Annotated in this window: 42 protein-coding genes (1 of these 42 running past the window's edge); 33 read left to right on the top strand and 9 right to left on the bottom strand. The window is 50.3% G+C overall.

The features are described from left to right. Positions 1–536 precede the first annotated feature (536 nt). Together pdxK and J7E85_RS26810 are read left to right on the top strand one after the other, a co-directional pair. Positions 537–1,349, top strand: coding sequence for a pyridoxine/pyridoxal/pyridoxamine kinase (pdxK, locus tag J7E85_RS26805; RefSeq protein ID WP_215163021.1), 813 nt, complete (start codon positions 537–539; stop codon positions 1,347–1,349). A gap of 262 nt (positions 1,350–1,611) precedes the next feature. Beyond that, a complete protein-coding gene (locus J7E85_RS26810; protein WP_215163022.1) occupies positions 1,612–2,274 on the top strand; it encodes a YqaA family protein in 663 nt (220 codons plus the stop codon). Positions 2,275–2,565: 291 nt separating this feature from the next. Here the strand turns inward: J7E85_RS26810 and J7E85_RS26815 are convergent, their stop codons facing one another. Beyond that, entirely contained in the window at positions 2,566–3,186 is a 621-nt protein-coding gene (locus J7E85_RS26815) for a hypothetical protein (protein ID WP_098749017.1), read from the bottom strand. 308 nt (positions 3,187–3,494) lie between these two features. Between J7E85_RS26815 and J7E85_RS26820 the strand changes: the two genes are divergently transcribed. Together J7E85_RS26820 and J7E85_RS26825 are read left to right on the top strand one after the other, a co-directional pair. Continuing rightward, positions 3,495–4,568: an ATP-binding protein gene (locus J7E85_RS26820; protein ID WP_215163023.1), complete on the top strand. Its 1,074-nt coding sequence runs from the start codon at positions 3,495–3,497 to the stop codon at positions 4,566–4,568. Between the two features lie 61 nt (positions 4,569–4,629). Next, positions 4,630–5,853, top strand: a complete 1,224-nt coding sequence (locus tag J7E85_RS26825) for an MFS transporter (RefSeq protein ID WP_215163024.1) — start codon at positions 4,630–4,632, stop codon at positions 5,851–5,853. A gap of 167 nt (positions 5,854–6,020) precedes the next feature. On the opposite strand, the gene rnjA is transcribed toward J7E85_RS26825, so the two are convergent. Continuing rightward, positions 6,021–7,739 carry a ribonuclease J1 gene (rnjA, locus tag J7E85_RS26830; protein WP_215163025.1) on the bottom strand — a complete coding sequence of 573 codons (1,719 nt, stop codon included), beginning with the start codon at positions 7,737–7,739 and terminating at the stop codon, positions 6,021–6,023. 184 nt (positions 7,740–7,923) lie between these two features. Here rnjA and J7E85_RS26835 point away from each other — a divergent pair, with 184 nt between their 5' ends. Both J7E85_RS26835 and J7E85_RS26840 read left to right on the top strand, forming a co-directional pair. Further along, on the top strand, positions 7,924–8,679 hold the full coding sequence (locus tag J7E85_RS26835; protein ID WP_215163026.1) for a YqcI/YcgG family protein: 756 nt from the start codon (positions 7,924–7,926) through the stop codon (positions 8,677–8,679). A 319-nt stretch (positions 8,680–8,998) separates the two neighbouring features. Then, entirely contained in the window at positions 8,999–10,414 is a 1,416-nt protein-coding gene (locus J7E85_RS26840) for a glycosyl hydrolase family 18 protein (protein WP_215163027.1), read from the top strand. On the opposite strand, the gene J7E85_RS26845 is transcribed toward J7E85_RS26840, so the two are convergent. Further along, entirely contained in the window at positions 10,409–11,287 is an 879-nt protein-coding gene (locus tag J7E85_RS26845) for a helix-turn-helix transcriptional regulator (protein ID WP_215163028.1), read from the bottom strand. The two genes, J7E85_RS26840 and J7E85_RS26845, sit on opposite strands and share 6 nt — an antisense overlap. 171 nt (positions 11,288–11,458) lie before the next feature. On the opposite strand from J7E85_RS26845, the gene yicI reads away from it, so the two are divergent. From yicI to J7E85_RS26885, 8 genes are all read left to right on the top strand, one after another. After that, positions 11,459–13,786, top strand: a complete 2,328-nt coding sequence (gene yicI, locus J7E85_RS26850) for an alpha-xylosidase (protein ID WP_215163029.1) — start codon at positions 11,459–11,461, stop codon at positions 13,784–13,786. A gap of 219 nt (positions 13,787–14,005) precedes the next feature. Further along, complete coding sequence (locus tag J7E85_RS26855; RefSeq protein WP_215163030.1) at positions 14,006–15,814, top strand: sensor histidine kinase; 1,809 nt, start codon at positions 14,006–14,008, stop codon at positions 15,812–15,814. Continuing rightward, positions 15,789–17,345: a response regulator gene (locus J7E85_RS26860; protein ID WP_215163031.1), complete on the top strand. Its 1,557-nt coding sequence runs from the start codon at positions 15,789–15,791 to the stop codon at positions 17,343–17,345. The genes J7E85_RS26855 and J7E85_RS26860 overlap by 26 nt, the downstream gene beginning before the upstream one ends. 554 nt (positions 17,346–17,899) lie before the next feature. Beyond that, positions 17,900–18,862 (top strand): ABC transporter permease, encoded by a 963-nt coding sequence (locus J7E85_RS26865; RefSeq protein WP_215163032.1) that lies wholly within the window; start codon positions 17,900–17,902, stop codon positions 18,860–18,862. Between the two features lie 15 nt (positions 18,863–18,877). Continuing rightward, positions 18,878–19,786 carry a carbohydrate ABC transporter permease gene (locus J7E85_RS26870; RefSeq protein ID WP_215163033.1) on the top strand — a complete coding sequence of 303 codons (909 nt, stop codon included), beginning with the start codon at positions 18,878–18,880 and terminating at the stop codon, positions 19,784–19,786. Positions 19,787–19,859: 73 nt separating this feature from the next. Next, positions 19,860–21,572, top strand: coding sequence for an ABC transporter substrate-binding protein (locus J7E85_RS26875; protein ID WP_215163034.1), 1,713 nt, complete (start codon positions 19,860–19,862; stop codon positions 21,570–21,572). Positions 21,573–21,775: 203 nt separating this feature from the next. Continuing rightward, a complete protein-coding gene (locus J7E85_RS26880) occupies positions 21,776–24,151 on the top strand; it encodes a glycoside hydrolase family 95 protein (protein WP_251036075.1) in 2,376 nt (791 codons plus the stop codon). Between the two features lie 83 nt (positions 24,152–24,234). Continuing rightward, a complete protein-coding gene (locus J7E85_RS26885; protein ID WP_215163035.1) occupies positions 24,235–26,268 on the top strand; it encodes a beta-galactosidase in 2,034 nt (677 codons plus the stop codon). Positions 26,269–26,852: 584 nt separating this feature from the next. Here J7E85_RS26885 and J7E85_RS26890 read toward each other — a convergent pair. The 3 genes from J7E85_RS26890 to J7E85_RS34330 form a co-directional block, all read right to left on the bottom strand. Further along, on the bottom strand, positions 26,853–27,434 hold the full coding sequence (locus tag J7E85_RS26890) for a hypothetical protein (RefSeq protein WP_215163036.1): 582 nt from the start codon (positions 27,432–27,434) through the stop codon (positions 26,853–26,855). Between the two features lie 229 nt (positions 27,435–27,663). Beyond that, positions 27,664–29,319: a response regulator transcription factor gene (locus J7E85_RS26895; protein WP_251036076.1), complete on the bottom strand. Its 1,656-nt coding sequence runs from the start codon at positions 29,317–29,319 to the stop codon at positions 27,664–27,666. Continuing rightward, positions 29,279–30,031 carry a sensor histidine kinase gene (locus J7E85_RS34330; protein WP_353049563.1) on the bottom strand — a complete coding sequence of 251 codons (753 nt, stop codon included), beginning with the start codon at positions 30,029–30,031 and terminating at the stop codon, positions 29,279–29,281. The genes J7E85_RS26895 and J7E85_RS34330 overlap by 41 nt, the downstream gene beginning before the upstream one ends. Positions 30,032–31,245: 1,214 nt before the next feature. Here J7E85_RS34330 and J7E85_RS26905 point away from each other — a divergent pair. The 5 genes from J7E85_RS26905 to J7E85_RS26925 all read left to right on the top strand — a co-directional run bounded on the left by J7E85_RS26905 (position 31,246) and on the right by J7E85_RS26925 (position 38,758). Beyond that, entirely contained in the window at positions 31,246–32,127 is an 882-nt protein-coding gene (locus J7E85_RS26905) for a carbohydrate ABC transporter permease (RefSeq protein ID WP_076325362.1), read from the top strand. Next, on the top strand, positions 32,128–32,967 hold the full coding sequence (locus tag J7E85_RS26910; RefSeq protein ID WP_076325363.1) for a carbohydrate ABC transporter permease: 840 nt from the start codon (positions 32,128–32,130) through the stop codon (positions 32,965–32,967). A gap of 69 nt (positions 32,968–33,036) precedes the next feature. Next, positions 33,037–34,323 (top strand): ABC transporter substrate-binding protein, encoded by a 1,287-nt coding sequence (locus J7E85_RS26915; RefSeq protein ID WP_215163037.1) that lies wholly within the window; start codon positions 33,037–33,039, stop codon positions 34,321–34,323. A gap of 152 nt (positions 34,324–34,475) precedes the next feature. Continuing rightward, positions 34,476–36,518: a beta-galactosidase gene (locus tag J7E85_RS26920; RefSeq protein WP_215163038.1), complete on the top strand. Its 2,043-nt coding sequence runs from the start codon at positions 34,476–34,478 to the stop codon at positions 36,516–36,518. 74 nt (positions 36,519–36,592) lie between these two features. Continuing rightward, positions 36,593–38,758, top strand: a complete 2,166-nt coding sequence (locus J7E85_RS26925; RefSeq protein ID WP_215163062.1) for an alpha-galactosidase — start codon at positions 36,593–36,595, stop codon at positions 38,756–38,758. Between the two features lie 73 nt (positions 38,759–38,831). Here J7E85_RS26925 and ymzB read toward each other — a convergent pair whose 3' ends face one another. Continuing rightward, positions 38,832–39,173 carry a protein YmzB gene (gene ymzB, locus J7E85_RS26930; RefSeq protein ID WP_215163039.1) on the bottom strand — a complete coding sequence of 114 codons (342 nt, stop codon included), beginning with the start codon at positions 39,171–39,173 and terminating at the stop codon, positions 38,832–38,834. A gap of 189 nt (positions 39,174–39,362) precedes the next feature. Here ymzB and J7E85_RS26935 point away from each other — a divergent pair, with 189 nt between their 5' ends. Together J7E85_RS26935 and J7E85_RS26940 are read left to right on the top strand one after the other, a co-directional pair. After that, the gene (locus J7E85_RS26935; protein WP_215163040.1) at positions 39,363–40,268 is read left to right on the top strand and encodes a hypothetical protein; all 906 of its coding nucleotides are present in this window, start codon (positions 39,363–39,365) and stop codon (positions 40,266–40,268) included. Beyond that, positions 40,265–40,825 (top strand): hypothetical protein, encoded by a 561-nt coding sequence (locus J7E85_RS26940; RefSeq protein ID WP_215163041.1) that lies wholly within the window; start codon positions 40,265–40,267, stop codon positions 40,823–40,825. The genes J7E85_RS26935 and J7E85_RS26940 overlap by 4 nt, the downstream gene beginning before the upstream one ends. A gap of 46 nt (positions 40,826–40,871) precedes the next feature. Here the strand turns inward: J7E85_RS26940 and J7E85_RS26945 are convergent, their stop codons facing one another. Next, the gene (locus tag J7E85_RS26945; RefSeq protein ID WP_076325467.1) at positions 40,872–41,051 is read right to left on the bottom strand and encodes a hypothetical protein; all 180 of its coding nucleotides are present in this window, start codon (positions 41,049–41,051) and stop codon (positions 40,872–40,874) included. 122 nt (positions 41,052–41,173) lie between these two features. Here J7E85_RS26945 and J7E85_RS26950 point away from each other — a divergent pair, with 122 nt between their 5' ends. The 7 genes from J7E85_RS26950 (at position 41,174) to J7E85_RS26980 (ending at position 48,754) form a co-directional block, all read left to right on the top strand. Further along, positions 41,174–41,968: a sulfite exporter TauE/SafE family protein gene (locus J7E85_RS26950; RefSeq protein WP_083659800.1), complete on the top strand. Its 795-nt coding sequence runs from the start codon at positions 41,174–41,176 to the stop codon at positions 41,966–41,968. Positions 41,969–42,017: 49 nt separating this feature from the next. Further along, positions 42,018–42,923 carry an aldo/keto reductase gene (locus J7E85_RS26955; protein WP_215163042.1) on the top strand — a complete coding sequence of 302 codons (906 nt, stop codon included), beginning with the start codon at positions 42,018–42,020 and terminating at the stop codon, positions 42,921–42,923. 309 nt (positions 42,924–43,232) lie between these two features. Continuing rightward, complete coding sequence (locus tag J7E85_RS26960; protein ID WP_215163043.1) at positions 43,233–44,102, top strand: ABC transporter ATP-binding protein; 870 nt, start codon at positions 43,233–43,235, stop codon at positions 44,100–44,102. Beyond that, positions 44,095–46,296 carry an ABC transporter permease gene (locus J7E85_RS26965; RefSeq protein ID WP_215163044.1) on the top strand — a complete coding sequence of 734 codons (2,202 nt, stop codon included), beginning with the start codon at positions 44,095–44,097 and terminating at the stop codon, positions 46,294–46,296. Before J7E85_RS26960 ends, J7E85_RS26965 begins: the two co-directional genes overlap by 8 nt. An 89-nt stretch (positions 46,297–46,385) precedes the next feature. Beyond that, on the top strand, positions 46,386–47,075 hold the full coding sequence (locus J7E85_RS26970) for an RNA polymerase sigma factor (protein ID WP_215163045.1): 690 nt from the start codon (positions 46,386–46,388) through the stop codon (positions 47,073–47,075). Then, positions 47,056–47,898, top strand: coding sequence for a hypothetical protein (locus J7E85_RS26975; RefSeq protein WP_215163046.1), 843 nt, complete (start codon positions 47,056–47,058; stop codon positions 47,896–47,898). The genes J7E85_RS26970 and J7E85_RS26975 overlap by 20 nt, the downstream gene beginning before the upstream one ends. Further along, positions 47,891–48,754 carry an ATP-binding cassette domain-containing protein gene (locus tag J7E85_RS26980; RefSeq protein ID WP_076325376.1) on the top strand — a complete coding sequence of 288 codons (864 nt, stop codon included), beginning with the start codon at positions 47,891–47,893 and terminating at the stop codon, positions 48,752–48,754. The genes J7E85_RS26975 and J7E85_RS26980 overlap by 8 nt, the downstream gene beginning before the upstream one ends. Before the next feature lie 79 nt (positions 48,755–48,833). Here the strand turns inward: J7E85_RS26980 and J7E85_RS26985 are convergent, their stop codons facing one another. Then, the gene (locus J7E85_RS26985) at positions 48,834–49,091 is read right to left on the bottom strand and encodes a DUF3949 domain-containing protein (RefSeq protein ID WP_215163047.1); all 258 of its coding nucleotides are present in this window, start codon (positions 49,089–49,091) and stop codon (positions 48,834–48,836) included. Between the two features lie 239 nt (positions 49,092–49,330). Between J7E85_RS26985 and J7E85_RS26990 the strand changes: the two genes are divergently transcribed. The 5 genes from J7E85_RS26990 to J7E85_RS27010 all read left to right on the top strand — a co-directional run. Further along, on the top strand, positions 49,331–50,158 hold the full coding sequence (locus tag J7E85_RS26990) for an SDR family NAD(P)-dependent oxidoreductase (protein WP_215163048.1): 828 nt from the start codon (positions 49,331–49,333) through the stop codon (positions 50,156–50,158). A 149-nt stretch (positions 50,159–50,307) separates the two neighbouring features. Next, entirely contained in the window at positions 50,308–51,600 is a 1,293-nt protein-coding gene (locus J7E85_RS26995) for a homocysteine synthase (protein ID WP_076325379.1), read from the top strand. A gap of 460 nt (positions 51,601–52,060) precedes the next feature. Next, positions 52,061–53,083: a cysteine peptidase family C39 domain-containing protein gene (locus J7E85_RS27000; RefSeq protein WP_353049564.1), complete on the top strand. Its 1,023-nt coding sequence runs from the start codon at positions 52,061–52,063 to the stop codon at positions 53,081–53,083. Positions 53,084–53,117: 34 nt separating this feature from the next. Next, on the top strand, positions 53,118–57,599 hold the full coding sequence (locus J7E85_RS27005) for an amino acid adenylation domain-containing protein (protein WP_251036078.1): 4,482 nt from the start codon (positions 53,118–53,120) through the stop codon (positions 57,597–57,599). A gap of 14 nt (positions 57,600–57,613) precedes the next feature. Next, positions 57,614–57,671, top strand: the beginning of a protein-coding gene (locus J7E85_RS27010) for a serine hydrolase domain-containing protein (RefSeq protein ID WP_215163050.1). The gene runs 1,484 nt beyond the window's last position; only the first 58 of its 1,542 coding nucleotides appear in the window; its start codon is at positions 57,614–57,616; its stop codon lies beyond the right edge, outside the window.

The following is a 57,671-nucleotide window of genomic DNA, read 5'->3' on the forward strand; positions in this document are numbered from 1 at the left end:
GACGAGTCAATATCCACCGGACGGAGACTATTGACCGCCTTTGCATCCGTCTGTAAATCAAAAGTTCAGTTTATATAGTTCAGTTTTTTCACCCCCTCTTGTATAAAGGGGATTGGGAAAACAAGGGAGTTACAAACTGCTATTTGACAGGTCTCGTTCATATCAGCGATCGGAAGAACAATCCGCATGCGGAGTGATGTATAACTCTCAGAATTCGCCATCTGAGAATAGTCGCAAGTGAATTTTTCTTTAAGGGCTTAAAAGAAATGCTCCAACGGAGCAGGCGGAATTGTTCTGTAGAAGTGCAGCGTTCGCCTTTGCCCCCAGATTCCAACGATATAAATCGTGATTCAAAGGAATCTGGGGGCAACAGCGATCGGAAGGACAATCCGCATGCGGAGTGTTGCATCAGCTCAGAATTCGTCTTTGAATAGACTACGATTCGACATCTGCGAATACGCGATCAATGAATAGACGCCAATCCCAGTTTTTCTTATAATAGAGTAATCATTTTACAAGCGAAGGGAACATGGAACATGACGATACGAAAAGCACTAACAGTAGCGGGCTCGGATACGAGTGGCGGCGCTGGCATCCAGGCTGACTTGAAGACGTTTCAGGAATTTGACGTATACGGTATGACCGCACTGACCACGATTGTCTGCATGGAACCAAAGACATGGGACCATCAGGTTTTCCCGGTGGCGCTAGATATTGTAGAAACACAGTTGAAAACCGTGCTCGAGGGCATTGGCATCGACGCGATGAAGACCGGCATGCTCGGATCCGTAGAGATCATCGAGCTCGTGTCCCAGTATATCGACCGCTATAATCTGGAACGGATTGTCATCGATCCGGTGATGGTCTGCAAAGGCACGGATGAAGTGCTGCAGCCGGAAAATACGGAAGCGATGCTGGAGTTCCTTCTCCCGCGCGCCGATCTGGTAACACCAAATCTGTTCGAGGCGTCCCAACTGGCTAAGTCCGGCCCGATTACAACACTGGATCAAATGCAGGAGGCTGCGGCCATTATTCATGAGCGCGGCGCGAAGAATGTGCTGATTAAAGATAGAGGCAAGATCCGCGAAGGCAAAGCGATGGACCTGCTCTATGACGGAGACAGCTTTGAATGGTTCGAGGCTGATACCATTGTAACGAAGTACACCCATGGCGCGGGCTGCACGTCATCCGCTTCCATTACAGCTAATCTTGCCAAAGGCTTAACCGTTCGCGAGTCGGTACAGCAAGCGAAGGCATTCATTACCCAAGCCATCTCGAATGGCTTCCCGCTGAATGAATTTGTAGGTCCGACAAGACACTCCGCGCACCGCAGTTTATCTGCAAATTAAACAAAATACATTTTTTTGCAAGCTTATTCATGGATGAAATTCGGCTTGCAGAGAGTGACCCCAAACCTTTCTTCCAAGAAGAAAGGTTTTTTTGTTGTTAGTTGAACTTGCTGCATATAGTGTATAGGAGCAAAGGCATGCTTCGTTTTACGCGTTTTTTCCGCAGGGATAGGAGCGGCTTAGGTCCTTTCCAGTATAATTATGTGCTATACTTTATAAAGGGTCTGATAGAAACAGGAAGAAAATGTTTAGGGGTTGAGACATGTTTCAGGACATTTTGGATTTTTTGATCAAGTTTGGTCCATGGGGATTGTTTATTCATTCGTTTGCAGATGCTGTAATTTTTCCGGTTCCCGCCTTTTTTCTGCAAGTTTCGCTAAGCATCATGCATCCGCAGAATGCGCTGTGGCTCGCAACATATGGCTTTATCGGGTGCTTGCTGGGGACGCCGCTGGGTTATTTAATCGGAAAGCTGCTTGGGAAGTCGGTACTATATAAGATTTTGAAAAAAGAGTGGATTGACGCTGCTACGAACATGTTCCAGAAAAACGGCGAGGCCGCTATATTGATTGGTTCTTTTACGCCGGTACCCTTTAAGGTGTTCACGATTCTATCGGGGTGTTTGAACTTCCCGTTATGGAGACTTCTTGCCTATGCCGCTATAGGCAGAGCAACCAAGTTTTATGTTATAGGTACCTTGTTTTACCTGTACGGTAACGCGGCAGAAGGTATGGTTAAGGATGTATCGTTATATATTGCGCTTATTGCCATTCCGCTTCTGTTGATCGGTGTGTACTTTAACCGCAAACGTAAGCGTAAGAAAATGGAGCAGGAAAAGCTGGCAGAATCTACTATCGAATCTAGCCCCGCTGTGGTCGAAAAGACGGTGCTGGAGCAGACGTCGGACCAGACTCCATCCGCTTAATGCTAAACATGACGCAGGGGGTTACCCCCGCGAGGAACATACAAAAAAGCAGCCGGGTGAGAGTGAGGCCACTGAAAAAGCCGCTCTTCTAAAAATAATAAAATATCAGAAAAAAACGAGCCTCCAGAATCGCTTCTAAGGCTCGTTTCGTATTTAGGGAGACATTTTTGATCCCCCAAATTTCTTGATTTTTTCAAAAACATTAGTTTTTCAGTGGCCTCGTGAGAGCCCGGCTGCTTTTTTCCAAGGTATCAGAGAAACATATCTATATGATAGCAACATATTTCAGTATTAACCCGTTTTTCCGAATCTGAAGAACTTGCCGCGGCCTTTCGTTGTCACAGGAGTAAACGTCGGTGATGGGGATAGCGGGGATGTCATGTCTTGAGCAAGATACCCGTGGAGAGGTCCACGGTAGACTTCATTCAACTGCGATGAATGGGAGAAATCCTCCGGCGTTACAAGATGACAAGGCTTGTTCACAGGCCGCAGGCCTGCTTGCTCCAGCACCGTAGCAACAAAGTGGGAGCAGAAGAAAGCATCGTCACGATCAATATGAATCCGAAACAATATACCCAGCAGCCCTAGCAGATTATATTTGTAGCGGTCCTGATCACGCATCATCTCTTTGACAAGGTTGTGCATGCGTTGATAGTCTTCATTACTAACGCGGAAGCGATATACCGCGCATTCCGAAGTGTAGAAGAAGGGGTCGCGTAGATTCTCGCGAACTAAACCGCCGTCAAACGGGTTGTTCGCCTTCTTTCGCCCAAAGCTGTACACTTCGCGTAATTCGGAATCAAACGCGATGGATGCATGGTTGAGTGGGGCCTTCGTGAAATATTGGATCATTCTGCTGAACCAGGTGCCCGTGCCTGTAAGCACAATCCAAATATCTTGTTCCGTGTACATACTCGCAAACTCCTTTGTTAACGGTCCTAACGACTAGCAATTGTAAATGACTTGCTTTCTCTCACAATAAACGAAAAAGCCATAGCGTTCAAGTCAAAAAAACCATTTTCTCTCAGTTTCACTAGAATAGCGCTGGAATTGCCACCAAAAATTAGAAACCTCATCACAATATATTCGCCCCATGTCCAAATTATCCTTTGGTTTGCTTTATTTATATTTTTCAATAGGCGAGAGGAAAGGAGAAGCAAACCGATATCTCGAAATATGTAAAACGATTGAACAATGAAAGACAGGAGGATCTCCAAACGATGATGAATAGTGAACGTCTCAGCTATGATTTTATGGTCCAAGCGATTGAAGTAGCGCCGATTGGAACCGTATTCATCGATTCAGAGGGGAACATTATCACAATTAATCCCGCTGCTTGCGTCATGCTGGGGTATGAGGCGGAAGAGTGTCTGCACCATCCCTATTACGATTGGATTTATCCGGAAGATGTGAATAAGGACAAAGATGGGATGGAGAAGCTAATGTCGGGTAAGACCGCTTCTTTGCAAATGGAGAAGAGACTGATACATAAACAAGGCGATATCAGGTGGGTATCTTGTATGCTAAGCACAGCCCGTAGCAGGGAAGGAAGAACACTTGGCTATGTGGCACATTTTACGGATATTACCGATATGAAAAAGGCCGCCCATCAAGAAGAGGAGCGGCTGATCCAGTCCGATAAGCTGTCCATGGCCGGTCAACTTGCGGCAGGGATCGCCCATGAAATCCGTAACCCCATGACTTCCATTAAAGGGTTCGTGCAGCTCATTCGCTCCGGCGCCGGCCGGAAGGATGAATATTTTGATATTATCTCCTCGGAGATCGAAAGGATCGAGATGATCGTAAGTGAGCTTCTGTTTTTGGCGAAGCCGCAAAGCGTGAAATTCGAGCGTGCCGATATCCGGCAGCTCCTGGACCAAGTGATTACTCTATTAAATACGCAGGCCATCATACATAACGTCGAGATTATAAAGGATTTCGGAGAGCGAGAGGCCAATGTCGAGGGTGATGTGAATCATCTGAAGCAGGTGTTCATCAATTTTATTAAAAATGCCGTGGAATCCATGCCGGGGGGCGGGGAGTTGACCATTCGGCTGGAGAGTAGCGATGACCATACTGTGGCCATCCATTTTACGGATCACGGCTGCGGGATTCCCGAAGCAATCCTCTCTCGTCTCGGGGAACCGTTCTTCACCACGAAGGAGAAAGGCAATGGCCTGGGCTTCATGATCAGCAAAAAAATGATCGAGGACCACAAGGGACAGGTTCATGTATCCAGCAAGCTTCATGAGGGAACGACCATAAAGGTAATTCTGCCGCTCAGCATAATCTAGCTTGACCAGACGTATGGTTCGCTCTACATTATAGAAAGATATAGGAGAGGGGGCGGCCAACATGGGCAATATGCAATTGTTAAAAGAGCCGAAGCGGCGCAAGCTGCTGATCAGTGCGGGTGCCAGCTGGATGTTTGATGCGATGGATGTCGGAATGATTTCGTTTGTTGTCGCGGCATTGGCAGCCGAATGGTCGCTGAGCTCGCAGCAGGTAGGGATTCTGACAAGTACCACATCGATCGGAATGGTATTCGGCGCGGCCATGGCTGGATTCTTGGCTGATAAATATGGACGGAAAAATATTCTGCTGTGGACGCTGCTCATATTCTCGATCGCGAGCGGTCTTTCCGCGCTGGCTACCGGCTTTATCATGCTGTGCTTGATGCGCTTTATTGCCGGCTTCGGACTTGGCGGAGAGCTTCCCGTTGCATCCACGCTGGTATCAGAAAGCATGCCGGTTCATGAACGGGGAAGAGCGGTTGTGCTGTTGGAAAGCTTCTGGGCGGCAGGCTGGATACTATCCGCGCTCATCGCTTACTTTGTCATCCCGGATTACGGCTGGCGGGCTGCTTTTGTTATTGGAGCTCTGCCTGCTTTTTATGCGCTCTATCTGCGGCGTGCCATCGAGGATTCGCCAAGATATCTTGAGCAGAAAGCAAAGGCTGCCCCTAAGCTGACCTTCGGGCAGCGAGTGGCTTCGGTCTGGTCGGTTGAACATCGGCGTACGAGCATTATGCTGTGGGTACTGTGGTTTACGGTCGTATTCTCGTATTACGGCATGTTCCTGTGGCTTCCGACCGTCATGGTCGATAAAGGGTTCAGTCTGGTCCGAAGCTTTCAGTATGTGTTGATTATGACGCTTGCCCAGTTGCCGGGTTATTTTACGGCCGCGTACTTTATAGAAAAGTTTGGACGGAAATTCGTTCTGGTTACCTATTTGGTGCTTACGGCCTTTAGCGCAATCTGGTTTGGTTACGCCAACACGGAAGGTTCGCTGCTGGCAGCAGGCATTTCCTTGTCATTCTTTAATCTGGGAGCATGGGGAGGTTTATATGCCTACAGTCCGGAACTCTATCCGACGAAGGTTCGTTCAACGGGGGTTGGGCTAGCAACGTCGTTTGGACGGATCGGCGGCGTTATTGCACCGCTGCTCGTCGGGGTGCTGAAGCAAAATGGCACCCGGATCGAATTCATTTTCGTGATGTTTTTCGTGACCATCCTGATCGGTGCGCTCGGCGTACTCGTACTTGGCAAGGAAACGAAAGGGCTGGAGCTTGCGGACTAAGGCTGAAGACCGCGTTTAGATGATTTTTTTCTTGCGATATCAGGTAGGACATGCTTTGAAGTGTATACTTTCTAATATCTGAAGAAAGGGTGGATCCGAAGGTTCAAATGACCTTGGATCCACCCTTTTATGTTGAGATACGGTTAAGGCTCAGAGTGACCGGAGCCTTATACTTCCATAATGGAAGGCATAATGTACGGGCTGCGGCCCAGTTCCCTTTTAAAATAACGGTTGAGTGTGTTGTTTGTCATCTGTTCCCAGGCAGCCCGGTTGTATTCGCGCTGTTCACCGGCTTTGTTCAGCTGCTTGCGCAGCATCGCTTCAGCTCTGCGTAGAAGAGGCTTGGAGTCCTGCATATATACAAACCCACGGGTAATCAGCTCCGGCCCGGAGAGCAGCTTGCGCGTCTCGCGATTGATGGTGATGGCGACGATGACAACGCCATCGTGAGCGAGCTGTACTCGTTCCTCAAGCAATTCCTTCTCATGGGTACGCAGCTCTCCATTATTGATGTAGACGTCTCCGGAGGGGATGTTCCGGCCTTTACGCGCATAGTTGCGGAATAGGGACAGCGTATTCCCAATGTTCATCAAATAAACATTGCTGTCGGCAACCCCAACCTGCACGGCGAGGTGACGATGATTGAGCATCATCCGGTATTCCCCGTGGATCGGCACAAAATACTTGGGACGCAAGCTGCTGATCATAAGCTTCAAATCCTCGCGGCAGCCGTGACCCGAAGTGTGGATATCGAGAATGGAGCCGTATTTAACTTCTGCTCCTGCCCGCATCAAGAGATCGATGCTGCGATTGACGTTCTGGGTATTCCCAGGAATCGGCGAAGACGAGAAGATAACAGTATCCTCCGGATGAATCTGGATCGAACGATGGGCACCTGAAGCGATTCGTGTCAGTGCCGCATTAGGCTCGCCCTGACTGCCTGTACAAATAATCAGCACCTGGTCATCGCGATAACGATTAACGGCTTTCACATCAATCATCATGCCGTCCGGCACGCGAATATAACCAAGCTCCTGACCAATCACAAACACCTTCTCCATGCTGCGGCCGACGATGGCGATTTTGCGGCCTGTTCGGATGGCAGCTTCAACAACCTGCTGCAGACGATGAACGTTCGATGCAAAGGTGGCAAACAGGATCCGTCCGGGACATTCCCGGAACAGACGCAGAATGGAATCGCCGACGGTGCGTTCAGAAGGAGTAAACCCGTCCCGCTCGCTATTGGTGCTGTCAGCCATCAGGGCCAGGACGCCACGTGCGCCGATATGCAGAATTTTGTGCAGATTGGCAGGCTTGTCCTCCGGCGTAAAGTCAAATTTAAAATCTCCGGTATGTACGATCGGCCCGTACGGGGTTTCCACAACGATCCCGAAGGCATCCGGAATGCTGTGGGTGGTTCTAAAGAAATGAACGGAAAGATGACGGAATGAAATCGTTTCGTCTTCATGGAATACGCGCAGATCACTCTGATCCAGCAGCCGATGCTCCTCCAGCTTCGCACGAACCAGGCCGATGGTCAGCGCCCCGCCATAGATCGGCATCTGGATTTGACGAAGCACATAGGGAATAGCCCCAATATGATCTTCATGTCCATGGGTCAGGAACATACCCTTTACTTTATGTTTGTTATCCAGTAAATAACGAATGTCCGGAATAATATAATCGACGCCACTCATTTCGGCATCCGGGAATTTCAGCCCGGCATCGATGATAATAATCTCATTTTTGAATTCCACACCGTACATGTTCTTGCCGATTTCGCCAAGCCCCCCCAGCGCAAAGATGCGCACAGGTGGAGCGGAAGGCCTCGGTTTTTTGGCGGGTTTGGCAGTTTGAATCTGATCTGTTAACAGGGGTTTAGACATAATGTGAAAGAATCCTCTCTATGGTAATTAAGGCATAAGCCTGGTCATTTTAATTTCTTCTCTACTTAAGATATCAGAAAGTTCAAGCTTTTGGGAAACGCTTTTCAAAATTCATGTGCATTTCGCACGAGACAGTCACCTATTTTTACCCACTCTTATATGCTGTAGAAGAGGGGGTCTCGTGATGAGCGGTTTATTGAGGTTGGACGATATGGATGCTGTCCATGGATTGCAGGAGGAATGGCAGCGGAAAGCGATAACCAAGCTGACCGAGAAAATGACGGACCGTTACGCCAAATTCCCTTGTATTCCCGCAGTGCAAGGACATGCACTGAATCATTTTAGATACGGCTTTATTCATCAAGGTGAATCACAGGCCGCGGCGGAACAGCTGGCTGCTCTGCTGCGCGAGTACGGACTCGGCTCCAGGGACTTCGGGCCATATACTTCACTTGTCGTCATGATCTGTACGGAGCATGGCCGCGATAGCCTGGAAGGCGCCCAATATTATGAGCGCTTGTTCTGGCAGCTGTTAAGCCGGACAACCGAATACGATACGGAGCCTTGGCCGACGGATCTGCCGGAGGAGCCTACGGATCATCTGTGGGAATTTTGTTTTGCAGGCGAGCCTTATTTTGTTTATTGCGGCACACCGGCACATGAGCTTCGCCAGAGCAGATACTTTCCCTACATGATGCTTGCTTTTACGCCTCGTTGGGTTCTGAAGCAGTTCAATGCCCGAACAAGGCAAGCAGAACACACCAAGGGATTGATTCGTCAGCGGTTAGCCAAATATGATCCCGTACCACCGCACCCTGACTTGAAGTTCTACGGGGCGGAGGATAACTATGAATGGAAGCAATATTTTTTGCGGGATAACACGGAGTCACTATCGAAATGTCCGTTTGCAAGGCGGCACAAAGAGATCAATCAACAATAAGAAATAACACGTTGCTATCATCATACCCTAAATCGGAGTCAGGGTTAACCATGCTTTCTTTTTATGAGCTGCCTCATTCGCGGTAATCCGCAGTGTGACAGCTTTTTTTGCGTAGAAGTGCTGATAGGTGCAGGATATAGGATTTTGCCCCTGAATAAGTAAATCTTATCCTTGTTGTACAAAAAATTGCCAAGTTACACTTAAAGTGCGTCATATCATTTCATCTGTTGCGTTAGGAGGTGTGCAAGGTACGAAGCTTTCACCAGCTTTGAAACCGCTTTAATAACCATAATCAATTAGCGAAGGAGTTGTTTGATGAATGACAAGGTTGTCCAGAACGATGAGAGGATGGATTCTCGGATTCATCGCCCTGCTGGTGCTTAGTATGTTCCCTGTGTACAATGCTCAAGCCGCTGAGGCCTGTACGGAGCCTGCTTGGAGCAGTTCTGCCGTGTATGGCGGGGGTAATATCGTATCCTACAACAGTCATGCCTGGAAAGCGAAATGGTGGACACAGGGCGAGGTGCCTGGAACGACTGGACAATGGGGTGTATGGGAAGACCTTGGAGCATGCAATCCCGGGACGCCGCCTGTAGACCCCCCGGTGGATCCACCAGTAGACCCTCCTGTAGACCCTCCTGTAGACCCTCCGCTGCCTGGTGACCGTATGTATGTCGCTTACGCGAGCTCTTGGAACACCAGTATCTACGATCTGACTACCGCTAACATTCCCAATTACATCACCCATCTCAATCTTGCATTCGTAAGGCCGGACACCACGTATACCCAAGGATCCTATGCGTTTGATCAAGCCATTGCAGGCTTGGAATTTGTGGAAGGGGCGACGACGCCGAACGGTCAACGTAAATTTACAGCCCAGCAGTCCCAGGATCTGCGTAACAACATTGCATCTCTCAGAGCCCGCGGAACGAAAGCGTTCCTATCGGTAGGAGGCTGGTCATACAGCCAAGGTTCACAGTGGTCCGGATTCAATGCCAAGAACATAGTGGATTTGGCTCTCGATCTTGGCGCTGCCGGCGTCGACATTGACTGGGAATCCAGCGGCAGCAGCTGCAACAAAGGAACAGCCGCTCAGTTCAGCTGCACTAAGGATGGAGAAATCGCGGGCATTATTACGAGTCTCTATAATGAAATCCATGCAAGAAATGCGAATCTGCAGATTTCCATCGCCGGTTGGTCCACGGGCGCTTATTACGTGAAAGGAACGCCGTTTGAAGAAGGCAAGGTCCAATGGGGATCTCCTTTTGGCGGTACCATGTATCGCGTAGTCAAGGATCATGGCAGCAGGATCAACTTCATCAATCTGATGTCCTACGATGGCGGTATTTATTACGATCCGCGTGAAGGCTATGAATCGTATAAAGCGATATACAACGGACCTATCAATATGGGCATGCAGATTGCACCGGAGGGATCCGGCGGGGCTGTCCTGCAACTGAATGCCGCACCAGGCACGGTATATGATGCCGACATGATGAATGGTCAGAATAATATCGCAACGTCCTATTATAATGTAGAAACGATGGTGAACTACATCAAGAATAAGGGAAGAGCGAATGATGGATTCATGCTGTGGCAGCTCTGGAAACAGCGGGTTCATCAGCCAGCTCCGTCAGGTGCTGCAAATGAGAACAGCGCGGGCCAGTACGTATGCCGTAACCTGCCGCTTCCGGGAGATTGCAATCAGACCATACCAAGTCTGCCGAAATTATAATTTTTTCCGATATTCCGAAGGCGTGCAGTCCATGATCTTACGAAAGACTCGAACAAAATAACTGATGTGCCCAAATCCGACATCGAGTGCGATGTCGGATATTTTATTGTCCGGCTGACGAAGGAGTTCCGCTGCCTGGCGAACGCGATAGGAATTCATATAATCAACGGGCGTTTGCCCGGTCATGGATTTGAAGAAGCGGCAGAACTGGCCTTCGCTCATCGGGATCAGATCAGCCAGCTCACTCAGCCGGATGGGACGGTGATAATGATTCTGGATGTAGAGAATGACTTTCTTCAAGCGTTCCGTTCTCACCATATCCGCTGTTTCGCTCCGGCTCCGGTTGACCAGCCGGCCAGAGGATGCGGCCTGAAATAACATGAGAAACAGATGTCCCTTAATAGCGACCTCATAACCAGCAGGTTTGTGCTTCGACAGCAGCGTCATTTCCTTTATATGCTGAAGCAGCTGCTCATCGGTCTCGGATGTCATCCATCTTGGAAAGGTGGCTCTTCGCTCCTGAAAGGGAACAATCATTTCTTCCTGTACAAGATCGTAGCTGCTGCTTGCAAGCATGCCGAAATCGAACACCATCGCACAGAAACTGCACCCTTGATCGCCCCGGGCATGACCGGTGTGAAGGTCTCCTCCATCGATAAATATCGCTTCACCCGCCCGGACAGGGATATATTCCGAGTCGATCTGAAACAGAACCTCGCCTTCGATCACGTAGAAAATTTCCGCTTCCTTATGCCAATGGGAGTCTACCACATGGTTACCGGGGGCAAATTGATGCCAGTAGGCACCAAACGGGAAACGTTCATTTCCGTGGACGGTGCTTTCTTTTAACAACTGGCGAAAGGATTGATCCATCATATACCTCCTTGGAATGAACAGCCGTTTGAGTGATGTCATCTTATATCAAAATTATGCTATAAAACAACGTAATACTGTTAGAATAGCCTGAAATAGATCAGTATAATGATATTATAACGCTTACATCTTAAAGTTCAATTTTCATCAAATAGAAAGGCGGATTAAAAAATGAAATTTACAGACGGCAATTGGCTTATCCGGGAAGGATATTCCGTTTCGGGAGCGGTTCAGGCTTATGATTTTGCGGTAAAAGGAGATGCGTTGACAGCCTATGCCTCCACGGCCCCGATTCCGGGTAGAGGAGCAACCATTAATGCGCAGCTGATCACCGTGCAGTTTCATTCTCCGGCGCCCGGCGTCATCGGTGTAAAGCTGGTGCACTATGCGGGGGTAAGAGATCGTGGACCTGCATTCGAATTGTACAAACAGGAAGGTGACCATGCGGTCATTGAAGAGAATGATCAGGAAGCGGTTCTTCGCAGCGGCAATTTGAGCGTTGTGATCAAGAAAGGCCCGGAATGGTCGGTTCACTTCTATAGAGGAGAAGAACGCATTACCGGCAGCAGAGCCAAATCGATGGCACATATCGTGGAAGATGGCGGACAGACCTACATGCGCGAAGAGCTGGATCTTGGCGTAGGCGAGTGGGTATACGGTCTTGGCGAGCGATTCACTTCGTTTGTGAAGAATGGCCAGGTCGTGGATATTTGGAACCAGGATGGCGGTACAAGCTCCGAGCAAGCCTATAAAAATATTCCGTTCTATCTGACGAATAAGGGCTATGGCGTGTTTGTCAACCAACCGGACCTCGTGTCCTTTGAAGTGGCATCGGAGAAAGTGAAGAAGGTGCAGTTCAGCGTGCCAGGCGAGTCACTGGAGTACTTTGTTATTGATGGACCGGATCCGAAAGGCGTGCTGGACAAATACACGAACCTGACAGGCAAACCGGCACTGCCGCCGGCTTGGACCTTCGGATTGTGGCTTTCGACCTCTTTTACAACCCAATATGACGAAGCAACCGTAAACTCCTTTGTTGACGGTATGCTGGAGCGCGATATCCCGCTGGAAGTGTTCCACTTTGACTGCTTCTGGATGAAGGGGCTCAACTGGACGGACTTCCAATGGGATGAAGAGGTTTTCCCGGATCCTGAAGGCATGCTGAAGCGTTTGAAAGAAAAAGGCTTGAAAATCTGCGTGTGGATCAATCCGTATATCGCGCAACGCTCGCGTCTCTTTGAGGAAGCCCGTGAGAAGGGCTATCTGGTGAAGAAAGCGAATGGCGATGTGTGGCAGTGGAATCTGTGGCAGCCGGGTATGGCACTGGTGGACTTCACGAATCCGGACGCATGCGAATGGTATGCCGGGTACCTGCGCGAGCTGGCAGATATGGGCGTGGACAGTTTCAAGACGGATTTCGGCGAACGCATTCCGACGGATGTTGTTTATTTTGACGGTTCCGATCCGCATAAAATGCACAACTACTACACCCAGCTCTATAACAAAGTGGTCTTTGATGTGCTGGTGGAGAAGTTCGGCAAGAATCAGGCAGCCGTATTTGCACGCTCTGCAACCGTAGGCGGACAGCAGTTTCCTGTTCACTGGGGCGGCGATTGCTATGCGGATTACGAATCGATGGCGGAGAGCCTGCGCGGCGGCTTGTCCCTTGGTCTCGGAGGTTTCGGCTTCTGGAGCCATGACATTGGCGGCTTCGAAAATACGGCTCCGGCGCATGTATTCAAACGCTGGCTGGCATTTGGCTTGCTGTCCAGTCACAGCCGTCTGCACGGCAGCAGCTCTTACCGGGTGCCGTGGTCTTATGACGAGGAGGCAGTGGACGTTACGCGCTTCTTCACGAAGCTGAAGAGCCGTCTGATGCCTTATCTGTTCCATACCGCCGTACAGGCATCGGAGCAAGGGGTGCCAAGCATGCGCGCCATGTTCCTGGAATTCCCGGAAGACCCGGCCGTTGAAATGCTGGATCGTCAATATATGCTGGGAGATTCCCTGCTTGTGGCACCGGTATTCAGCGAGAACGGCGATGTGAAGTACTATCTGCCGAAGGGCCGCTGGACGCATCTGTTAACCGGAGAAACGGTGGATGGCGGAGCTTGGCGCAAGGAAACGTACGGTTTCCTCGGGCTGCCGTTGTTTGTACGCAGCAACTCGTTCCTCGCCTTGGGAGCAACCGACAACCGTCCGGAATATGACTATGCAGACAGAGTTGAACTTGGCTTGTATGCATTGGAAGACGGCAGCGAGGCTTCGGTTACCGTTCGCAACATGAATGGGGAGACCGAGCTTGTTGTGCGGGCGGTACGTGCAGGCAGCCGGATTGATTTTACGGTGGAAGGCAGCGGCAAGCCATTCTCCGTGAAGCTGCATGACATGGGATCCGTTTCATCTGTGGAGGGCTCGGGAGTGAGCCTGCAAGAAGACAGCATTCAAATGGAAGCCGGACAACATGCGCTGACCTTCACGGCAGCTCTGGAAGGGTAAGCTCGATGAACGCCTGTTTGATAAAAGGGAAAAAAGCATAGCGAAGATGAGCCCGGACCAGCCTTATGCTGGAGTCGGGCTTCTTCCATATTTTGAATGGACTTGAACAAACGGCAATGCTGATATAATAGGCCTGCGGCAGGTTTATTCACGAATAGTTGTAACCGTTTTCTTTTAGAGGCTTGCCGAAGATTAAAGGACAGGAGCGAAGACGGTCTGATGTTATCTTATTTCATTCAACTTGTGAATGACATGAAAATCCGCAACAAATTGATATTGTCTTTTGTTGTCGTGGTCTTTGTGCCGGTTGCCATCGTGGGGATATTCCTTACGGGCGAGCTCCGCAAGTTTGCTTTCAACAATGCGTTGGAGCAGGCTTACCAGAACGTGGACCGGGTCAAGAAACGGTCCACCGAAGTCATCAACGTGGCAGACGATTTATCCTATCGGCTATCCTACGACGAGCGTCTGAGAAATCTTGCTAGCCAGCAATATGAAAGCGTATACGACGTATTTGTGGCTTACAGGGAGTATCCCGATTTACAGCAGGCGATTCGGATGTACAAGGAAATATCGAATATCCGTTTCTACAGTGAGAACCCCACCATGCTGAACAATTGGGAGTTCCTTTATCCCGAGGATGAAATCAAGAGAACGGAATGGTATCAGCGAGCCGAGGATGATATTGGAGTCATCTACTGGGACTATATTACGGATGAACGAGATCAGAAGGTTTACCTCAGCTTAATCAAGGGGGTTGATCTTGGAAGCAAGGACAATCGTGGTGTACTGGTTATCAATGTCAATACGGGTATGCTGAACACGATCCTCAGCCAAGAAACGTTTGACACCATTATTGTGGACAGCAATAACAATATTGTCGCCGCTAACCGCCCGGAGCTGTACGGGAAGACGCTAGCCGAGATTCAAGATACCAGCGGGGTTGTATACCATGCGAGCGGAAGCTATGAATCGGTCATCCATGATGAAGCCTCCAAGGTGTTGATTGAACCGTTGAATACGGAATCCGGGGTTAATGGCCTGCGCATTATTTCCATATTTTCGATTGATAGCATCGTGGCGGACGCCAACCGGATCAGCAAGCTGGCGATGACGGTCATCATCATTAGTCTACTGCTGGCTGTTCTTTTGATCTACAGTTTCTCCTCACTGATCTCTAATCGGCTGCTGCGACTCAGCAAGCATATTACGAAGGTAGGTACCGGCAACCTCGGCGTTGCGATGGAAATTGACGGCAAGGATGAGATCGGCCAGTTATCCCGCCAATTCAACTCCATGGTCGGTAACATTAACGACCTGATGAACGAAGTGCAGGAGTCCAATGAACAGAAACGGTTAATGGAACAGAAGCAGAACGAAATTAAATTCAAAATGATGGCCAGTCAGATCAATCCGCACTTTTTGTTTAATGCCTTAGAGTCTATTCGCATGGAGGCCCATCTCAAGGGTGAGGACGAAATCGCCCGGATTGTGCGTCTGCTCGGTAAAATGATGCGAAGCAATCTCGAGATAGGCAGCGGAAAAACAACGATAAAAGACGAGATCGAGATGGTGCAGTGTTATCTGGATATTCAAAAATTCCGCTATGAGGATCGTCTGAAATATGAACTTCTGGTAGATCCCGAAGCGGACCGGGTCAGAATCCCACCGCTGATCATACAGCCGCTTGTGGAGAATGCGGTCATACATGGAATGGATCACAAGGAAGAGGGAACTTTCATCAGGGTGAGGGTCACTGGCAGCGAAGGGAAACTGCACGTCATGACCGAGGATAATGGAGCGGGTATAACCTTGGAGCGATTGCAGATGATCTATGGTTATTTGAACGATACCGATGAGAAGGAAGGAGGACGGATCGGGCTCCGAAATGTTCATGTCCGTCTGCAGCTTACCTACGGCCCTGAAGCGGGTCTGTTCATTTATAGCGAACCGGGGATTGGAACGCGCATTAAATTCAGTATTCCGACAGGAGGAGAGAGCGATGATGAAAGTGTTAATCGTGGATGACGAACCCAAGCTGCGCGAAGGACTGAAGAGCATTGTGCCATGGACCGAGCTTGGGTATCAGGTTGTTGGTACCGCAGCGAACGGGAGCGAAGCGCTGGAAAAGCACGGAATGTACGACCCTGACTTGATGCTGATTGATATTCGGATGCCGGGAATGGACGGCTTGCAGCTGATCGAAGCCATCCGAAACCTGGATTCTGAGATTCACCTGCTCATCCTGAGCGGATATGCTGATTTTGATTATGCCAAGCGGGCGATTTCCCATCGCGTGGACGGATACCTATTGAAACCGGTGGATGAGGACGAGCTGAGCAAGTATTTGCTTCAGATTAAAGAAGCCATCGAGCAGGAACAGGAGAGGAAGGCGCTGAATAGGGCAGCCTCCAATATGAGCCGCGAGCAGTTCATTCAGACATGGTTCAATCCGGAGAGTAAGCCCGATCCGGCGGCGTTACGGCATATCGCCGAGCGGTCAGGACTGTTATGGAACCATTACCAAGTGCTGATTATTCATCATAACGGCTACGATGAATCCGGTGAGGGAGCCAACGACCGGTTGAAAAACCAGCTGATTGAAGCTTTTGAAGAGAACGGCCGCGGCACGGTCTTTTCCATGCATGGACAACTTGGCGTTCTAATGCCCACGCCAGTATTGACCGCAGGAGGGCGGAAGGAATTGCTTCAGACGTTGGAGGATGCTGCCACACTGGCAGGTAGCTCAATTACGGCTTCATTGGGGCGCCAGGTTCATCGTCTGGAGGATGTAGCGGAGTCGTACCGCTGTGCAAAGGAACGGATTCGCGAACGCTTCTTCTATCCTCCCGGCGAGTTGTTATTTCCTGAATCCAAGCGGTTTGCTGGCGACATTACGGATGAAGAGCGGCAGCCTTATGATCCGGAGCAGCTGATGGAGCAGCTCTATTACGCTGTAGATGTAGGCAATGTCGAGGTGCAGCGGAAGCTGCTGCATGCTGCCGCGTATGCCATGGTCAATGAGGAGTATACGGAGGAAAGGATGAAGGGGGTGTTCGTGGAGCTCCTCACCGGCGTGCACAATAAGCTGATGCAGCATCAGCCAGAGCTGCAGTCCCGCACGAAGGAATATTCGGATCGGATTGCCGCGATATTTCGCCAGCGCACGGCCTGTGATTTGTGCCGCCATTCGTCCCAATTCCTGGAGGAGCTGATCTGGCAGGCGGGGGGTGGCGGACGAGATCAGGAGATGAAGCGGATCATGGACCTGATTCAGCGCAATTACAATGAGAATCTTAAACTGGAAACACTGGCCTCCGTATTTAATTACAACAGCGCCTACCTGGGGAAGATGTTCAAGAATACAACAGGAGAATACTTCAATACGTACCTCGATAAGGTCCGGATCAACAAGGCCAAGGATTATCTGAAACAGGGCATGAAGGTATATCAGGTTGCGGAGAAGGTCGGGTATACGAACGTAGATTATTTTCATAGCAAGTTTAAAAAATATGTCGGTACCTCTCCATCCAATTTCCGCAAGGAGCTGGACCTGTAACAGGAGTACCTGCACCAAGCAGGGCTGACTATACATCATCACCATCCCCCATGAGGCGCCGCGGTTATATACAGCGCACCTATAAACATGCTCCAGCTGCTCCGCATCGATTGATGTCGTATTCTAAAGGTTAATAATTGCTCTTCTCCTATAGCGTTCACTTACCATACAACCAGACTAAACATAAGTACTTTCATATCGCTGCCCTTTCAGACGCGACTAAGGTACGCGTCTTTTTGTTTCCCCTTACCTCCCCCAAGACATGACTGGGGGAGCCAAATGCTGCGAAGCTCCGAGCGGAGGGGCCGGAATCGTATCGTAGAAGCGACAGCGGTCGCCTTTAAAGCCGGGAAACAACCACCCTGTATCATCCGAAGTTTCCCGGGTTTAACAGCGATCGGAGATACGATCCGGACACGGAGCGGCATAAAGCTCTTCTGCATTTTCTCCTCAGTTAATGTCTAATTTTTATATGATTTTTAAGCCAATCCTTCGGGTACTTCCCCGCCGCAGCTTGGTTTATCATCAGGATATACAAGAGAGGAGGGGTTGGTTTGAAAGCGGTAACAAAGACAGAAGGTAGCATCCAACCTGCCGCAAAGAAAAAGAAAGGCTTTTGGACCACTTTCACAGAGCAGAAAGTACTGTACGGAATGTCGCTTCCATTCATCGTCATTGTATTTATCTTTAGTTATTTGCCGGTGTGGGGCTGGCTGATGGCATTCCAGAGTTACAAGCCGGGCAAAGGGATATTCGAGCAAAAATGGGTGGGCCTTGACCATTTCGCAGCACTTTTCTCGGACGATAAGTTTTATCTGGTGTTGCGAAATACACTCGCCATGAGTTTCATGGGATTGATCGTTGGATTCACGATTCCGATCCTATTCGCAGTCTTGTTGAATGAGCTTCGTGGAAGCGTATTCAAGAGGACCGTACAGACGATATCTTATCTGCCGCATTTTGTGTCCTGGGTCGTGGTTGCCGGTATCGTGACCAAAATGCTGTCAACAGATGGAGGCGCTGTCAATCAGCTGCTGATGTGGCTGGGGTTCATTGATCAGCCGATACAGTTCATGGCTCAGGGGAACCTGTTCTGGTACATCGTAACAGGCTCCGATATATGGAAGGAAATGGGCTGGAGCGCGATCATTTATTTGGCAGCGATTTCAGGAATTGATCAGGAACAGTTCGAAGCAGCCAAGGTTGACGGCGCGAGCCGAATTCGCCAAATATGGCATATTACACTGCCAAGCATCGCCCCAACGATTGCTATCCTGCTGATCATGTCCATCGGTCATCTGATCAGCATCGGTTTCGAGAAGCAGTTCTTGCTGGGTAATCCGCTGGTGGTGGATTATTCCGAAGTGCTGGACCTGTATGCGCTGAATTATGGGCTTGGCATGGGACGCTTTTCATTCGGTACGGCCATCGGAATGTTCAACTCCGTCGTAAGCATCATCCTACTGCTGCTTGCCAACGGCGCGTTCAAAAAATTCACGAAGCAATCGATTATGTAAGGGGAGGGAAACAGCATGGCACGAACCAAAACAGCATTCAAGCCCTCGCTCTCCGATCGGGTGTTTGATATCGTGAATTTTACCATCATGGCACTGGTCATGATTGTCACACTGTACCCGTTCCTGAACGTTCTGGCGATATCGCTGAACGATTCCGTCGATACGGTGCGCGGGGGAATCTACCTCTGGCCGCGGGAGTTCACGCTGGAGAACTATGTGCAGATTTTTAAATACGACGGCTTGGTCACCGGGGCCAAAAATACGATTCTCCGTACGCTTGCAGGGACCTTTCTGGGCTTGCTAAGCGGCACGATGCTGGGCTACGTCCTCAGCAGGGTAGACTTTCAGGGAAGAAGGTTCATGTCGACCTTTCTTGCGCTGACGATGTACTTCTCCGGCGGAATGATTCCGGTGTTCATCCTGATTCGCGACCTGAACATGATGAATTCGTTTCTGGTCTACATCATTCCGGGCATGGTGAGCGCGTTTAACGTATTCGTCATCCGGTCTTTCATCGACAGCCTGCCGTACTCGCTGCAGGAATCGGCAAAGCTTGACGGGGCCAACGATTTTACGATCTATTACAAAATCATTCTTCCGCTCTGTAAGCCCGTCCTGGCTACCATCGCCTTGTTCCTGGCCGTCGGGCAGTGGAATTCTTGGCTCGATACGTATCTCTATAACGGTAACGCACCTCATCTCACTACGCTCCAATTCGAGCTGATGAAGGTGCTGCAGAGCACGCAGGGACAAACCAGCGGCATGATGTCCGGGCAGAATATGGCCGAGATCGTGAAGCAGGTGTCGCCGGAATCGATCAAAATGGCGATCACGATTGTGGTCACGGTTCCGATATTGCTCGTCTATCCGTTCCTGCAGCGGTATTTTGTGAAAGGTATGACGCTTGGAGCCGTAAAAAGCTAAGCGTATTGGTATCAGCAGGTATTGCGTCCTGTTATACGATAGATAATTAAAAATCGATTTAGGGGGTATAGCAATGAAGCATAAGAAGAGATTGTCGCTGCTGCTCGCGATCATGATGATGGCTACATTCGTTCTTGCAGCGTGCGGCAACGGTGACAGCAACAATAGCGCAAACGGCGGCGAAGAAGGCAACGGCGGCAACGATACGCAGCAGGAAGAGAAGCTCGAGCCGATGACCATGACGTATTACAGCGCGGATTCCAATGCGAACTGGGCCAACATGCAGGATGCCGTCGGCAAGAAGCTGACTGAGAGAACCGGCATTACGATCCAGGCAGAATACGCGGTAGACGGCTCCAATCAGAAGCTCCCGCTGATGGTAGCGAGCGGGGAATATCCGGACTTGGTATTTGCCAAGGGTGACGCCAATCTGTTTGTGGATTCCGGAGCGTTTATTGATCTGACGGATCTGATTGAAGAGCATGCGCCGAACATCAAGAAGGTGTACGGTGAATATATGAGCCGCCTAAAATGGAGCAACGAGGATGAGGCCATCTATGTCCTTCCGACACTTGCAGCGGTGGATCATCAGGCACTCGATGCCGGCGGCACGTTCCAGGTCCAGCACGAAGTGCTGAAAGAACTCGGATACCCTGAACTGAAGACGGTGAAGGATTACGAGAAAGCGCTGAAAGACTATGCCGAGAAACACCCGACCATTGACGGTCAGCCAACGATTCCGCTGACGCTGAATGCGGACGGATGGAGAATTATGATCTCGGTAACGAACCCGGCGTTTATCGCGACAGGCGCATCGGATGACGGCGAGTATTATATCGACCAGGAGACGGTCGAGGCTAAGCTGCACTACAAGCGCCCGGAAGAGAAAGAATATTTCCGCTGGTTGAACCATATGAATGATGCAGGTCTTCTGGATAAGGAAACGTTCGTACAGAAAACCGACCAATACGAAGCTAAAATCTCCTCTGGCCGTGTTCTTGGCGTCATCGATCAGGAGTGGGGCTTCGGCAATGCAACCAACGCACTGAGATCTTCCGGCAAGGAAAACCGCACCTATGCGAGATTCCCGATCCAGCTGGATGAGTCGACTAAGGATGCAACGTTCCAAGACGCGGGTTACGTCGCCGGATGGGGTGTGGGCATTACGACATCCGCGAAGGATCCAGTTCGAATCATCAAGTTCCTGGATTATCTGGCTTCCGAAGAAGGGCAAGTTTTGATGAATTGGGGAATTGAGGGCGAGCATTACAACGTTGTGAACGGCAAGCGCGTCATTCCGGAAGACGTCCAAGAGCGCAAAACCTATGACAACGCCAACTTCACCAAGGAAACAGGAATCGGCTTGTACAACGCCATGTTCCCGCGTTACGGAGACGGCGTGAAGGATTCGACGGACAACTACTATACGACGAATTTCCCGGAGACGATCATAGAGAACTATACGCCATCCGCGAAGGAGACGCTGAAAGCATACGGCGCGCAAATGTGGAAAGACCTGTGGCCGAAACAAGAGGAATTTGAAGTGAAGCCATGGGGCGTTGCTTACAACATTCCAGTACCGAGCGACTCCAATATCAATATCACGTACAAAAAGGTGGAGGAGATTACCCGTAAACGGATTCCGGAAATCATTCTTGCCGATCCGGCGAAATTTGATGCGCTGTATGAACAGTTCATCAAAGAACTGAATGATGCCGGCGCCGAGAAAATGGAGCAGGAATACACCCAATTGGTACGCGACCGCGTCGAACTCTGGAATGATTAAGGTATAGGTGAATAGAAGGGGCCGGCAATATGCGGCCCCTTTTGCCGCTATATGAAAGGGTCACTGTTATAGCGGTTGTGTCGTTATTTAACAGAAGAAATACAGCAGTTGATGAAGGATATGAGGGGTTTATCGAGAAGACCTTTATCAAATTGGAATAAGGGGGGATTACACTGATTTCAGCACAGCAGCAGACCTCAACATTGTGGTATCGGGAGCCCGCGGACAAGTGGGAAGAAGCGCTTCCGCTCGGAAACGGCCGACTTGGGGCCATGGTGTTCGGAGGCGTTCAGGAAGAACGCATTCAATGGAATGAAGATACACTTTGGTCCGGATTTCCCCGGGACACGAATAATTATGAGGCTCTCCGGCATTTGGCAGCGGCAAGAGAGCTGATTGCGTCCGGGAAGTTTGCCGAAGCCGAGCAGTTGATTGAGGGAAAGATGGTTGGCAGAAGCACGGAGTCCTTTTTGCCTTTAGGAGATCTGGTTATTAGACAGAGCGGAATTGGGGATGATTGGACGGACTATAGGCGAGCACTGGATCTGGATACAGGGATTGCATCCACTCACTTTCGAGCCGGCGGCCCCGATGATCGCTTCAGCAGGGAAATGTTCATCAGTGCGCCTGATCAGGTTGCGGTTATTCGTTATACAAGCACGAACGGCGGAACCATCCAATTGGAGGTCGGGCTTCGTTCACCGCTGCAGCATGGTACCCGCAGTGCAGAAGGCGGATCTTTGGTGTTGTATGGACAAGCCCCCACCCATATTGCTGAGAATTACAGAGGTGATCACCCCGGGTCGGTGCTCTATGAAGACGGGCTTGGCATACGGTATGAAATGAGGCTGCTGGCCTTGACGGATAGCGGGCAGGTTACGGTGGATAACAGCGGTATACGTATTAACGGCGCAGGCTCGGTCACGCTGCTGATTGCGGCTGCCACGAATTTTGAAGGCTTCGATCGATCTCCGGGTTCTAAAGGAACCGATCCGTCCAGTATATGCAGGGGGAGACTTCAGGACGCGATGCGGCATGGATTTACAGAATTGCGCTCACGGCATATCGAGGACCATCAAGCCTTGTTCAGACGCGTGGAGCTTCAGCTTGGCCGTCTAAAGCTTGTGCGTTCCGCACAAGCTTTAGCCACCGACGAGCGGATGATAGCGTACCGGGAGGGACGAGAGGATGCTGCACTCGAGGCGCTGATGTTTCAATTCGGAAGATATTTGCTCATCGCCAGCTCCCGGTCAGGTACACAGCCCGCCCATCTGCAGGGCATATGGAATCCGCATGTACAGCCACCATGGAATAGTGATTATACAACGAATATCAATACCGAGATGAACTACTGGCCTGCAGAAACGACCCATCTGAGCGAGTGCCATGAGCCGCTGATCCAGATGATCCGGGAGCTTGGCGTAAGCGGTTCCCGGACGGCGAAGATTCATTACGGCGCCCGCGGATGGGTCGCCCACCATAACGTGGATCTATGGCGAATGACCAGCCCGAGCGATGGCAGAGCCATGTGGGCTTTCTGGCCAATGGGCGGAGCATGGCTGTGCCGGCATCTATGGGAGCGTTACCAATTCCACCCGGACCTTGAATATTTGCGGGAAACGGCTTATCCGCTTATGCGCGGAGCGGCATTGTTTTGCCTGGATTGGCTTATTGAAGACGGGAAAGGGCATCTGGTGACCAGCCCGTCGACATCGCCGGAAAATCAGTTCCTTACCGAGGAAGGCTTGCCTTGCAGCGTATCGGCAGGCTCGACCATGGATATGGCCATCATTCGCGATTTATTCCATAACTGCATCGAAGCTTCGCAGCTGCTGGAGCAAGATGATGAACTGCGGGAGGAATGGAAGGCGGCGGTTGCGCGCCTGCTGCCTTACGCCATCGATGCTGAAGGTGAACTCATGGAATGGAGCGAGCCTTATCCGGAAGCGGAGCCCGGACATCGGCACGTATCCCATCTGTATGGGCTGTACCCCGGCTCTGACATAACCATTCAGGATACGCCGCAGCTTGCGGTAGTCGCTTATCGTACGCTGATGTCGCGCATCGACCATGGAGGAGGGCACACGGGGTGGAGCTGCGTATGGCTGATCAACCTGTTTGCCCGATTACAGCAACCGGACAAGGCGTATGATTATGTCCGGACGCTGGTTTCCCGTTCCATGCATCCTAATCTGCTCGGAGACCATCCTCCGTTCCAGATCGATGCGAATTTTGGAGGCACCGCCGGAGTTGTAGAAATGCTGCTCCAGAGTCATTTGGACGCCATTCAGCTTCTGCCGGCGCTGCCGAAGTCTTGGGCAGAAGGCTCCGTAAGAGGGTTAAAGGCTCGCGGTGGGTTTATTGTGGACATGGAATGGAGCGAAGGCATCCTTACGTCTGCGAGCGTAACCTCTACGCATGGCCGAGTTTGTAGAATTAGCTGTTCCGTGCCGCTTGCTGTTAGAAGGGAAGACGGAAGTGTGGTGACGACGGATGAGCAAGGCTCGTTTGAAACGGTGAGCGGAGCGACTTACCGGATCACGCCGACCACCGATGAAGGCAGCGTGAACACGAATTGATTGAACAAGGCTTTCTTTGAACTGAACGAGATTTGAACTGAACCAGATACGGAATTTATGAAGCTAAAGGAGCTGAACCCAAGATGATTAACGAAAAGTTACCCAAAATGTGGTATGGCGGCGATTATAATCCCGAGCAATGGGATGCGGAAGCGTGGAAGGAAGATGACCGCATGTTTAAGCTGGCGGGTATCGATGTAGCCACCATTAATGTATTCTCTTGGGCTTTGAGCCAGCCGGATGAGGACACGTACGATTTTGCCTGGCTGGATGAGACGATCGATCGGTTGTACCGGAACGGGGTATATATCTGTCTGGCAACCAGCACAGGGGCCCATCCGGCGTGGATGGCGCGTAAATACCCGGATGTGCTGCGCGTCGACTACGAGGGCCGTAAACGCAAATTCGGCGGCCGCCATAACTCCTGCCCGCACAGCCCCACTTACCGTAAATACGCCAAAATCATGGCCGGCAAGCTGGCGGAACGCTATAAGGATCATCCGGCTGTCCTGATCTGGCACGTATCGAACGAATATGGCGGGTACTGTTACTGCGACAATTGTGCCGCGGCATTCCGGGCTTGGCTTGAGCAGCGCTATGGCACGCTGGATGCCGTGAACAAGGCATGGAATACCCGCTTCTGGGGCCATACCTTCTATGACTGGGAGGACATTGTTGTACCTAACGCTTTAAGCGAGGAGTGGTCCGGCAACCGGACCAATTTTCAAGGCATATCCCTGGATTATCGGCGTTTCCAATCAGACAGCCTGCTGGACTGCTATAAGCTGGAGCGGGATGAATTGAAGCGGATCACGCCGGATATTCCGGTGACCACGAATCTCATGGGCTTCTATCCGGAGCTGGATTACTTCAAATGGGCCAAAGAGATGGATGTTGTATCCTGGGACAACTATCCGTCACTGGATACCCCGTATAGCTATACGGCCATGGCGCATGCTCTGATGCGGGGACTTAAGGGAGGACAGCCTTTTATGCTCATGGAGCAGACGCCGAGCGTCCAGAACTGGCAGCCCTACAACTCGGCCAAGCGTCCGGGTGTGATGCGATTGTGGAGCTACCAAGCGGTCGCCCATGGCGCGGATACGGTGATGTTCTTCCAGCTGCGCCGTTCGATCGGAGCCTGCGAGAAGTATCACGGCGCGGTCATCGAACATGTGGGACATGAACATACCCGCGTATTCCGCGAGTGCGCGGAGCTGGGCAAGGAGCTGCAGCAGCTGGGGGACCGTATTCTGGATGCCCGTTCCGACGCCAAAGTCGCGATCATTTACGACTGGGAGAACCGGTGGGGCATCGATCTGTCGAGCGGTCCGACCGTCGCCCTCAATTACGTGAATGAGGTCCATAAATATTACGATGCCCTGCATCAGCTGCATATCCAGACCGATATGATCAGCGTGGAAGAAGACTTCCGGAAATATGATGTTGTCATCGCGCCGGTGATGTATATGGCAAAGCAGGGATTTGCAGAGCGCGTAGAGGCCTTTGTATCGCAAGGCGGAACCTTTGTGACGACCTTCTTCAGCGGTATCGTCAATGAGCATGATCTGGTGACACTTGGCGGTTATCCGGGCGAGCTGCGCAAGGTCATGGGAGTTTGGGCCGAGGAGATTGATGCGCTGCTTCCGGGCCAGCAGAATCAGCTGGTGATGCGAGGCCCGAAGGGACAACTGGAGGGCACCTACGACTGCGGAATTCTGTGTGACGTGATCCATGCTGAAGGAGCGGAAGTCGTTGCCGAATATGGCTCCGATTACTATCAGGGCACGCCATCGTTAACCGTGAATTCCTTCGGGGAAGGGAAGGCATGGTATGTGGCCACAAGTCCGGAGCCTAAGTTTCTGAAGGACCTGATGCAAACCATATGCAATGACCATGGCATTGAGCCCGTCTTGAAGGCTCCGGAAGGCGTTGAGGTGACAAGACGCGTGAAGGAGGGCGTGGAGTTCACCTTTGTACTTAATCACATGCCGGAGAGCAAACCCGTGCCATTGGAAGGGGAAATCTATGTTGACCTGCTGACAGGAGAGGAACACCGAGATTCCTGCGAGGTGCCGGCACGCGGAGTGATGATATTAGAGAAACGGCTGGGGTAGAGATAGCATGAGGGCTTCCACGAAAAATAATTAGCTTGGAGCGCTTTCAAAAAAAGCAGACGGGGAACCCCCAGCCTTCTCTGCTTTATTTTTTTAATACACGCCTGAGGTTACCCTCCTGATCCCGCAAGAAAAACTTAGGCTGCATGCGGTCTAGCTTCTGAGAAAATGCGTCGATCGGCATATGCTTAAACAGCCTAAGTCATTGAGAGCTTAAAAGAAGATTACTCTCTTGAAACGGTTGAAATAATAGAAGTTAATGGTATATCAACGCTGTATGTCGACGGGGAAGCTAAAAATGTAGATTTATTTTCCTAATCGAGCAGCCAGGCACACCAGGAGCACCCACGAGCTGAATCCCAGGCGACCGGCAGACTGCACCTGATCCATTAGAAACGGCAGCGGACGTTTACTAATACGTCCAAACTTATAAGGAGCAATATCCGGAAGTCCGCATTACTGCCGATCATTGACGATAACGGAGCTGTATGAAGGCATAGAAGGAGAGGATTAGTTTTCTTTTTACTTAAGCAACAACAAGGTGGCTCCTTACGAGGGAGCCGCCTCTATTTTTTGTACGGGTTTTAATCTATATTTTCAATACCCCATTCTCCTGCATCGTTTTTAGTAAGGAAGTAGGTAATACCTTGATTTTCAATACTCCCGTCTGAGGATTTTTTTGCAAAGCGCACGCCTACTCTAATTTGTTCTGGCTGGTCGACTTTTTCTATAAGATCCAAATCATAGAACATAAATTGATCGCTTTCGTTTGTGTAATAGAAGCCTTCTCTTATAGATTCCAAAGACTCCTTATTCAGATTCTCTTTAAACTTTTCTTTGTTGTTCTCCACAACCGATTCAAGATTGTTCCTTAACTTGGAGATAATGTTCTCGTCAAAGAAGCTGCCTTTATATTTGTCAAAGTCAATAGAGACGCCTTTCTTAAAATCGGCCGCTGTGATGTCCTTAATTGCTTCTTTCTCGGCTGGTTCGATCAGACTTTCTGTGTTTGTTGGTGTATTGTTGGTTGAAGGTGCTGGGCTTGTTGTGTTGGTAGGTTCTTCGCTATTGGAAAGAATGTCAGTGTCATCTGATTTCCCGCATGCAGAGAGAAGTAATGCTCCGATTAAACATAAAGATAAAATACCGCGAGAGAGATTTTTCATTAGGTTGATTCCCTCCTTGTAAGTTTTGGTATATATCATTTTCAGGTTACAATATTGACGTTTTGTTGTTAATACCCAGAGGAGATCGCAGCCTTAGATGAAGCACTCGGTAATTGCAAACGAGCGGATAGAAATGGGCAGAAAACGGAGGAACGATCGCAAACACCCAACAAGCAGCTATATCGGTGCTACGGCTCTCAGTCCTTCGGCGGTAAAACCGCTGTCCAGCCTACGCTTCCTGCTCATGCAGCTTGCGGAATTCCTTCGGCGAGATGCCCTCTTGCTTTTTAAAAACAAGACTGAAATATTTCTCGTTCTTGAAGCCGACCATCTCGGAAATCGCTGCCATTTTTAGGCCTCGATTTTGCAGCAGGACCTTGGCCTTGGAGATGCGGATCCGGTTCAGATGTTCCGGAATGTTAATGCCATGCTTTTGCTTAAATTTGCGGGAAATGTACTCACGGCTTACGTGAAATCGGTTTGCAATATCATACAGCGACACGTCATTCTGATAATTTTGCTCGATAAACGTCGTAATATCATGGATCAGGTCCTGACCCGTTTGCTTCTGCGACTGCACGGCCGAGGCCAGCAGGCTCATTAATTCAATCCAATACTGCTGCCACTCTGCCAGGGAGCACACATACTTGTCTGGGCTTGGCCGCTCGATGGTGGCGCTTTCCTCTTTGTACAATTTCAACAAAGCTTCAGACGACGGGTTAGCGGTTTCATGAATCACGTGATTGGCAAATCTCTCGATATCGCGGTCCCAACGCTCCAGAAGCTCCGGCGTGAGAACGCTGCTTTTTCGAATAGCCGCGATGAATGACTCTACAGCTTCGGTTATGGGAGCAAGTTGGCCGCTAAGTATGGCGAGCTTCCAGGTATCCTCAAACCCGCTGAACTGCACGCCTTTATGATGGTCAACGCCTAATCGGCGCTGCTCCTCTGTATGATGGATAAAGTGATTTAGGACCGTTAAATCCCTCTGATGCAGGGCGGACGAGCTTCGGGCATACAATTCCGGAATGTCTGCCGGGTATTGACCGTCAGGACTAACGCCAAAGTGCATGTGGCGCGACAAGGTGCGGTGCATCCCGTTATTGATCTCTTGAAGCAGTGTAGGCAGCGTGACAAGCTGATCCCACAGCAAAATAACAAGTTGGTGAGGTGAACCGAAGTGACGGAAGGCGATCCCGATCCGGTCCTTTTGCAGAAATTCATTGCAAATATTCAGCAGGGCAAACATGAGCAAATCCTGATGATGGCCAAAGCGGCTATAAAGCGCATGATCTGACTTGTCCATCTGCATGACGGCCAGGCGTATCGTCTGCGTTTGCTCCGGTACGATGCCTTCATCCTTGAGGCGATTGACCACCTGGGAATGGGCGCTTTTGTCATCAATCAGGCTGGATAACAGCTTCTCGGAATAGACCGGCCGGTACTCGTTCACCTGAACATGCTGCTGCTGCGCCACAAGGCGATCCCGTACCTCGGCTTTCCAGGCGGCAGTCGCCTTGGCGACCGCTTGGTTGATGACGGCTTCCTCGATGGGCTTCAGGATATAATCCGTGCCGCTGTACCAGATGGTGTTGCGTACGAATTCGAAGTCGTCATGCCCGCTGATGACAATGAATTTGATATCCGGGTAATTCTTGTGAATCCATTCCATGAGATCTACGCCGTTTTTGAGCGGCATCAGCATGTCCATCAGCACGAGGCTCGGCCGGAACGCCGGAATCAGCTCCATCGCCTCAAGACCATTGGCGGCTTCCTCAATATCGGTAATCCCATGTGTTTCCCACTGGACCAGCAGTCGGATGGCTTTACGCACGCGAGACTCGTCATCCACGATCAATGCCTTCATCAGTTTCACCTTCCACATTTATAGTCAGTACAACACGAAAGCCCTGAGGCTGGTTGTTTTCGATGCTGAATTTGGATTTTCCACGATAATACAGTCTCAGCCTTGTCATGATGTTGATGAGTCCGATCCCGCTGCTGTCTTCCGTTTCCATTTCGGACAGCACCTGAAGCTGTTCCAGATCCAACTCTTCCATCCGAAGCAAATGCTCCTGAAGGGTTTGAAACGGCTCATTCTGCATTCCGTTTCCGTTATCCTCGACCGTGATCTGCACAATGGAGGCCGATAGACGCTTACTTTTCAGCGCGATGTAATTGTTTTCCGCCAAGGGGTTCATGCCATGCTTGAAAAAGTTCTCGATCAGCGGCTGAACCAGCATTTTCGGGATCAACACCTGCAAAGTCGACTCATCCACATCGTAACGGAAGTCGAACTGATTCTCAAATCGTTCCTTCTGCAGCTCTACGTAATCCTTGATATGATCGAGCTCCGTGGCCAACGTGACCGGCTTGTCCGTATTGTACATGCTGTATCTCATCATCCGGGCAAGAGCGGAGATCAGGGAGTAGATCCTCTTCATGCCATGCTCGAGCGCAAGGGTGCCGATGGTTTGCAGCGCATTGTTCATAAAATGCGGGTTCACCTGCGCCTGCAGCGCCCGGAGCTGGTTGGTCCGGTTCGCCAGCTTCAGCTTGTATTCCTGCAAGATGAGATTGTTGATCGTATCCATCATGCTCCCGAACCTGCGGTGGAGTTCCGATTTCGTCTTTGCGGCTGGAGGAGATATCCACGGTCATTCGTCCGCTTTTGACCTGGCTCATGAGGCCTACCAATTCCCGGATCGGCGCCGTGATATAGACCGAAATCCAGATCGTGGCGGCGATGATGAGAATCAGGGACACGCCTATTAGCAAAATATTGACGAAGGCTGCTTTGTCCGCGCTGCTTAGAATATAGGAGGAAGGAATCTCCTTGATCATCGTCCAGTCGCTGACCGACGTCTTGATATTGTTATATAAATAGATTTTGTTGTTATATTCGAAATGGCCTTCCTTCTTGCCGGATTGCTTGATACTGTCGTACCATTCCGTTTGGATTTGCTGTCCCAGCATCTCGCCATGGCCGGCATACATGATATACCCGGCTTCATTCGTAATATATAGCTGCTCATGTTCGGGCTGGAACAGCTGATCGCTGATCCGGCTCAGGAAATTCATATCCATATCGATGGCGAGAATGCCTAATCGCTCGGTAGATGGGACGCGTTCAATGACCCGGTACATCGTGAATACTTGTTTATTGGCTTCATAGGGATAAGCTAACTGAAAGCCATACGTGTGAAGGGGATGGGGCGGCTGTAAAACCACCGTATCGTTATCGAGATCGGGAATTTCGGGATAGAGATTGACATCACTCGTTTTTCTGGCGATATCCTGGGCGAACAACGTGGCCTCTCTTTTGCCGTCGACATAGAGATAGACCTGTCTTGCACCGCCGATGGCTTTATGAATGGACTGCAGCGTGGCGGACTGCCTGCCGCTGGCATTAATGTTCTCATGACTATAATAAAGGCTGCGGAAAAAATCCGGATCCGAATAAACCGTAAGGGAGTTCCGGTTCATGTCTTCCAAATAGCTCTCCAAATTCAACCGTCCCTGATAGAGAAGGTTCATATTCTCAACAACGGCCCGTTCCTTGAGCGAGTTGGTTGTCATGACATAGCTGATGATCATCGAGATGGTGGTCGGAATGATGGTAGCCATGATCATAAAGGTAATCAATTTCGTGCGAATGCTGTTCCAATTCCAGTTCAATAAATTCACCGCCGATCAATTTTCTATACCATTTAGTTCACATCCTGTGGTAGTCCCAAGGTCTTCATCTTAGCATAATTAAATCATAGAGAAATGGATAGAGAAACGAGAGGACAAGCGGAGGGGGATTTACATGAACAGCAAGAGAACGGCTGCCTTGACGCAGCAGTTGGTTTATATCGGACCCGCGCTGCTGTTTTTCGGTATGACGATCATTATCCCATTTGTAATGGGGATGTATTACTCGTTTACCAACTGGAATGGTGTATCGGGGAATGTCGAATGGGTCGGGCTGGACAATTTCAAACAGATTTTCACAAATGACAGCGCATTCGCACAGTCCTTCTGGTTTACCACCAAGTTTACGATCGTTGGCGTGGTTCTAACGAACCTGGTCGGTTTTTTCCTGGCCTACTTCTTAACGAAAAATATTAGGGCGCGCAACTGGCTGCGGACGATCTTCTTCATGCCGAACGTGATCGGCGGATTGCTGCTCGGCTTCATCTGGCAGTTTATCTTCATAAAGGGCTTTGCCACCGTTGGCGAGGCAACGGGGATTCCGTTCTTTAATCTTCCATGGCTGGGAGACGAAGTAACTGGCTTCTGGGGCATCGTCATGGTCTTTGTATGGCAATCGTCAGGCTATCTGATGGTCATCTACATCGCGTCCATTACGAATGTGTCCAAGGAAGTCATGGAAGCTGCCGAGATTGATGGAGCGAACCGGTTTCAAGTGCTCAAGAGCATCATCGTTCCGCTCATCATGCCGGCGGTCACCGTATGTTTATTCTTGGCGATATCCTGGTCCTTCAAAATGTTCGACCTGAACCTGTCGCTCACGAAGGGCGGACCATACCGCTCCACGGAGTCGCTGGCTATGAACGTGTACAATGAGGCATTCCTGAACAACCGGTATGGACTCGGAACAGCCAAGTCCCTGATCTTCTTTCTGGTTGTTGCCGTCATCACGCTCATTCAAGTTCGATTAACGAAGCAGAAGGAGGTTGAAGCTTAAATGAGATCGAAGAAACCTCCTATGTCGGCTTCCACGATTGTACTTCAGATTGTGATGGTCATTATTGCGCTGATTTTCCTGGCGCCCTTTTACTTCCTGCTGGTGAACTCGGTCAAATCGCTGGGCGATATTATGGTCGACGCGGCCAACTGGCCAACCGCCTTTCACTTTGACAACTACAGCAAGGCTTGGGAAATGACCCGCTTCCCGGAAGCGTTCGTGAATTCCGTCATCATTACGGTCATCAGCAACCTGATCATCGCCCTGTTGAGTGCGATGGCGGCTTACCGAATGGTTCGGTCCAATACGAGATTCAATCAAATCGTGTTCATGCTGTTCGTATCGGCTATGGTCATTCCGTTCCAATCCATAATGATTCCCTTGCTGCAGGTCATTAACTTCCTGGGTGTTAACAACAGTATCGTGGGTTTGATTCTCAGTTATCTGGGACTCGGCATCCCGTTGTCGGTCTTCCTGTTCCACGGTTTCGTGAAAGGCATTCCGCTTGAAATCGAGGAGGCCGCCACGGTCGACGGAGCTTCTCCGTTCAGAGTATTTGGCCGTATCGTTTTGCCTATGCTGAAACCTATGATGGTGACGGTCATTATCCTGAACTGTTTGTGGGTCTGGAACGACTACCTGCTGCCATCTTTGATCCTGCAAAGTCCGGAACTGCGGACCATTCCGCTTGCGACCTTTGCCTTCTTCGGGCAGTATTCGAAGCAGTGGGATATGGCGCTGCCAGCGCTCGTGCTGGGCATCACGCCGATTATCATCTTCTTCCTGTCATTACAGAAGTACATTGTTGAAGGCGTCGCTGCCGGCTCCGTTAAGGGGTAATGGCAGCCTGGCTTTTCCCAAATCGGTTTTCCCATCTTTATATATAAACAATACTAGGGGGTAGTAAAGATGAACAAAATGAAATTATCTCTCGTGATGCTGCTGGCTTTTTCGCTGCTGCTTGCGGCTTGCGGCGGCAAGTCGGAGGAAGGTCAGGGCGGAAGCTCGGATGGAGCTTCCGGCGAAGTTAAGACGATTAAGATTTTCCAATTCAAAACCGAGATCGTGGACGGCCTGAATGAACTCAAGGTTGAATTCGAGAAGGAATATCCGAACATCAAGCTTGATATTCAAACAGTAGGCGGCGGTGCTGACTACGGTGCTGCACTGAAAACGAAATTCGCATCCAACGATGCCCCTGATATTTTCTCCAATGGCGGCGACGCCGAGATGGAGATGTGGATTGATCGCCTGGAGGATCTGTCCGATCAGCCTTGGGTGAACGATCTGGTGGACATGGCAAAAGAGCCGATGACCAAAGACGGTAAAGTATACGGTATGCCGATGAACCTTGAAGGCTGGGGTTACATCTATAATAAAGATTTGTTTGAGCAAGCAGGCATTACCGAGCTTCCTAAAACCTATGCCCAACTGGAAGATGCTGCGAAGAAGCTGGAAGCGGCAGGCATAACTCCTTTTGCGAACGCTTACCAGGAATGGTGGTTGATCGGTAACCAAGGCATTAACCCGGCGTTTGCCCAGCAGGATGACCCGAATGCTTTTATCCAGGGCTTGAACGACGGAACGCAAAAATTCGCGGGCAATGCGAAGTTCGAAGAGTGGGCCAAGCTGATGCAGCTGACATTGGATCACGGAATCAAAAATCCGCTGACCACCGATTACAATACGGCCATTTCCCTGCTGGCTACGGGCAAAACAGCCATGATGCAGAACGGCAACTGGGCCCAAACCGAGATTGATGCCATCAATCCGGACCTGAATCTTGGCTACCTGCCGATGCCGCTTGGCGACAATGCGGAGCTAAATGACAAGCTGAACGTAGGGGTACCTGCGAACCTGGTCATCAACAAGGATTCCGCATCGAAGGAAGAAGCGAAGATCTTCCTTAACTGGTTTGTCACATCCGATATCGGTAAAGAGTACATCGTCAAAAAATTCAAATTCATCCCGGCCTTGAAGACAATCGAAGCAACACCTGAGGATATGGGCGATCTGGGTTCAGCCGTGTGGGAGTACGTGCAAGCTGGCAAAGTACTGCCAAGACAATCCGCGAAGTTCCCTGACGGTGTAGCCCAGGAATTCTCCGGCGCGATGCAGGCCTTCTTCGCAGGCAAATCCGATGCGAACAAGATGCTTGAGGATATGCAGACATCCTGGGATAGTCTGAAAAAGTAAGGAGCAATGCTCTAATCCAAGTTAGCTAATCGTTCATAAGAGGTATGATCCCTGTCCAACATGACATGGGATGGTGCCTCTTTTCTTTAAGATTCAAAGTACGTCGATAGCTACGGTTTTCTTAGCTAAAGAACGATGAAGGAGGCATTTCAATGATTAATCAACATTTCCCTAAGATATGGTATGGCGGGGACTATAATCCCGAGCAATGGGATAAGGCAACGATGGAAGAGGACCTGCGGATGTTTGAACTGGCCGGCGTTGATGTGGCGACCCTCAATGTATTCTCCTGGGCCAGAACGCAGCGTGATGAGAACAGCTATGATTTCACGTGGCTTGATGAAATGATGGATCGGCTGGCTGAGGAGCAGGTTCATGTCTGCTTGGCAACCAGCACGGGGGCGCATCCGGCTTGGATGGCCAAGAAATACCCGGACATCCTGCGCGTTGACTACGATGGACGCAAACGCAAATTCGGCGGTCGTCATAACTCGTGTCCGAACAGTCCGACGTATCGCAAATATTCGGTGCTGATGGCGCGTAAGCTGGCTGAGCGTTACAAGGATCATCCGGCACTGGTCATCTGGCACGTCTCGAATGAGTACGGAGGGTATTGTTATTGCGACAACTGCGAGCAGCAGTTCCGCGTCTGGCTGAAAGAGCGTTACGGGACGCTCGATAAGTTGAATGCCGCATGGAATACTGGATTCTGGGGTCATACCTTTTACGAGTGGGACGAGATTGTGGTACCGAACGCGCTCAGTGAAGAATTCGGCGGAAACCGGACCTTCTTCCAAGGGATATCACTGGACTATCGCCGTTTTCAATCCGACAGCCTGCTGGCATGTTATCGGTTGGAGAAGGAAGAACTGAAGAAGGTTACGCCGCACATTCCGGTCACCACCAATCTGATGGGATTTTATCCGGAGCTGGATTACTTCGAGTGGGCGAAGCACATGGATGTGGTATCCTGGGACAACTATCCTGCGATTGATACGCCGGTAAGCTTTACGGCGATGGCGCATAATCTGATGCGCGGACTGAAAAGCGGACAGCCGTTCATGCTGATGGAGCAGACGCCGAGCGTTCAAAACTGGTCGCCATACAATTCTGCCAAACGGCCCGGCGTGATGAGATTGTGGAGTTATCAGGCCGTAGCCCATGGGGCAGATACAATCATGTTCTTCCAGCTCCGCCGTTCCGTGGGGGCATGCGAGAAGTTCCACGGCGCATTGATTGAGCATGTGGGACATGAGCATACCCGGGTCTTCCGGGAATGTGCGGAGCTGGGGCACGAGCTGCAGCAGCTCGGAGATAAGCTGCTCGACGCCCGTTGGGATGCCAAGGTGGCGATTATGTACGATTGGGAGAATCGTTGGGCGCTGGAGCTGTCAAGCGGACCTTCCAAAGCCCTGAACTACGTGGATGAGGTTCATAAGTATTATGATGCACTGTATCAGCTGAATATCCAGACCGATATCATCAGCTTCGAGGAGGACCTGAGCAAGTACGATGTGGTGATTTCCCCAGTGATGTATATGGTGAAGCCGGGCGTTGCCCAGCGCGTAGAGCAGTTTGTATCCCGGGGCGGAACCTTTGTGACGACCTTCTTCAGCGGCATCGTCAATGAGCATGATCTGGTGACCCTGGGAGGTCATCCCGGCGAACTGCGCAAGGTAACTGGCATCTGGGCCGAGGAGATCGATGCCCTGCTTCCCGGGCAGCAAAATCAGATCCATATGAAGCAGGATTGGGGATCACTGCGTGGAAGTTATCCATGTGGAATTTTGTGCGACGTCATCCATGCGGAGACGGCAGAGATTCTGGCTGAGTACGGATCCGACTTCTATAAAGGCACTCCTGTTCTAACGAAGAATGCGTTTGGCGAAGGGCAGGCCTATTATGTGGCGAGCAGTCCGGATTCGCAGTTCCTGCAGGCATTTCTTGCTAATCTGTGCGAAGAACAGGGTGTGAAGCCGCTGCTGAATACACCTGCCGGGGTAGAGGTGGTGGAACGGGTGAAGAATGGGAACTCCTACTTGTTCATCATGAACCACAATGCCGAAGAGATGACGTTTGATGCAGGTTCTGCCAATCAATTCGATCTCCTGGGCAGCCGGCAGATTTCAGGCCATGTCACGATTCCGGGAAGGGATGTCATGATTCTGGAACGGACGACCGCCGTAGGGTCTTAAAACGGACCATGGAGATTTAACTCGGACCTTGGGTTAGGGGGCAAAAAGCAGTGAGTATACATTTTCATTAAGATCTGGGGATATTCCATTTCCAGAGCGAGCGGTCAAGTTATGTGATTGAGCTTGTGCGGGGCGTCTATCCGGCGCACGCCTATTGGGGGCGGCGGATTCGCGATCACCGCATCGGCGGATTGCTGGAACGGAGGGGAAGAGCATCCTTTTCACCGTCGCCGTTTCGCGAGGATGCATCCTTTTCCCTGGACAGTTTGCCACAGGAATACCCGGGCTACGGCAGCGGCGATTTCCGGCAGCCTGCGTACCAGGTACAGCTGGCTAACGGGACCACGGTCACCGAAGCGGAATATGTTCGTCACCGGATCTACAGCGGCAAACCGAAGCTGGAAGGCTTGCCTGCCGTATACGCGGAACAGGATGCTGAGGCGGATACGCTGGAGCTGGAACTGCTGGATCGGGTAAGCGGATTGACGATTTATTTGTCTTATACGGTCATGAATGCGTTCGATGCCATTACGCGTTCCGTGTCCTTCCGTAATGACAGCAAGGAGAACATCACCCTGCTGCGGGCTATGAGCGCCAGCGTGGATATGAATCATAGCCGTTATGACCTTCTGCATCTCCATGGAGCATGGGCGAGAGAGCGCCATGTGCAGCGCAGAAGATTATCCCCCGGCATGCAGGGGATTGAGAGCCTGAGGGGTTCAAGCAGCCACAACCACAATCCGTTTCTTGCGCTGCTGTCCGAAGACGCTGGCGAAGAGCACGGTGAGGTGTATGGCTTCAGCCTTGTATACAGCGGCAGCTTCTCTGCACAGGTTGAGGTGGATCATTACGAAACCGCCCGGGTTACGATGGGATTGAATCCGTTTGATTTTTCCTGGCTGCTGGAGCCGGGACAATCGTTCCAGACGCCGGAAGCGGTGATGGTTTTTTCGGCGGAAGGCTTGGGCGGCATGTCCAGACGCTATCATAAGATGTACCGTTCAAGGCTGAGCCGGGGGCAATTCCGGGATGCTACGCGCCCAGTGTTGGTTAACAACTGGGAAGCGACCTACTTTAACTTTAATGCGGATAAAATCGAACAAATCGCCAGCGTCGGACGGGATCTCGGCATAGAGTTGTTTGTGCTGGATGACGGATGGTTCGGCAAACGAAATGACGATACGACTTCCCTCGGGGATTGGGTCGTTGACAAGAACAAGCTGCCGGAAGGCCTTGAGGATCTCGTGAAGCGGGTTCGCGATCTGGATATGCAGTTCGGTTTGTGGTTTGAGCCGGAGATGATTTCGCCGGATAGCGATCTGTACCGTCAGCATCCGGACTGGTGCCTGCATGTGGAAGGACGCCGGCGAACGGAAGGCAGACAGCAGCTGATCCTCGACTTCTCCCGCCAGGAAGTAGGCGATGCGGTGGCCGATATGATTCGGAGCATCCTGCAAAGTGCGCCGATCACCTATGTGAAATGGGACATGAACCGGAATATGACGGAGATCGGGTCGGCTGCACTGCCGCCTGAACGCCAGCGGGAAACAGCCCACCGTTATATGCTGGGATTGTATCGGGTGATGGAGCAACTGACGACTGATTTCCCGCATATTTTGTTTGAGAGCTGCTCCGGCGGTGGCGGACGCTATGATCCGGGGATGCTGTATTACATGCCCCAGACGTGGACAAGCGATAACTCCGATGCCGTCAGTCGATTGAAGATTCAATACGGAACGAGCCTTGTGTATTCTCTTAGCTCCATGGGAGCCCATGTGTCCGCCGTTCCGAATCATCAGGTTCACCGGCATACTTCGCTGCGTACGAGAGGTCATGCGGCGATGTCGGGCAATTTCGGATATGAGCTGGACCTGACAGCCTTCAGTGAGCAGGAGAAGGAAGAGGTCCGTGAGCAGGTGAAGCTGTATAAAGAGATTCGGCATCTGGTACAGTTCGGGGATTTCTACCGCCTTCGGAATCCGTTCGAAGGGAACGAAGCTGCCTGGACCATCGTCTCCGAGGACCGCTCGGAAGCGGTGTTGTACTACTTCCGCATCTTAAGCGAGGCGAATGGGCCGATTGTGTGGCTGCGCACGATGGGGCTGGATCCAGAAGGGGATTATCGGTGCGTGGAGGATGGGAACATCTATGGCGGAGACCGACTGATGAACGCCGGATTGGCCATTCCGGCGATGCATGGCGATTTCCAGAGCTTTATCTGGAGGTTTAAACGAGTGTAAGCTGAATAAAGCCAAAAGAACCGTCAGAGCTGCAACAACTCTGGCGGTTCTTGCTGTTTCATGCCGGCTGCCCTCAGGTTGCCGTGATGGAATAGATGCCCCGATCCGTTGTGAGCACCACTTGATGGTCCTGGATGTCCGCAGCCGTTAACCCGTCCAGTCCAATGACAAAGGCATTGCTTGGCAGCGGGGCTTCATGGCCGGCGGTGATGACCACCCCAGGGCCGTGCAGCAGGAGCGCATGGCGGTCTCCATAACCGTCGATAGACTGTTCTTGATGCTGCTGGTGTTCAAACCGCTCCAGCTGTATTTCAATCTGGTCCTGATCCTTCTCTTCTTGTTTGGATATGTGCAGGGTGTGATTGCTTTTGGATTGAAGCCAATGGGTGACCTCTTCGATCGATGGATTCATCATGAACACCTTCCTTGATTTTAGGGTGGCTTCAAATAGTCTGTCCATGAAGCCATAACCTTATTTCAAATTCATGGAGTTCCTTCGTCAGAATCATATGAAAAATTAACGCTGATCAAACCCTCTTCATCTATTTACGTGTTAAGATAGTTTAATAATATGGAACAATCGCATGATACATAAGGAGGCGCCATGAGCAAGAATTGGTATTATGTTCTCGCCATCCTGTTCGTAGCCTGCAGCTGGGTCGGGAATGTCTGGTATTATGAAGTCAACCAACTGGGAAGAACCGTATTCCTTGAGCATCATGTGGAAACAAGGGAAGGGGGAGGCAGTGTATTTGACTTGTATTATGTAGAGGACAAAAGAGCGGACAAGACGCTAAGCTCCATCCGGATCGAAGGTTATCCCGAACAGATCGTAACGCCATACCCTCAATATGCTGAGTATCAGAGACAGTACCTGGGAAAAATGATGGTGAATTTAAATAAACCCGCCCCGGGGAAAGAAGGGGCAGGAGAGCAGAGGAAGGAGCCGGTTCTCGTTCGAGAGATTACCGCCCTTTACTCTGATGGAACCTCGGAACAAGTGGATATCGGAGAGATTTACGTATGGCCTGGCGTATATGATCAGGAAGATCAAGATCCGATATCAGGGACGTCCGGCGGATCCTCTTCCGATAACTCGGGCTACGAATCTGCCGTCGTGAGTCGGCCGCTTCAGTTAACGGCGTTCTCCTCGAAATTGCTCGATATCGCAGAGGATGGAGATCTCCGAATCTTTGTCGACATTTCCAGACAAATACCGGGTACTAGTTACCGGTCTCAACCTTCGGAAGCGCACATCGAGTTAAGAGGTGAACCTATCAATGAGATTCAGCTTCCATTCCAGATTAATAAAGGGGATTCCATTAGAATCAGCCACCAATTTGATATGTCGCTTGAGAAGAGCATGCAGGTATATCAGTTGATATTAAGAACCACCTTTTTGGAGGACGGCCGTCGCTTTTGGTATGGAGATACGATGATTCCTTATCATCCAAGTCCGACGGATCGAGAAATGACGGAATTTGTTCGGGAAAGCAGGAGGAAACCATGAGAAGCGCTTGTTATCGCATCGTGTGGGGGCTGCTGCTTGTGCTTGTCGACTTTAAGCTGGAAGCGGTGGATCTGTTGCCGGATATGCTGGGGTACCTGTTGATTGCTTCGGGATTATGGAGGCTTCAGGCGTTGAACGGATATTTTAAGGCAGGGCATCTATCCGCTTGGCTGCTGCTGATCTGGTCGGTTCTTTCATTATTCTGGTTTCCTGAGGTGAAGACAGGCGGCGTGCCTATGCAATCGGTAGAGGAGCTGCTGATTCAACTGCCTGCCATCTGCTTGCATATGGTATTGATTTTCGGAATCTGTAGAGGCATTCAAGCCAATTCCGCAGGTGCCGAATCCGGACTGGATCATAAGGCTCGCTTTCGGGGGCACTTGTTTATGGCCGCGCAGCTGCTATGGCTTATCGCCTACCCGTTCATTTTAAATCTGGATTCGGGCGATATGATCCCTGTGATTTTTATGTGCTCGCTCGTAGTGATGGTTGCCGAGATCGCGGTTATGCTTCTGGTCAGGCTTGCCGGACAGGAATGGGCAGATGGAACGGAATAAATCCAAAGATCTCAGTCCGAAATAGCTAACGGAGTTTAAACAAAGTTTAACTGTTATCTTTGCTGGGATGATAAACAATCGTAACTCCCAGCTGGTTATATGTTTCTTCGGTGTAGTGGTGATCCGGGCAATGCTTGATCGTAGCCATGTCTTCCTGTCTGGAGATCAGCTTCTGCTCGCAGTCAGGGCAACGGTCCTGGAAGAGGAATTTCAGCTTATTCAACATGATCACCACATACCTCCTTGATTTCCGATATAAATACTTGGTTTTATTATAAATCAACAATGGGGTACATTCAATAGCAATGTGCGCGGTCACGATATTAAATTGAACGGAGATCGATCACCTTGATAGTGCAACTTGTAGTTATGATCTTTATAGGTATCATCGGTTCTTTTTTCTCAGGATTGCTGGGAATTGGCGGGGCGATTATTAACTTTCCTTTGCTGCTCTATGTTCCTTCCTGGTTTGGACTGGAGGCCTTTACCTCCAAGGAGGTGGCGTCCATCAGCATGCTGCAGGTATTTTTCGCCTCATTGTCAGGCATGATCACCAACCGGATGAGTTCGCGCGGCGGTGAGTCGTATTTTCACAAGCCATTGGTCATTCAGATGGGGGTAAGCACCCTGGTTGGCAGTCTGATCGGGAGTCTGTCCTCGATGCTGATGACAAGCGGTATGATTAACGTGATCTACGGTTTTCTGGCGGTTATCGCGGTGTTATTGATGATTGTGCCGACCCGGGCAACCATGGAAAATAGGTCGGTTAACGAGGTGACCTATCATTCAGGGATTGCGATGGGAGCCGCCTTTATCGTCGGCGGCATTGCGGGGATTGTCGGCGCTGGAGGTGCCTTTATCCTGATACCCATCATGCTGACGATTCTTAAGATACCGACACGGATAACCATCGCATCCTCGCTCGCGATCGTTTTTCTGTCTGCGGTCGGGGGTGTCATTGGCAAAATCGCCTCGGGCGACATTCCGATCTGGCCGTCCCTGTTCGCGGTTGCCGGAAGCTTGATGGGTGCTCCCATCGGCGCCATCATCAGTCGCAAGATGAACGTCCGACTGCTGCGGTATGCCTTGGCGATTCTCATTGCAGTTACGGCCGTGAAGATCTGGATCGATATTTTAGGGTAAGTAAAGAAGTAGAACCTTATTCATCATAGGGAAGAGGAGGAGATCAAGCATGAGAATCAATCAGCTAGGATCTTCGGAATTGTATGTAAGCGAAATCGGGCTGGGCTGTATGTCACTGGGTACAGATGAGGGACAAGCCGTAAAGCTTATCCATGAAGCGCTGGACCGGGGCGTGAATTTTCTGGACACGGCGGATCTGTACGACGAAGGCCGTAACGAGGAACTGGTAGGCAAAGCGGTTCAAGGTCGGCGCGAGGATGTGATCATCGCCACCAAAGTCGGCAACCGTCGTGTACCGGGTAAGGATGGCTGGGTATGGGATCCTTCCAAGGACTACATCAAATCCGCTGTCAAGGATAGTCTTCGCAGACTGGGTACGGATTATATCGATCTGTATCAGCTACATGGGGGGACGCTTGATGATCCGATTGACGAGACGATTGAAGCTTTTGAAGAGCTGAAGCGGGAAGGGTGGATTCGATACTACGGCATCTCGTCCATCCGGCCGAACGTCATCCGCGAGTATGTCGCAAAATCCAATATCGTCAGCGTCATGAGCCAGTACAGCATCCTGGACCGGAGACCGGAGGAAGCGGTGCTCGATCTCCTTGCTGAGAACGGAATATCCGCCATTGCACGGGGACCCGTTGCCCGCGGCATATTGTCGGAGCGCGGACAAGCCAAAGCCGAGAAGGGCTATTTGGATTACAATAAAAATGAGCTGCTTAGTATACTCAAGGGGCTTGAAGAGGTTGGTCGTGGCATGGATCTGTCCCATTTGGCTATTCGATATGCTGTGGCCCATGCCGCTGTTGCCTGCACCATCCCTGGAGCTAGCTCGCTCGAACAGCTGCTGCATAACTTGGTGGCGGGAAATAAGGAAGAGTTATCGCCGCAGGACATCCAATCGATCCAGGCAATCAGTCGCGCCAATCAATATGAGGCTCATCGGTAAGGATCGGTGTGATAAGCATGTGAATGATCCATCCCGTTAATCTTTTGCGGCATGAAATATTTATGGCCTGAAGGTTTACGGATGAACCGCATCCTTGCATGTTATAATAACTGAATAAGAGCCTGACGTCAGGTGAATATAGATCATGCCCGCAATCCGCTTTAAGGATCACGGGCTTTTTTGTACCTTATTTAAATGAATTGACGTCAAAACATTGGAAATGCCAAACTTTTTAAGACGATGGTTCGTTCCAAGTAACGTAAACCGCGCGGCTTATGCCATAATCGTTAATGGTGAAAGGATTCTAGAATGATTACCATTGAGCATTTATCAAAAACCTATCGCAAGGGTGCATGGGCGCTCTTGGATGTTTCTCTACAATTGGATAAAGGCATGACTGGTCTGCTGGGCCCCAATGGCGCCGGCAAAACAACACTGATGCGCATTCTGGCGACCTTATTGTCGCCGACCTCCGGCCAGGTGAGAGTGAACGGGATATCGATTGGTCGGCCGGAGGAGATTCGGCAGATGATCGGGTATTTGCCGCAGCATTTTCACATTTACCCGCAGCTGACCGGACGAGATTATCTGGATTATGTGGCGGCCATGAAAGGCATCAAGGAACGGAGTGCCAGACAGAAGGAAATCTCCAGGCTGCTCGAGATGGTTAATCTCCAGGGGAAGGCTGATAAAAAAGTACGTACTTACTCCGGGGGAATGAAGCAGCGGCTGGGTATTGCCCAAGCGTTATTGGGAACACCAGATATCTTGATCGTTGACGAACCGACATCCGGGCTGGATCCTCAGGAGCGTGTCCGGTTCCGCAATGTGTTAACCCGCTTTAGCATCGACCGGACGGTCCTGCTATCCACCCATATTGTCGCCGATATCGAGAGCAACTGCCGTCGTATCGCAGTCATGAACAAGGGGAGACTGTCCATGAACGGCAGCTTGGCTGAACTGCAGGCATGCGGGAAGGGACAAGTATGGGAAGCGGTGATGAGTCCGGATGAATTTGCCTTGATTGATCCCATGTCCGTCGTATCTACCCGAACCGTTCCGGAAGGCGTCCTGTGCCGGTTTATCGGCCAAACAGCCCCGGTTGCAGGGGCGTTTCCCGCGGATCCGACGCTGGAGGATGGATATCTGAGCCTGCTGCGGAGGGATCGTCATGCATAAGTGGTGGAGGCATAGTCTCCTTGAGCTTCGGCTTTTGTTCGGTAATCCCTTGTTTGCCTCTCTTCCGATCATCTATGCGATTCTGTTCATCATTATGATGCTGCAGGCGGCAAGCGGCAACGGACCGAACCATAATTTGTACACGGCGGCCTATTCATTCCACATGCTGGGTCATACGATGACCCTGGGTCCGGCTATGCTAATTGGCATCTTGTCCATTCGCCGGGATGTTCGCCGTAGGTCCTTTGAATGGAATCACAGCTTGCCCGTGTCTTTCTTTACCTTGGTGTCGTCGAAATATGTGGTCAGTTTGTTGTACTTTTCTCTGTTCACGTTGTCGACGTCGGTTATATTCTATATCCTGTCGGTTAGCCAGGGGATAGCCGGTGATATTGCGATGATGCATACCATGCAATTTGCGGTGCAGTACGAGGTTTCCTATATGGTGACACTCGCGCTCGCCATGCTCCTTGGGGCAAGCATTCCGAACCGGATCGTTTATTTGATCGGTTTCTGTGCATGGATGTTTGGAACATTCTTCATGGAAATTTATATCATCACCGAATTAAGATGGATGCCGGCTCAAGTGTTTCACCTCAACCAATTCTTCCTTCAATCCAATCGCTTTGAATATGAGAATTGGGGGTACGGTCTGTTTAGGGAAGATTTAATGAGTTCCCGGTGGTTTGTGCTTGCCTTCACTTTCCTGCTGCTAACGGTGTGTTTGTTCTTGTTAAACCGTAAGCGGCCTACGATGCTGCGGAAAGCGGGCTGGCTCGCCGTGCTGGGGGCTGCCGTATTGATGGTAGCTGCAGCCGTACCCTACGGCACACTATGGGCGGAACGATATGCCCAATTTGATGCCAAGCTAGGAGACCCCACGGTTTCTTATGTCGATAATCCTGACAATATATCCTTCTATCATGTTTCTTCTTATGATATCAAGCTGAAACGACTGTCAAACGATGAGCTTCGCGTGACGGCGAAACTAACGATACCCGCCTCCGAGTTATCAGGTATGAGGCAGCTTCCCTTAACCCTAAACCGGATGTTCGAGCTTGAGCGTGTCCAACTCCAGGGTGTTGACGCTCCCTATCGCAGACAGGGAGAGCGGATATCGGTAAGGATGGTTGGCGATGCCAAGGGAGGGGACATCCAAGCCGAGTTGGAATATAGAGGCAAGGTCATGGACTTTATAGCTGGGTACTCCCGTGAGGAATTTTCGGTTTACAGTGTGGGACCCGAAGTTAAGCTGGATGGATATATCGCTTGGTATCCGCTTCCCGGTCATCAGCATGTATATTTAAAGAGTGATAACGGAGACCGTCCTCCGGAATACGTTTATTTGGGCTCGGAATTTGGCCGGATGCGTTATTCTTTCGGCGAGATGAAGCTGGAGGTCGAAGGTTATCCGGGACCCTTGTATACGGGGATGCAGGAGCTGGAACGAAGGCCCGGCTATCAGCGGTTCGAGGGTAGGGAAATCGAGCAGAATATCTCCCTGTACGGAGGTCAGTTCTGGAAGGAAATCCACCAGATTGATCTCCCGATCACAATCGTGACAACGCCATATCTGGAGAAAGCATCCGTATCGATGCTGCAGGATATGAAAAAGAAGTATGACTATTTTTCCAAGTGGGTACCCGAGTTCAAAAGCAACGTCGACAAGATTTTATATTTGGGTCACGGTTTTGATTATCCCCGGGTGGATCATCGTCTGATTCTGTCCTCGAACCAGTACACATATAACTTCATGAACCTGCCTGGCGAATGGATGAACTCCGTTCTGTTCGGCAACCAGGAGGGGCTCAATTATTATTTTGAGCATCCAGAGCGGGATGTGCGCAGCAAGATCAGCAGTCTCTTCTGGTATGTGTATTACGTGGAGGAGAAAGGGCTTAGTGATAAACAACTGAGATCCGCATACGGAAATCTCCGGTCAGTACAGCAACTGTTGTTCAAGAATGGGGGCGGGGATGATCCTCAAAACAAATTAGGCATGGGTATGGCTAAGCAAGTCAGAAGGGCGTTGGAAGAAGGCAGAGGGAATCAGGTCAAAGAGCTGCTGGTTCATTTTTACCAACAAGGGCTGATGCTTCCCGACACCGAACGGAATTCTTACTTAAACCCGGAGAGCCCAATTACGTACAAAGAGTGGCAGCAAAAATGGGATGCCGTGATGAATGTCAAATAATGACGACTATGCACCTGCACACGGTCGGTTATAATTGAGAAATAGATATAATGGGAAGATTAGAATGCACATAGAAAGGGGGGGGAGGCATGATTTCCGATCAGCAGCTGTCCGAACGCATGGCTGCCGGCGACCAGGAAGCGTTTGAAATGTTGGTGACGAGGTACCATGGTCCGCTGCTCAGTTATACGACCCAGAGGCTGGCCGATAGGCAAAAAGCCCAGGATATCGTTCAGGAAACGTTTATCCGGCTCATTCGGCATCTGAAGCAGCACGGCACGCTGGAACATGTTCGCTCCTGGCTTTACCGCGTGGCTCTGAATATGTGCAAGGATTATTGGAAAAGCGCATCTTATAGGTCTGAAGGTCTTGCAGGTGAGGAGCTGCCGGATGCATACGACCCTGCACCCGGCGCGGAGGAACTTGTGGAAAGACAGGAAACCTCACTGGAGATTGCAGCATCGCTGGAGAGCCTGCCCGATATACAACAAGAAGTCATATCTCTTCGATTCTTTCATGATCTGAAGCTGCAGGAAATCGCCGACCTGGTCGACCTCCCCCTAAGTACGGTGAAAACGCATTTATATAACGGCTTGAGAAAGCTGAAGAAAACATTATCCATGGAGCATTCCGATTTGGTTCCCGTCCATTCGTCCCGAAGGACACGGGAGAAAAGCCCTCAGGAACAGGTTCGGAACCGCTCCAAGTCGGAAGAACCGGATTCGCAGAGCAAAGTAAAAGAAAGTGAGGTGTACCTCCATGGATCATCCATTCGATAATGAATTGAGAAGACTTGAAGACGAGCTTCGTGGCCCGCTCAGACGCGCTGCTCTTCCATCGCCGTCACCGGATGAGACGGCGCAGCTCATTGCGTCTCTTCAGGGAGAGTTCAATCAGCTCAGGATTGAGCCCGAGTCCCCCAAGCTGGATTTTAATCCGCAGGTCGACCCGCCCTCATTAAAACAGATTCTTCGGAGTCAGATCCGATTGAACCAAAGATCCATTCTGCTCACAGCAGGGGCGGTATTCTGCATGTTGGTTCTACTGATCGATCCGGAGTATCCACTGGATCAGTTTGCCGGATTGCCCGGCGGCATTTTTCCGTTGATCACCCCTCTGCTGCTGATTGTATCGATGCTGTTCAGCAGCCGAACCTGGGATAAAGGAATGCGGGCTGTGGAGACCTTAACTCCATATCCACCGGCGCTTGTGTTGTATACCCGCCTGCTGCTTGTGACCGGCATCGTCATCGGAATGGCCTTGCTGAGTACCCTCGCGCTCGGGCTGCGATCCATCCAGTCGGAAAGCTCTCGCTTTTTATTCGGACCCTTTATTCTGGAGTGGATGGGAATTCTGCTGGTGACGGGAGGGGCTGCGATGTATATGCTGTTTCGCAAAGGCATGGTCGTCTCACTGATCTCGGCCGTCCTGGTCTACGGAATGTGGATCGTAATTCAGGGGCAAATCGTGGATCACGGCGTTTCGATGAGCGGTAAAATGATGACGGACGTGGCCTTGCTTGTTATCGGAGTGATTCTGCTCGTCTCTTCCTATGGACGCAGCTTGAAGCTGAACGGAGCTTGGAGAATGGCGAATGATTAGGCTGGAAGGACTGGAACGCCAAGCGGGTACGTACCGGCTTGAAATCGACAAAGCGGAGATTCACTCCGGCCTGAACCTTATCGTCGGGGCGAACGGGGCTGGGAAAACCACCCTGATTGAGCTGTTGACCACGCTCCAAGCACCCGATGCAGGTGAAATTCTGTACAGCGGGCGCAGGGCAGGAGATCATTTGCCGCTGATCCGCAGTCAAATCGGATATGTTCCGGCGGATATCGAGCTGTATGGGGATATGAAGGTCGGCAAGCTGCTGACCTATATGGCAGAATTAAAGGGCATCTATAACCCGGAGGCCATTGACAGGCTGATGACGGACTTTCGATTGGAGCCCTTCCGCAAGAGCAAGGTCAAGAATTTGTCACAAGGGGTGCAGCGGCGCATTGCCGTCGTGCAGGCGCTGCTGGCTTCACCTTCTTTTCTATTCCTCGATGAGCCTTTAAACGGCATGGACGCTGAGGAACGCAAATTCCTTATCACGTATTTGACTAAATACGCCAGGGGCCGAATGGTGATCGTGGCCGCCCATGAGCTGAACGAGTGGGAAGAGGCGGTAGATACCGTGATATGGATACACCGCGGTCGCATCCGGTATATCGGTTCACCGACCCAGTGGAAACTGAATGTGGCCTCCAGCTCCAGCGTCTGGGAAGGCGAAATCGATCTGGAAGCCTTCGAGCGGATACCACAGGAGCTGCTGATTCATTTTCAAATGACGGAACATCACATGAGAGTAAGGCTGATGGGGAAAAAGCAGCCGGGTCCCGAATTTGTGGAGAAGGCGCCTACGCTGGAGGATACCTTTTTCCTGCATATGAACGCTTTAGCCAGACGCGGCTGAAAATAGTTTGGATATTGGGAAATCATCGCCCTTATTATGGGCGATGATTTTTGCGTTTCGTCCGTTGGAAAGAAAGCGCCTACTTGGTCGTGTTTCCTTTCTTATGCCTCCAATTATAGATCCACGAGGCAACCATGGTGGAAGGCAAAAACCACCATTGCGTGCTGTAATGGAGCTGTTCTTCTTGAAACGACATGTTGTTGTAATACGTTTCCTGATCAACCCCTTGCCTCCGGGGATCTTTCTTTAACGCTGCTATATAGCGGTACTGTACGGGGATCATAAACAGGAATACGGCGACTAGAATACTCCCAATAATCCACATCTCAGAATTCATACATGAACGCCTCCTTTGGTTTATCGTTTATGGAAAGTCATCTTGATATACACTACGTGTTTAACTTCGGTATGGATTCAACTATTTACAATAACGAACGCCCGTCATGCTGACTTTATCTAGCGAAAGCCAATCATCCGTTTCAGAACAGGGTAAGGAAGGGTAGGCACGGTGTGCGTATTCGCTGAACAGCGGCGCATTCGTGGTATGAATGGATGATGGAGAAGGGAGCGAGTTGAATGGGAACCGTAAGTAATCTAGGAATAGAGAAGGTGGCTTTGGTAACGGGTGCAGGCGCTGGAATCGGACGAGGGATTGCCAAGGTTTTGGCTGAAAAAGGATACAGGCTGGCGATGACCTACAATTCGAGCAAAGATGGAATATTGGACATAGCAGAGGATATTCGCCATATCTATGGCAAGACGCCTCTTATTATTCAAAGCGATTTGACCGTTCGCAGTGAAGCGGAGAATACGATCCGAAAGACGATAGAGGAATTTGGCCGGATCGATCTGTTGGTGAACAATGCGGGGATCGGCCTATATGACGAGCTCACGGAGCTTGAGGAGGACGCGCTGGACATGACGGTTCATCTCGATTTTCGAGCACCGATGCTGCTTAGCAAATATGCCGTCCGGGAGATGATCGCCCAGGGAATTCCGGGAAATATCATCTTCATCACGTCCTCCCGGGGAGAGAGAGCCTATCCCAAGGACAGCATTTACGGCGGCATGAAGGCAGCGCTTATACGTGCCGCACAATCGCTAGCGCTCGAGTGGGCTCCGCATGGCATCCGCGTAAACTGCGTGGCACCGGGAGCGACTGTTCACAAGCCGGACCAATCGGCAGAGGACGAGCCGCTCGGCAGAAAAATTCCGCTGGGAAGGTTAGGCACGCCGTCGGACATTGGGGAAGCGATAGCTTGGCTCTGCTCGGATTCGGCATCCTACATTACCGGGATCAACCTCCGTATAGACGGCGGATTAATCTTGCCGGGCATGCCGGAGGATACGTCCCCGGAAGCCGGATATGGATGGGGCAGGGTGTATGCAGCGGATGAGGAATAAGATGGTTTCCGGCGGCATGCAGAATAATTTATAATATTCCGATGAAATTAGTTGGTTATAACTCTTTTCAAATGAGGGAAAGTATGAGAGAATGGGAGAAATTATGAAACCATAATACTTTCCATATGAAGAAAAGGGAGGAAACACCCATGTCAGAAGAACGCCAATTTTCCATTGAAACCTTAGCGGTTCACGCCGGTCAGGAGCTTGATCCGACCACATTATCCCGCGCTGTCCCTCTATATCAGACGACTTCCTACGGGTTTAAAGACAGCGAGCACGCGGCGAATCTGTTTGCGCTTAAAGAATTCGGCAACATTTACACGCGTATCATGAACCCGACCACGGATGTGTTTGAGAAGCGGATTGCAGCGCTTGAAGGCGGTGCCGGTGCACTGGCGACATCTTCCGGGCAGGCAGCCATCACCTTCTCCATTCTCAACATTGCGGGTGCTGGTGATGAAATTGTTTCTTCCTCGAGCTTGTATGGCGGTACTTATAATTTATTTTCCAATACGCTTGCGAAGCTGGGCATCAAGGTGCATTTTGTGGATTCCACGGACCCGGAAAATTTCCGCAAAGCGATCAATGACAAGACAAAGGCCGTGTTTGCCGAAACGATCGGCAATCCGCAGGGCAATGTGCTGGATGTGGAAGCTGTTGCGGCCATCGCGCATGAGAACGGTATTCCGCTTATCGTAGATAACACCTTTCCAAGCCCGTATTTGCTGCGTCCGATAGAATATGGGGCAGATATCGTCGTTCATTCTGCGACCAAATTCATAGGCGGCCACGGGACCTCCATCGGCGGGGTTATTGTTGATAGCGGTAAATTCGATTGGACGGCAAACAATAAGTTCCCTGGATTGACGGAGCCGGATCCAAGCTATCATGGCGTTGTGTATACGGAGGCAGTAGGCCCGATTGCTTATATTATCAAAGCGCGCGTACAGCTGCTGCGGGATATTGGCGCATCGCTGTCTCCGTTTAATTCCTGGCTGCTGCTGCAAGGGCTGGAAACGCTGCATCTTCGCGTTGAGCGCCATAGCGAGAATGCGCTGAAGGTTGCCAAGTATTTGGAGAGTCACGAGGCGGTGGAATGGGTGAGCTATGCAGGGCTGCCGAGTCACCCTTCGCATGAGCTGGCGAAGAAGTACCTGCCGAAGGGCCAAGGCGCTATCCTGACCTTCGGAATCAAAGGCGGGGCAGCGGCAGGTCAGAAGGTGATCGAGAATGTGAAGCTGTTCTCCCACTTGGCTAACGTTGGAGATTCCAAGTCGCTTATCATTCATCCGGCCAGCACGACGCATCAGCAGATGACAGAAGACGAGCAGCTGACGGCGGGCGTAAATCCGGAATTGCTGCGTCTGTCGATCGGGACCGAGTCTATCGATGATATCCTATACGATCTGGAACAAGCTATTGCGGCAAGTCAGAAGTAAAGCTGTTATATATAGTTTTAATGACTGAGATATAGGGCACTTTCCTTTTTGGAGGAAGGTGCCTTTTGTTGTTTTACTCTAAGCGACTTGCCAGATGGGGTTAATCTCTCCTTACAGCTTGTAATAATCTGTTTCAGCCTAGAAGCAAGGCTCCTGTTTCTACTCTATTTGTTAGGGTACGTGGGAAGAAGGATGGATGGACGTTTTCAGAATATCTTCATTAAGTAGGACTATTTTCATAGTTCGGAAACAGGCCGGATCCTGTCGGATCCTAGAGCTGATCGACTTTTTTCGAGTTGAATAACTTGGCGACAAAAAAGTATAAATGAAAAATCTTAATAGATATTGACAATAAAATACATCTATGGGAGTATGAATTACATATATTAGTTATTATATTATTTTTAGGTAAACTCATATAATGCTTCATTATTTTACAAAATAATCATACGAGAAAGAAGTGAGTATTGATTTGGGTAGCAAGGAACTGGAATTGAGCATCCCGCCTCTTGTCGGATATCAGTATCTGGCATATCCCCTATGTACGGTACTCACACGCAATGAGGCGCTGCCATGGTTTTACAGCAATTTCATCCACCTCTATTGTCATCAGGATCTTGACGGAGAGGCCGCTTCACGCTCAGTGCCTATGACCTTTTACGGTGAAGATTTTATCCGCTGTCCATGGCTGATCACGCAAAAGCTGGAGCGCGATTACGTGCTCGATTCACCGCCTGGAATTATCGATTTTCTGATAAACAGTATCCGTTCAAACTATACGATCTCTCTTCATGTGGATGAGTTCTATATCCCTCGGAGACGAGTCTATCAACAAACTCACTATGCTCACGATATTCTGGTTTACGGTTACGATGATGCGAGAAGGACGTTTCTTGTTCTCGGCTACGATGAAGAAATGCAGTTCCAGAAGACCGTGGTGCCGTACCATGAAATGGAGCAAGGGTTCCAAAACCTCGAATGGACGGACAACTATGAAGAACAAATCTACCTTTACAAGTTCAATAAATCGGGAAGCTACCGGCTAGATGCAGCGTTTATCAAAGAATCCCTGGAAGACTATATGGTGGGCAGCAATATTTCCTTGCGCAACCGGGGAACGGCGGATCCACTGGAGGCGGCATTCGGTGTCGATGTTTATGCTGCACTAATTCGCAATATGCCCGTACTTGTTCGTAAACGTGATATCCGGCCCATCCACATTCTGTGGGAACACAAGAAAATGATGGGGCTGCGGATCCAGTATTTATGTAATCAGGGACTTCTTTCACAGGATTTTACAGAATGCTTCCGGCCAATAGAAGAGCAGGCATATGCTTTGCGTCATTTGTTGATGAAATACGCCTTAACCGGAGACGAATGCATGTTGAAGCAAGGATTGAGCGAGATGACTCACATCATGGAAAGTGAAAAACGAATACTGGGAACCGTTTTGAATGCACTGGACCCTCGGGTGGTTTCCTAGTATCCGTAACTTATTCCGATTGGAGGTTATTTCTATGGAGGTATGCCAACTCTATCCACTGACACATCCGCAAAAACGAATTTGGTATGTAGAAAATATATACTCGGGGACGAGCATACATAACATCGGAGGACTCATCAAAATTTACGGCCCCGTCGATTTTTCCTTGCTGGAGGAAGCCATTAATCATTTCATTCGGCTCAATGATGCCGTCCGTATGCGGTTAGTCGAACAGGACGGTTCGGTGCAGCAGACGGTGATGGAATACCGCAGGAAAACGTTCCCGCTTATCGATTTTATGGCCCAAGAATCGGATGTGGATGCCTGGGTGAGTGCCGAGTTTTCCAAACCGCTCCCACTGGATGGAGAACAATTGTATGATTTTGTACTTGTTAGAATCAGCGACACAGAAAGCGCGTATCTTACGAAATTCCACCATATTATTTCGGACGGCTGGTCTTTTCAATTGATGACGACGCACATCAATCAGATTTATACGCAATTGATGCAGGGGGAGGAAGTTTCTCAGGAACCCCGACCTACCTACCTGGATTACATTGAACAAGAGCAAAAGTATTTATCATCCCCTCGTTTTATGAAAAATCAAAGCTATTGGAATCATAAATTTGATCACATCCATGACATTGATTTGCATACTACATCAATCGGCATCGCAGGCAACCGCAAAAAGTTCTTAGTAAGCCAGTCTGCTTCCGATGCCATCCGCGACTTTGCACAAACCCATCGTATTTCGTTGAATACCTTTTTTGTAGCAACGATGCTCCTTTATCTCCACAAAGCGAAACAACAAAACCGTCTCCTGATAGGCACTCCTGTATTGAATCGTACGGGGGCCAAAGAAAAAAATACATTTGGTATGTTTACCAGCACGATGCCCTTTCTCATTGACATCAAGCATGAGATGTCCCTCTCATCGTTCATACATAACGTCAACCAAGAACTCATTCAATGCTATTTCCATCAGAAATATCCTTACAACTTGCTCGTACAGGATCTTCAGCTTCAGCAGCGGGGATTGGACCAATTATTTCAAGTGTGCGTGAACTATTATAATACGGCATTCGACCGGAACTTCGGTCCTGGTTGGAAAATGCAGCAAATTGAAGTGAATAACGGCAACCAGCTGTATTCCTTGCAGCTCATCGTAACCGAATGGTCATCGAATGAAGAACTGGAGCTGTACTTCGATTATAAAGAAGGCGACTACACGGAGAAGCAAATCGATGAACTACATAGCCGTCTTCTATATTTAACCGATCAAGTACTGAGCCGTCCCGATGCCGCACTTCATGATTTGCAGCTGCTTCTGCCGGAAGAGCGTACGAAGCTTCTATATACGTACAACACAACAGATTGCGAATATCCCTCGCATCAAACCATCTTGCAGCTGTTCGAAGAACAGGTCGGGCGGAATTCTGAACGCATTGCCGTTTCATGCATGGGACAATCGCTCACTTACGGCGAACTGAATGAACGCGCCAATCGGTTGGCACGAACACTGCTGGAGAGAGGGATAAGCCCTCACACCCCCGCAGCTATCATGGGCCGCCACTCTCTGTCCATCGTTGTTGGGATCTGGGCGGTAATCAAGGCTGGAATGGCATATCTGCCGATCGATCCCGAATATCCCAAAGAACGGATCGAGTATATTCTGAGGGATAGCGGAGCTTCCCTGCTGCTGACCCATGGCAAGGAATGGGAGCAGCTTTCTTACAACGGTGAGGTTCTTGCACTCGATGATGAACGTCTGTACAACAAGGACGGGCATAATTTGCCTGCTATGATTACGCCAGATGATTTGGTCTATATCATCTATACCTCAGGATCAACAGGCAATCCCAAAGGTGCGATGATCGAGCACCGGGGACTGGTGAACTACATCTGGTGGGCCGGCAAGACGTATATCCGCTCGCAAAATGATGTATTTGCGCTGTACTCTTCCATTGCTTTCGATCTAACCGTGACCTCTATCTTTACGCCGTTAATTAGCGGCAGCCGTATCGAAATCTATGAAGATGACGGGAGCGACTTTATAGTTAAACGTATTGTGGAAGACAACAAGGCCACAGTTATCAAGCTGACGCCGGCTCATCTGGCGCTCATCAGAGACATGGATTTCAGCCAATATACGGTTCGGACATTCATTGTGGGCGGTGAAGATTTGAAATGCTCGCTGGCTCGTGACATCCATGAACATAGTCGGGGCGGGATTGAAATCCTCAATGAGTACGGACCGACCGAGACCGTAGTCGGCTGCATGATTTACCGGTATGATCCGGCGAGCGACGAAGGGGTATCCGTTCCGATCGGACAGCCCATTGACAATGTGCAGATTTATTTGCTGGATCGTCAGTTGGAGCCGGTCCCAGACGGATCGATTGGCGAAATATATATATCCGGGGCCGGGGTGGCCCGGGGCTACTTGCACAGAGAGGAGCTGACTCAAGACCGGTTTCTGCCCAACCCATTCCTTACGGGCAATAGGATGTATCGGACGGGCGATTTGGCCGTACGCCACGATAGTGGCAGCATCGTATATTTAGGCCGGATCGATCATCAGGTCAAAATTAAAGGGTACCGCATTGAAATGGGGGAAATCGAGCATCAACTGCTTGAAATGAACGGCATTGAAGAAGCCGTTGTCATTGACCGCACCGGAGAAGACGGACAGCAGCAGCTTGCCGCTTATTACGTCGCAACGGGACATCTTACGGCTCTGGAGCTGAGGATGAAGCTGGCAGAGATACTGCCCTCGTATATGATACCGGCTTACTTTGTCCGTCTTGATCAATTGCCGCTTACTCCGAACGGTAAAGTGGACCGGCGTCTTCTGCCGGCTCCGGAACAGTACCTCGAAACAAGTGAGACCGGAAGGATCAGTCAAGTTGAAGCGCTGTTAATGAATATATTCAAGGATGTACTCCGCAGGGATGAAATAACGGTTCAGGATAATTTTTACCGACTCGGTGGTGACTCTATCAAGGCAATACAAATTGTATCTAGAATCAAGGCGGCCGGTTATCAGCTAAAGGTGCAGCAAATTATGAGTTATCCCGTTATCCGAGAACTGGCTGCGTTTATTGAGCTAAACACCGCTGCTCCGATCGAGCAGGGGCCGAGTTACGGGGAAGTTAAGCCACTGCCGATTACATCATGGTTTTTTTCACGACAATGGAACAACCCTCATTACTACGCGCAGTCTGTATTGCTTCGCCTAACTCCGGCAATAACGACAGATCAGCTTCACGATGCGTTATTTGCATTAATCGACCACCATGACACCTTGAGGCTGCAGGCTGATGAAACTCAGGGCCGTATGGTGTACCGGACGGTCGGACGCGAGGACGTAGAGCTTGCCCACTTCGACCTGACCAGCATTCCGGAGGAAGAGCGGGCTGCAGCTCTGAAGAAACAAGCTGAATCTTTCAAAGCAAGTGTACGGCTCGGACAAGGCCTTCTATTCAAAGCTCTTATATTTGATGAGGGAGATCAGGGACAACGTCTCTTGCTGACAGCGCACCATTTGATTGTAGATGGAGTCTCCTGGCGAATTATGCTGGAAGACTTGGACCGGCTCCTGCAAGCGGTTTTGACCGGGTCGGTTTGGACCCTGCCGAATAAAACGCATTCCATTCAAACTTGGTCAGATGCTCTAGATGCTTACGGCTGCGGGAAGGCGCTGGAACATCTCGACTACTGGCATTCGGTCCTAGAGAACGCAGAAGATAGCCTTGATGCTGACTACCCTTCGAGTGATGACCGGATTGCCGTATGCGACACGCTGGTCCGGGAGCTTTCCGAGCAGGAGACGAGCAGGCTGCTGGGGGAGGCGAATACCGCATTCCGAACTCAAACGAGCGATTTGCTGATCGCCTCGCTGGCCATGGCCGTGAGCGATATGACCAGCAAGAATAAAATCACGATCGAATTGGAGGGACATGGACGCGAAGAACTGTTCGAGAACATGGATGTATCCAGAACCGTCGGGTGGTTCACTTCGCTGTATCCCGTAAACCTCCAGATGACTGAAACCGGAACAGCGGGAATCATCAAGAGCATAAAGGGCCAGCTTCGCTCCATTCCAAACAAAGGAATCGACTATGGTATCTTGGCATATGGTTCCGGCGGCATTCCGAAGACGGGCGGCAACCTGCTCCGTTTCAATTATATGGGCGAAATCGATAATCATTTACACAGCCCTGTGCTCGCCATTGCCGAGGACGATACCGGAAGAGATACATGCCCGAGCAACAGGTTGTCCTGTCTGGTCGATGTGGTAGCCATGATTACGGATAAGAGGCTCCAGGTCCGCATGACATACAGCACGGCTATGTTCAGCCGGGATACAATGGGCGCGTTAATCCAAGTTTTTATGCAGCGGCTGGCTGAAGTCATTCAGTTAGGCTCAGACAGGGGACAGACTGATTTTACGCCCTCTGATTTTGAGACTGTCAAGCTCGCACAAGAAGAACTTGACGTACTCTTCAATTCATAAAGGGGCGAACAATCGTGGTAAAGAAACTTGCTTTCTACGTACTGATGCTGCTGCTGCTAGTCAGTCCACCAG

The organism is Paenibacillus sp. ISL-20 (assembly GCF_018613005.1).
In the GTDB taxonomy this organism is placed as follows: Bacteria; Bacillota; Bacilli; order Paenibacillales; family Paenibacillaceae; genus Paenibacillus_AQ.

Coding starts and splice junctions, on each gene's coding strand:
- J7E85_RS34330 (WP_353049563.1), bottom strand. CDS start 30,031: ATGATGGATACGATCAACAATCTCATCTTGCAGGAATACAAGCTGAAG.
- J7E85_RS26985 (WP_215163047.1), bottom strand. CDS start 49,091: ATGAATTCTGAGATGTGGATTATTGGGAGTATTCTAGTCGCCGTATTC.
- J7E85_RS26995 (WP_076325379.1), top strand. CDS start 50,308: ATGTCAGAAGAACGCCAATTTTCCATTGAAACCTTAGCGGTTCACGCC.
- J7E85_RS26885 (WP_215163035.1), top strand. CDS start 24,235: ATGATTAACGAAAAGTTACCCAAAATGTGGTATGGCGGCGATTATAAT.
- J7E85_RS27005 (WP_251036078.1), top strand. CDS start 53,118: ATGGAGGTATGCCAACTCTATCCACTGACACATCCGCAAAAACGAATT.
- J7E85_RS26910 (WP_076325363.1), top strand. CDS start 32,128: ATGAGATCGAAGAAACCTCCTATGTCGGCTTCCACGATTGTACTTCAG.
- J7E85_RS26870 (WP_215163033.1), top strand. CDS start 18,878: ATGGCACGAACCAAAACAGCATTCAAGCCCTCGCTCTCCGATCGGGTG.
- J7E85_RS26825 (WP_215163024.1), top strand. CDS start 4,630: ATGGGCAATATGCAATTGTTAAAAGAGCCGAAGCGGCGCAAGCTGCTG.
- J7E85_RS26810 (WP_215163022.1), top strand. CDS start 1,612: ATGTTTCAGGACATTTTGGATTTTTTGATCAAGTTTGGTCCATGGGGA.
- J7E85_RS26820 (WP_215163023.1), top strand. CDS start 3,495: ATGATGAATAGTGAACGTCTCAGCTATGATTTTATGGTCCAAGCGATT.
- yicI (WP_215163029.1), top strand. CDS start 11,459: ATGAAATTTACAGACGGCAATTGGCTTATCCGGGAAGGATATTCCGTT.
- J7E85_RS26855 (WP_215163030.1), top strand. CDS start 14,006: ATGTTATCTTATTTCATTCAACTTGTGAATGACATGAAAATCCGCAAC.
- J7E85_RS26935 (WP_215163040.1), top strand. CDS start 39,363: ATGAGCAAGAATTGGTATTATGTTCTCGCCATCCTGTTCGTAGCCTGC.
- J7E85_RS26980 (WP_076325376.1), top strand. CDS start 47,891: ATGATTAGGCTGGAAGGACTGGAACGCCAAGCGGGTACGTACCGGCTT.
- ymzB (WP_215163039.1), bottom strand. CDS start 39,173: ATGATGAATCCATCGATCGAAGAGGTCACCCATTGGCTTCAATCCAAA.
- J7E85_RS26895 (WP_251036076.1), bottom strand. CDS start 29,319: ATGTGGAAGGTGAAACTGATGAAGGCATTGATCGTGGATGACGAGTCT.
- J7E85_RS26940 (WP_215163041.1), top strand. CDS start 40,265: ATGAGAAGCGCTTGTTATCGCATCGTGTGGGGGCTGCTGCTTGTGCTT.
- J7E85_RS26955 (WP_215163042.1), top strand. CDS start 42,018: ATGAGAATCAATCAGCTAGGATCTTCGGAATTGTATGTAAGCGAAATC.
- J7E85_RS26835 (WP_215163026.1), top strand. CDS start 7,924: ATGAGCGGTTTATTGAGGTTGGACGATATGGATGCTGTCCATGGATTG.
- J7E85_RS26960 (WP_215163043.1), top strand. CDS start 43,233: ATGATTACCATTGAGCATTTATCAAAAACCTATCGCAAGGGTGCATGG.
- J7E85_RS26875 (WP_215163034.1), top strand. CDS start 19,860: ATGAAGCATAAGAAGAGATTGTCGCTGCTGCTCGCGATCATGATGATG.
- J7E85_RS26975 (WP_215163046.1), top strand. CDS start 47,056: ATGGATCATCCATTCGATAATGAATTGAGAAGACTTGAAGACGAGCTT.
- J7E85_RS26945 (WP_076325467.1), bottom strand. CDS start 41,051: ATGTTGAATAAGCTGAAATTCCTCTTCCAGGACCGTTGCCCTGACTGC.
- J7E85_RS26915 (WP_215163037.1), top strand. CDS start 33,037: ATGAACAAAATGAAATTATCTCTCGTGATGCTGCTGGCTTTTTCGCTG.
- pdxK (WP_215163021.1), top strand. CDS start 537: ATGACGATACGAAAAGCACTAACAGTAGCGGGCTCGGATACGAGTGGC.
- J7E85_RS26920 (WP_215163038.1), top strand. CDS start 34,476: ATGATTAATCAACATTTCCCTAAGATATGGTATGGCGGGGACTATAAT.
- J7E85_RS26840 (WP_215163027.1), top strand. CDS start 8,999: ATGACAAGGTTGTCCAGAACGATGAGAGGATGGATTCTCGGATTCATC.
- J7E85_RS26845 (WP_215163028.1), bottom strand. CDS start 11,287: ATGGATCAATCCTTTCGCCAGTTGTTAAAAGAAAGCACCGTCCACGGA.
- J7E85_RS26890 (WP_215163036.1), bottom strand. CDS start 27,434: ATGAAAAATCTCTCTCGCGGTATTTTATCTTTATGTTTAATCGGAGCA.
- rnjA (WP_215163025.1), bottom strand. CDS start 7,739: ATGTCTAAACCCCTGTTAACAGATCAGATTCAAACTGCCAAACCCGCC.
- J7E85_RS26860 (WP_215163031.1), top strand. CDS start 15,789: ATGATGAAAGTGTTAATCGTGGATGACGAACCCAAGCTGCGCGAAGGA.
- J7E85_RS26905 (WP_076325362.1), top strand. CDS start 31,246: ATGAACAGCAAGAGAACGGCTGCCTTGACGCAGCAGTTGGTTTATATC.
- J7E85_RS26815 (WP_098749017.1), bottom strand. CDS start 3,186: ATGTACACGGAACAAGATATTTGGATTGTGCTTACAGGCACGGGCACC.
- J7E85_RS26990 (WP_215163048.1), top strand. CDS start 49,331: ATGGGAACCGTAAGTAATCTAGGAATAGAGAAGGTGGCTTTGGTAACG.
- J7E85_RS26970 (WP_215163045.1), top strand. CDS start 46,386: ATGATTTCCGATCAGCAGCTGTCCGAACGCATGGCTGCCGGCGACCAG.
- J7E85_RS26965 (WP_215163044.1), top strand. CDS start 44,095: ATGCATAAGTGGTGGAGGCATAGTCTCCTTGAGCTTCGGCTTTTGTTC.